Annotated in this window: 50 protein-coding genes, 1 tRNA gene and 1 riboswitch; of the genes, 31 read left to right on the top strand and 20 right to left on the bottom strand. The window is 69.1% G+C overall.

Features of this window, described 5'->3' with window-relative positions; translation table 11 throughout:
- Window positions 1–169 precede the first annotated feature (169 nt).
- Window positions 170–1,012: an AbiJ-NTD4 domain-containing protein gene (locus EIP85_RS20120; RefSeq protein WP_127904010.1), complete on the top strand. Its 843-nt coding sequence runs from the start codon at window positions 170–172 to the stop codon at window positions 1,010–1,012.
- Between the two features lie 306 nt (window positions 1,013–1,318).
- Here the strand turns inward: EIP85_RS20120 and EIP85_RS20115 are convergent, their stop codons facing one another.
- The 9 genes from EIP85_RS20115 to pobA all read right to left on the bottom strand — a co-directional run bounded on the left by EIP85_RS20115 (window position 1,319) and on the right by pobA (window position 9,400).
- A complete protein-coding gene (locus tag EIP85_RS20115) occupies window positions 1,319–2,557 on the bottom strand; it encodes a mandelate racemase/muconate lactonizing enzyme family protein (RefSeq protein WP_127904009.1) in 1,239 nt (412 codons plus the stop codon).
- A gap of 181 nt (window positions 2,558–2,738) precedes the next feature.
- The gene (locus tag EIP85_RS20110) at window positions 2,739–4,064 is read right to left on the bottom strand and encodes a lyase family protein (protein WP_127904008.1); all 1,326 of its coding nucleotides are present in this window, start codon (window positions 4,062–4,064) and stop codon (window positions 2,739–2,741) included.
- Window positions 4,065–4,151: 87 nt separating this feature from the next.
- Entirely contained in the window at window positions 4,152–4,982 is an 831-nt protein-coding gene (locus EIP85_RS20105; protein WP_127904007.1) for a 3-oxoadipate:acetyl-CoA acetyltransferase, read from the bottom strand.
- Window positions 4,979–5,701, bottom strand: coding sequence for an alpha/beta fold hydrolase (locus EIP85_RS20100; RefSeq protein ID WP_127904006.1), 723 nt, complete (start codon window positions 5,699–5,701; stop codon window positions 4,979–4,981). The genes EIP85_RS20105 and EIP85_RS20100 overlap by 4 nt, the downstream gene beginning before the upstream one ends.
- Window positions 5,701–6,318 carry a protocatechuate 3,4-dioxygenase subunit alpha gene (gene pcaG / locus EIP85_RS20095; protein WP_127904005.1) on the bottom strand — a complete coding sequence of 206 codons (618 nt, stop codon included), beginning with the start codon at window positions 6,316–6,318 and terminating at the stop codon, window positions 5,701–5,703. The genes EIP85_RS20100 and pcaG overlap by 1 nt, the downstream gene beginning before the upstream one ends.
- Window positions 6,318–7,049, bottom strand: coding sequence for a protocatechuate 3,4-dioxygenase subunit beta (gene pcaH, locus EIP85_RS20090; protein WP_127904004.1), 732 nt, complete (start codon window positions 7,047–7,049; stop codon window positions 6,318–6,320). The genes pcaG and pcaH overlap by 1 nt, the downstream gene beginning before the upstream one ends.
- Complete coding sequence (gene pcaC / locus EIP85_RS20085) at window positions 7,046–7,444, bottom strand: 4-carboxymuconolactone decarboxylase (RefSeq protein ID WP_127904003.1); 399 nt, start codon at window positions 7,442–7,444, stop codon at window positions 7,046–7,048. The genes pcaH and pcaC overlap by 4 nt, the downstream gene beginning before the upstream one ends.
- Entirely contained in the window at window positions 7,437–8,225 is a 789-nt protein-coding gene (gene pcaD / locus EIP85_RS20080; RefSeq protein WP_127904002.1) for a 3-oxoadipate enol-lactonase, read from the bottom strand. Before pcaD ends, pcaC begins: the two co-directional genes overlap by 8 nt.
- An 8-nt stretch (window positions 8,226–8,233) precedes the next feature.
- Window positions 8,234–9,400 (bottom strand): 4-hydroxybenzoate 3-monooxygenase, encoded by a 1,167-nt coding sequence (pobA, locus tag EIP85_RS20075; RefSeq protein WP_127904001.1) that lies wholly within the window; start codon window positions 9,398–9,400, stop codon window positions 8,234–8,236.
- Between the two features lie 171 nt (window positions 9,401–9,571).
- Between pobA and EIP85_RS20070 the strand changes: the two genes are divergently transcribed.
- Complete coding sequence (locus EIP85_RS20070) at window positions 9,572–10,831, top strand: MFS transporter (RefSeq protein WP_127904000.1); 1,260 nt, start codon at window positions 9,572–9,574, stop codon at window positions 10,829–10,831.
- Here the strand turns inward: EIP85_RS20070 and EIP85_RS20065 are convergent.
- The 3 genes from EIP85_RS20065 to EIP85_RS20055 all read right to left on the bottom strand — a co-directional run bounded on the left by EIP85_RS20065 (window position 10,819) and on the right by EIP85_RS20055 (window position 13,394).
- Window positions 10,819–11,796 (bottom strand): threonine ammonia-lyase, encoded by a 978-nt coding sequence (locus tag EIP85_RS20065; RefSeq protein WP_127903999.1) that lies wholly within the window; start codon window positions 11,794–11,796, stop codon window positions 10,819–10,821. The two genes, EIP85_RS20070 and EIP85_RS20065, sit on opposite strands and share 13 nt — an antisense overlap.
- A gap of 78 nt (window positions 11,797–11,874) precedes the next feature.
- Entirely contained in the window at window positions 11,875–12,708 is an 834-nt protein-coding gene (locus EIP85_RS20060; RefSeq protein ID WP_127903998.1) for an alpha/beta fold hydrolase, read from the bottom strand.
- Entirely contained in the window at window positions 12,708–13,394 is a 687-nt protein-coding gene (locus EIP85_RS20055) for a haloacid dehalogenase type II (RefSeq protein WP_127903997.1), read from the bottom strand. Before EIP85_RS20055 ends, EIP85_RS20060 begins: the two co-directional genes overlap by 1 nt.
- 315 nt (window positions 13,395–13,709) lie before the next feature.
- Between EIP85_RS20055 and pip the strand changes: the two genes are divergently transcribed.
- Together pip and EIP85_RS20045 are read left to right on the top strand one after the other, a co-directional pair.
- The gene (pip, locus tag EIP85_RS20050) at window positions 13,710–14,657 is read left to right on the top strand and encodes a prolyl aminopeptidase (RefSeq protein WP_127903996.1); all 948 of its coding nucleotides are present in this window, start codon (window positions 13,710–13,712) and stop codon (window positions 14,655–14,657) included.
- Window positions 14,658–14,777: 120 nt separating this feature from the next.
- Window positions 14,778–15,206, top strand: coding sequence for an FKBP-type peptidyl-prolyl cis-trans isomerase (locus tag EIP85_RS20045; protein ID WP_127903995.1), 429 nt, complete (start codon window positions 14,778–14,780; stop codon window positions 15,204–15,206).
- A gap of 247 nt (window positions 15,207–15,453) precedes the next feature.
- Here EIP85_RS20045 and EIP85_RS20040 read toward each other — a convergent pair whose 3' ends face one another.
- Window positions 15,454–16,323: a glycosyltransferase family protein gene (locus tag EIP85_RS20040; protein WP_127903994.1), complete on the bottom strand. Its 870-nt coding sequence runs from the start codon at window positions 16,321–16,323 to the stop codon at window positions 15,454–15,456.
- Between the two features lie 115 nt (window positions 16,324–16,438).
- On the opposite strand from EIP85_RS20040, the gene miaB reads away from it, so the two are divergent.
- The 11 genes from miaB to trmB all read left to right on the top strand — a co-directional run bounded on the left by miaB (window position 16,439) and on the right by trmB (window position 27,023).
- Window positions 16,439–17,755, top strand: coding sequence for a tRNA (N6-isopentenyl adenosine(37)-C2)-methylthiotransferase MiaB (miaB, locus tag EIP85_RS20035; protein WP_127903993.1), 1,317 nt, complete (start codon window positions 16,439–16,441; stop codon window positions 17,753–17,755).
- Window positions 17,756–17,974: 219 nt separating this feature from the next.
- A complete protein-coding gene (locus EIP85_RS20030; protein WP_164871823.1) occupies window positions 17,975–18,541 on the top strand; it encodes an OmpA family protein in 567 nt (188 codons plus the stop codon).
- A 20-nt stretch (window positions 18,542–18,561) separates the two neighbouring features.
- A complete protein-coding gene (locus EIP85_RS20025) occupies window positions 18,562–18,813 on the top strand; it encodes a hypothetical protein (protein ID WP_127903991.1) in 252 nt (83 codons plus the stop codon).
- A gap of 644 nt (window positions 18,814–19,457) precedes the next feature.
- Entirely contained in the window at window positions 19,458–20,480 is a 1,023-nt protein-coding gene (locus EIP85_RS20020; RefSeq protein WP_127903990.1) for a PhoH family protein, read from the top strand.
- The gene (gene ybeY, locus EIP85_RS20015) at window positions 20,464–20,982 is read left to right on the top strand and encodes an rRNA maturation RNase YbeY (RefSeq protein WP_127903989.1); all 519 of its coding nucleotides are present in this window, start codon (window positions 20,464–20,466) and stop codon (window positions 20,980–20,982) included. The genes EIP85_RS20020 and ybeY overlap by 17 nt, the downstream gene beginning before the upstream one ends.
- Window positions 20,983–21,018: 36 nt before the next feature.
- Window positions 21,019–21,900 (top strand): hemolysin family protein, encoded by an 882-nt coding sequence (locus EIP85_RS20010; protein ID WP_127903988.1) that lies wholly within the window; start codon window positions 21,019–21,021, stop codon window positions 21,898–21,900.
- A 2-nt stretch (window positions 21,901–21,902) separates the two neighbouring features.
- Window positions 21,903–23,417, top strand: a complete 1,515-nt coding sequence (lnt, locus tag EIP85_RS20005) for an apolipoprotein N-acyltransferase (protein WP_127903987.1) — start codon at window positions 21,903–21,905, stop codon at window positions 23,415–23,417.
- Window positions 23,418–23,495: 78 nt separating this feature from the next.
- A riboswitch (SAM-SAH riboswitch) is annotated at window positions 23,496–23,545 on the top strand.
- 7 nt (window positions 23,546–23,552) lie between these two features.
- Window positions 23,553–24,722 (top strand): methionine adenosyltransferase, encoded by a 1,170-nt coding sequence (metK, locus tag EIP85_RS20000; RefSeq protein WP_127903986.1) that lies wholly within the window; start codon window positions 23,553–23,555, stop codon window positions 24,720–24,722.
- Complete coding sequence (gene queF / locus EIP85_RS19995) at window positions 24,722–25,183, top strand: preQ(1) synthase (RefSeq protein WP_206615603.1); 462 nt, start codon at window positions 24,722–24,724, stop codon at window positions 25,181–25,183. The genes metK and queF overlap by 1 nt, the downstream gene beginning before the upstream one ends.
- Window positions 25,184–25,263: 80 nt before the next feature.
- Window positions 25,264–26,142 carry a glutathione-dependent disulfide-bond oxidoreductase gene (yghU, locus tag EIP85_RS19990; protein WP_127903985.1) on the top strand — a complete coding sequence of 293 codons (879 nt, stop codon included), beginning with the start codon at window positions 25,264–25,266 and terminating at the stop codon, window positions 26,140–26,142.
- Between the two features lie 185 nt (window positions 26,143–26,327).
- Window positions 26,328–27,023, top strand: a complete 696-nt coding sequence (trmB, locus tag EIP85_RS19985; protein ID WP_127903984.1) for a tRNA (guanosine(46)-N7)-methyltransferase TrmB — start codon at window positions 26,328–26,330, stop codon at window positions 27,021–27,023.
- Here trmB and EIP85_RS19980 read toward each other — a convergent pair.
- Complete coding sequence (locus EIP85_RS19980) at window positions 27,020–27,445, bottom strand: MarR family winged helix-turn-helix transcriptional regulator (RefSeq protein ID WP_241560112.1); 426 nt, start codon at window positions 27,443–27,445, stop codon at window positions 27,020–27,022. The genes trmB and EIP85_RS19980 overlap by 4 nt on opposite strands.
- Before the next feature lie 96 nt (window positions 27,446–27,541).
- Here EIP85_RS19980 and EIP85_RS19975 point away from each other — a divergent pair, with 96 nt between their 5' ends.
- Window positions 27,542–29,410, top strand: a complete 1,869-nt coding sequence (locus EIP85_RS19975) for an FAD-dependent monooxygenase (RefSeq protein WP_127903983.1) — start codon at window positions 27,542–27,544, stop codon at window positions 29,408–29,410.
- Window positions 29,411–29,416: 6 nt separating this feature from the next.
- On the opposite strand, the gene EIP85_RS19970 is transcribed toward EIP85_RS19975, so the two are convergent.
- Window positions 29,417–29,872 carry an Lrp/AsnC family transcriptional regulator gene (locus tag EIP85_RS19970; protein WP_127903982.1) on the bottom strand — a complete coding sequence of 152 codons (456 nt, stop codon included), beginning with the start codon at window positions 29,870–29,872 and terminating at the stop codon, window positions 29,417–29,419.
- 135 nt (window positions 29,873–30,007) lie between these two features.
- Between EIP85_RS19970 and hppD the strand changes: the two genes are divergently transcribed.
- The gene (gene hppD, locus EIP85_RS19965) at window positions 30,008–31,102 is read left to right on the top strand and encodes a 4-hydroxyphenylpyruvate dioxygenase (RefSeq protein WP_127903981.1); all 1,095 of its coding nucleotides are present in this window, start codon (window positions 30,008–30,010) and stop codon (window positions 31,100–31,102) included.
- A gap of 128 nt (window positions 31,103–31,230) precedes the next feature.
- Here the strand turns inward: hppD and EIP85_RS19960 are convergent, their stop codons facing one another.
- On the bottom strand, window positions 31,231–33,522 hold the full coding sequence (locus EIP85_RS19960) for a hypothetical protein (RefSeq protein WP_127903980.1): 2,292 nt from the start codon (window positions 33,520–33,522) through the stop codon (window positions 31,231–31,233).
- 176 nt (window positions 33,523–33,698) lie between these two features.
- Between EIP85_RS19960 and EIP85_RS19955 the strand changes: the two genes are divergently transcribed.
- On the top strand, window positions 33,699–34,409 hold the full coding sequence (locus EIP85_RS19955) for an SIMPL domain-containing protein (protein ID WP_127903979.1): 711 nt from the start codon (window positions 33,699–33,701) through the stop codon (window positions 34,407–34,409).
- A 52-nt stretch (window positions 34,410–34,461) separates the two neighbouring features.
- Here EIP85_RS19955 and EIP85_RS19950 read toward each other — a convergent pair whose 3' ends face one another.
- From EIP85_RS19950 to EIP85_RS19940, 3 genes are all read right to left on the bottom strand, one after another.
- A complete protein-coding gene (locus EIP85_RS19950; RefSeq protein WP_127903978.1) occupies window positions 34,462–35,748 on the bottom strand; it encodes an O-acetylhomoserine aminocarboxypropyltransferase/cysteine synthase family protein in 1,287 nt (428 codons plus the stop codon).
- A 160-nt stretch (window positions 35,749–35,908) separates the two neighbouring features.
- Window positions 35,909–36,322, bottom strand: a complete 414-nt coding sequence (locus tag EIP85_RS19945; RefSeq protein WP_127903977.1) for a DUF1330 domain-containing protein — start codon at window positions 36,320–36,322, stop codon at window positions 35,909–35,911.
- Window positions 36,319–36,831: a DUF2239 family protein gene (locus EIP85_RS19940; RefSeq protein ID WP_127903976.1), complete on the bottom strand. Its 513-nt coding sequence runs from the start codon at window positions 36,829–36,831 to the stop codon at window positions 36,319–36,321. Before EIP85_RS19940 ends, EIP85_RS19945 begins: the two co-directional genes overlap by 4 nt.
- Before the next feature lie 75 nt (window positions 36,832–36,906).
- Between EIP85_RS19940 and EIP85_RS19935 the strand changes: the two genes are divergently transcribed.
- Together EIP85_RS19935 and EIP85_RS19930 are read left to right on the top strand one after the other, a co-directional pair.
- Window positions 36,907–37,239, top strand: a complete 333-nt coding sequence (locus tag EIP85_RS19935; protein WP_127903975.1) for a GIY-YIG nuclease family protein — start codon at window positions 36,907–36,909, stop codon at window positions 37,237–37,239.
- An 88-nt stretch (window positions 37,240–37,327) separates the two neighbouring features.
- Window positions 37,328–38,044, top strand: a complete 717-nt coding sequence (locus tag EIP85_RS19930) for a hypothetical protein (RefSeq protein ID WP_127903974.1) — start codon at window positions 37,328–37,330, stop codon at window positions 38,042–38,044.
- Window positions 38,045–38,051: 7 nt separating this feature from the next.
- Here the strand turns inward: EIP85_RS19930 and EIP85_RS19925 are convergent, their stop codons facing one another.
- Window positions 38,052–39,041 (bottom strand): hypothetical protein, encoded by a 990-nt coding sequence (locus tag EIP85_RS19925; RefSeq protein ID WP_127903973.1) that lies wholly within the window; start codon window positions 39,039–39,041, stop codon window positions 38,052–38,054.
- A gap of 217 nt (window positions 39,042–39,258) precedes the next feature.
- Between EIP85_RS19925 and rpiA the strand changes: the two genes are divergently transcribed.
- From rpiA to EIP85_RS19870, 11 genes are all read left to right on the top strand, one after another.
- A complete protein-coding gene (gene rpiA / locus EIP85_RS19920) occupies window positions 39,259–40,047 on the top strand; it encodes a ribose-5-phosphate isomerase RpiA (protein ID WP_127903972.1) in 789 nt (262 codons plus the stop codon).
- A gap of 3 nt (window positions 40,048–40,050) precedes the next feature.
- Window positions 40,051–41,409 (top strand): glutathione-disulfide reductase, encoded by a 1,359-nt coding sequence (gene gor, locus EIP85_RS19915; RefSeq protein WP_127903971.1) that lies wholly within the window; start codon window positions 40,051–40,053, stop codon window positions 41,407–41,409.
- Window positions 41,410–41,462: 53 nt separating this feature from the next.
- A complete protein-coding gene (gene hflK / locus EIP85_RS19910; RefSeq protein ID WP_127903970.1) occupies window positions 41,463–42,686 on the top strand; it encodes an FtsH protease activity modulator HflK in 1,224 nt (407 codons plus the stop codon).
- Window positions 42,683–43,597 carry a protease modulator HflC gene (gene hflC, locus EIP85_RS19905; protein ID WP_127903969.1) on the top strand — a complete coding sequence of 305 codons (915 nt, stop codon included), beginning with the start codon at window positions 42,683–42,685 and terminating at the stop codon, window positions 43,595–43,597. Before hflK ends, hflC begins: the two co-directional genes overlap by 4 nt.
- The gene (locus tag EIP85_RS19900) at window positions 43,594–43,785 is read left to right on the top strand and encodes a DUF2065 domain-containing protein (RefSeq protein WP_241560111.1); all 192 of its coding nucleotides are present in this window, start codon (window positions 43,594–43,596) and stop codon (window positions 43,783–43,785) included. Before hflC ends, EIP85_RS19900 begins: the two co-directional genes overlap by 4 nt.
- A 196-nt stretch (window positions 43,786–43,981) precedes the next feature.
- Window positions 43,982–45,454 carry a Do family serine endopeptidase gene (locus EIP85_RS19895; protein WP_127904011.1) on the top strand — a complete coding sequence of 491 codons (1,473 nt, stop codon included), beginning with the start codon at window positions 43,982–43,984 and terminating at the stop codon, window positions 45,452–45,454.
- Between the two features lie 203 nt (window positions 45,455–45,657).
- On the top strand, window positions 45,658–46,698 hold the full coding sequence (locus EIP85_RS19890) for an ABC transporter ATP-binding protein (RefSeq protein WP_127903968.1): 1,041 nt from the start codon (window positions 45,658–45,660) through the stop codon (window positions 46,696–46,698).
- A gap of 30 nt (window positions 46,699–46,728) precedes the next feature.
- On the top strand, window positions 46,729–48,015 hold the full coding sequence (locus EIP85_RS19885) for an ABC transporter substrate-binding protein (protein ID WP_127903967.1): 1,287 nt from the start codon (window positions 46,729–46,731) through the stop codon (window positions 48,013–48,015).
- A 50-nt stretch (window positions 48,016–48,065) separates the two neighbouring features.
- Entirely contained in the window at window positions 48,066–48,935 is an 870-nt protein-coding gene (locus EIP85_RS19880) for a carbohydrate ABC transporter permease (protein ID WP_127903966.1), read from the top strand.
- Window positions 48,932–49,741: a carbohydrate ABC transporter permease gene (locus tag EIP85_RS19875; RefSeq protein ID WP_127903965.1), complete on the top strand. Its 810-nt coding sequence runs from the start codon at window positions 48,932–48,934 to the stop codon at window positions 49,739–49,741. The genes EIP85_RS19880 and EIP85_RS19875 overlap by 4 nt, the downstream gene beginning before the upstream one ends.
- 42 nt (window positions 49,742–49,783) lie before the next feature.
- Window positions 49,784–49,873 (top strand) — tRNA-Ser (locus tag EIP85_RS19870).
- The last annotated feature ends 342 nt before the right edge of the window (window positions 49,874–50,215 follow it).

Here is a 50,215-nt window from a genome sequence, read left to right as displayed (position 1 = left end):
TCAAGAGCCCAAGAGACGCGGGCCGGTGAATATCGTGGGGTGAAAGAGCCACTCCATTCTTGGACGAGCAGACTTTCAAAATTGGGACGAATCTGGAATGACTTGATCCTCTCATGGAACCAACTAACCTGCGCCCATAGCGAAGCCGCTCTCCAGAAAGGAAGCCGTTATGTCTGATGAAAGTGAGGGCCTCAATTATTCTCAACGCAACGGCTTGCTGCCCATTCCAGAGCAGTTGAAGCTTGAGCAGGTATCAAGCGAGTTTCGCCGATTGATCCACTACGCGTTGGATCAAGAAATCCACCGGGTCGCGCGTCATGGTGCCATGAGCGCCCATTTCGACCGTGAGTGGCATCGAGTTGCTCAAGACTTGCACGTCAGGTTCTTTGGAAAGCCAATCAGTTCGTTCGAAAACAATCCCTCAAAATTGAACAGAGAACTGGAGCACTCTATTGCAAAGGTTCGTTATGATGAACTGTTTAATATTATTGAGTTCTTTGCCAAGCACCGCGGGTGCACAGAGCAAGTCAAAACAGACTTGGCCCAAGCATTTGTCGATGCTCGAACGGCATACCGCCTCAAAGACGGTCTCGTCATTGCAGTTGGTACCAACGAGCAAGCCCAAGCGCTGCTAAGGGCGATAGATGACGCTGAGGGTTCGAATAATTTAGGGGCAAGGCAACATTTGATTGACGCCGGAAAAAAACTTGCGGATGCCGATTGGGTTGGAAGTGTTCGGGAGAGTATTCACGCCGTTGAAGCGGCAGCAATAAGTTTCGCGCCTGGAGAGACCCTCGGCCCCGCTCTGACCGAACTCGAAAGGCGTGGGAAACTCCACGGTGGCCTGAAGAAGGCATTTGGAGCGTTGTACGGATATACGAGTGACAAGAAAACTGGCGTCCGACATGCCAACGTTTATGGGGAAGATGAAGCTGTTGACGAAACTGACGCATTGTTCATGTTGGGAGCTTGCGCGTCGTTTGTTTCTTACTTGATCGCACGGAACACTTGACGGCATTCGGCGCAGTTGCAAACTCTGGCATTCGTCACCCAAATTGACCTTGCAAATTCAGCTATCTGCGCGGTCTCTTTGCCCAAGAGCGCTGTGGTGACCGGCGGCAAGCTGCGCAGAGTGGACCTCAGTGCCGTGCGGCTAACGACAGTTCACCGCCCGTCGTGCCTTGCTCGCCATCGGAGCGGGCGCTGGCGAGGCGGGAGCAGGGGGGGCACACCCAGCTCCCCCTTGGGACATTGGGCGACGGGAGAGATGGGGCGCCTGCCGGAAGGGCCGGTGCCCCCGCCCGCAGGCGCGCCCGGGTCAGGTCTCGCTTGACGGCGCGCCGCCCTCGAAGCGGTTGCCGTGGCGGTAGTCGCAGGGGGCCTCCTGCATCTCCAGGTGAAGGCGGCTGCCCTCGTAGGGATGGGCCAGCGCCAGGGCCTCGTTGAACTCGATGCCGAGGCCGGGCTCCTCTGGCGGCAGGATGTAGCCGTCCTCCCAGGTGATGGTGTGGTTGATCAGGGCCTGGTGGAAGCTGCCGCCGGTCTCGATCGTCTCGGCGATCAGCAGGTTCGGGATCGAGGTGGCGAGGTGGATGTTGGCGGCCCATTCGACGGGGCCGGCATAGAGGTGCGGCGCCATCTCGGCGTTGAAGGGCTCGGCGATGGCGGCGAGCTTCTTGGCCTCCCAGATGCCGCCGAGGCGGCCGAGGGCGGGCTGCAGGATCTTGGCGCCGCCGGTGCGCAGGACCGTGGCGAATTCGGTCTTGGTCGTGAAGCGCTCGCCCGTGGCGATGGGCAGCGAGGTGTGGCGCGAGACCTCGGCGAATTCCAGCAGGTTGTCGGGGGGGATCGGCTCCTCGAACCACAGCGGCTGGTAGGGCTCGATCGCCTGGGCGAGGCGGATGGCGCCGGCGGTGGTGAACTGGCCGTGGGTGCCGAAGAGGAGGTCGGCGCGGTCGCCGACGGCCTCGCGGATCGCCTTGCAGAAGGCGACGGAGCGGGTGATGTCGGACATGGCCGGCTGGTGGCCGCCGCGGATGGTGTAGGGGCCGGCGGGGTCGAATTTCACCGCGGTGAAGCCGAGGCCCACGTAGCGCAGGGCGGCCTCGGCGGCCTTGTCGGGGTTCACCCAGAAGTCGGGGTCGGTGTCGCCCGGGGCGGGGTAGAGGTAGGTGTAGGCGCGGATGCGTTCGTTCATCTTGCCGCCGAGGAGCGCCCAGACGGGCCGGTTCCGCGCCTTGCCGAGGATATCCCAGCAGGCGATCTCCAGCCCCGCGAAGGCGCCCATGACGGTGGGGTCGGGGCGCTGGGTGAAGCCCGAGGAATAGACGCGGCGGTACATCAGTTCGATGTTCTCGGCGCTTTCGCCTTCCATGTGGCGGGTGAAGACGTCCTCGATCACCGCCTTCATGGCCGCCGGGCCGACGGTGGAGACGTAGCATTCGCCGATGCCCTCTATGCCGTCGTCGGTGGTGAGCTTGACGAAGGTCCAGTAGCGGCCGCCCCAGCCGGGGGCCGGGGGGGCGACGGTGAAGAGCTGGAGGTCCTTGAGGCGCATGGGTGCTCCTTTTTTTGTCTCTGTCGGCGGCCGGGGGCGCTGCCCCGGTCCCCGGGATTTTCGGGCCAGGGGGGTGGCCGGCTTTGGGGGAGCCTAGGGGGCAGGCGGTGGCGGGGGCGCGCGGGTGGGCGACATGGGGGGCGACGCAAACGACCATCGGCCCGGAGAGGGGGAGGGGCGCTCAGCCGCGCGTGGCGGCGGCGAAGGCGCGGGCTTCGGACGGGGCCTCCCCCAATTGCGCCTCGGGGGAGAGGAGGGCGTGCCAGTCCGGGCCGGGGTGGTCCCGGGTGGCGAGATCGGCGAGGGGCGTGCCGGTTGCGCGGGCCTCTGCGGCCAGCGCCTTGACGGCGGCCTGCGCCTCTGGCCGGGGCATCTGGCGGGCGAGCGCGAAGGTCAGGGCCTCGGCATAGAGAAGCCCCGGCGGCTCGGCCAGCGGGGCGCGCATGCGGGGGGCGTCGGGGGCGATGCTGTCGGCCAGGGCCTGGGCGGTGAGGAGGGCGCGGCCGAGGGTGAGGGTGAGCTGCGGGAGGCTCAGCCATTCGGTGAGCCAGGCGGTGGCGTCGCGTTGCTGGCGGTGGAGCGCGGCGGAGGTCATGGCGCTGCCGAGGGCGGCCGCGTGATGGGCCAGCGCCACGAGGGCGGAGGCGGCGACGGGGTTGGTCTTCTGCGGCATGGTGGAGGAGGCGCCGGAGGCGGTGAGGCGCAGCTCTTCGATGCCGGACTGGGTCATCAGGATCACGTCTTCGCCGATGCGGCCGAGGAGCTGGGCGGCCAGCGCCAGCCATTGGGCGAAGCCTGCGACGGTGTCGCGCGCGGAATGCCAGGACGCGCCGGGGTCGGCGAGGCCGAGCTCTTCCGCCATCAGGGCGCGGACCTTCGGGGCCTCGGGGCCGATCGCGGCATTGGTGCCGGCGGCGCCGGAGAGGGAGACGGAGAGCAGCTCCGCCCGGACCGGGGCGAGGCGGGCGCGGTGGCGCAGGAGCGGCAGGCCCCAGCCGGCGACGACGGCGCCGAAGCTGGTGGGCGTGGCGACCTGGGCATAGGTCCGGGCGGCCATCGGAAGCTCGGCATGGGTTTCGGCGAGCTGCCCGAGGGTGGCGAGGAGGGCGGCGAGCCGGGTGTCGAGGGTGGCGGTGACCTGGCGCAGGCGGAGCGTCAGCGCGGTGTCCATGATGTCCTGCGAGGTCGCACCCCAGTGCAGGTATTGCGCATGGGCCGGGGCCTCCAGCGCCTTGCTGGCGGCGGCGACGAGGGCGGGGACGGGAACGGCGTTGGCGCCGGTTTCGGGGGCGAGGCCGGCGGGGTCGATCTGGATCTCGCGCAGGGCGCGGTGGAGGAAGGCGGCGGAGGCTTCCGGGATCAGCCCGAGCTGACCCTGGGCGCGGGCCAGCGCGCCCTCGACCAGCAGCATGGCGCGGATCTCGGCGGTGTCGGAGAAGAGGCGGGCAAGCTCTGCATCCCCGAAGAGGTCGCGGTAGAGGGCGCTGTCGAGGGGCGAGGCGGGCATCAGGCGGGCCTTTGGTCTTGGGAGGCTGGAAGGCGCGGCCCGGCGTTGGGCGCCGGGCGGTGCAGTGTCATGGTCCCCCGCATCCGCTCAGGCGGGGCGGAGGCCGAGGATGGCCCTCGCCTCGGCAGGGGTGGCGACGGGGCGGTCGTATTTGGCGCAGAGCTCGGCGGCGCGGCGCACCAGCGCGGCGTTCGAGGGCGCGAGGGTCTCGCGGTCGAGCCTCAGGTTGTCCTCCATCCCGGTCCGGGTATGGCCGCCGGCGGCGATGGACCATTCGTTGACGAGGATCTGCGCCGGGCCGATGCCGGCGGCGCACCACTGGGCGTCCGGCGCGAGGCGGTTCACGGTCTCGACGTAGAAGTCGAAGACGCGCTTGTCGGCGGGCATGGCGTTCTTCACGTTCATCACGAACTGGATGTAGAGCGGCTTTTTCAGCCGCCCGTCCTCGGCCATCTTCACGGCCTGGAAGATGTGCGACAGGTCGAAGGCCTCGATCTCGGGCTTCACGTCGTATTTCAGCATTTCGGAGGCGAGCCAGTCGACCAGATCGGGCGGGTTCTCGTAGACCCGCGTCGGGAAGTTGTTGGAGCCGACGGAGAGCGAGGCCATGTCGGGGCGCAGGGGCAGCATCCCGCCGCGCGCCTGGCCCGCGCCGGAGCGCCCGCCGGTGGACATCTGCATGATCATGCCGGGGCAGTGCTTGCGGATGCCTTCCTGCAGGCGGGCGAATTTCTCCGGGTCGGAGGTGGTCGAGCCGTCGTCATTGCGGACGTGGCAATGGGCGATGGTGGCGCCGGCCTCGAAGGCCTCCTGCGTGCTCTCGATCTGCTCGGAGACGGTGATCGGCACACCGGGGTTGTGCGACTTCTGGGGCAGCGAGCCGGTGATGGCGACGCAGATGATGCAGGGGTTGGTCATGGCTGGGCGATCTCTTGCAGCAGTTGGGCGAGCATAGCGGGGGCGGAGAAGAAGGGCGAGTGCCCGGTGGGCAGGGTGGAGACGGTGCCCTCGGGCCAGTCCGCGGTCATCGTCACCTGGAACTCCGGCGGGATGGTGCCGTCCCTTTCGCAGCGGATGTAGTGTCGGGGGAGGCGGGCGGAGGCCCCGGTGAGTTCGACCACCGTTTCTGTCGGGCGGACGGCCTGCGGGGTGAGGCGCGGCAGGGCGTAGTCGAGCGTGCCGGGCGGGCAGTCCTGGTAGAAGACATCGCCCGCCATCGCGGGGTCTGCCGTCCAGCTGAGCCGGTCGGGGGCGAGGCGGATGGCGGGCAGGAGCGGCTGATAGGGTGCCTCTCGGCGCCGGTCTGAGAGCGTCCGGCCGGGGGCGGGGAGGTAGGCGCAGAGGTAGACGAGCTTGGCGATCTTCTCCGGCGCGCGCTCGGCGGCGAGCGTGATCGGGTAGCCCGCCATGGAATGGCCGACGAGGATCACCGGGGCCGGCAGCACCGTGCCGATGGCGGCCAGGATCGCGTCGGCGTAGAGGTCGAGCGTGACATCGCCGACGGGCGTGCGGTCCGCGCCATGCGAGGGCAGGTCGATGGCGGCGGCCTCGTGCCCCGCCGCCGCGAGCAGCGGCAGCAGGTCACGCCAGCACCACGCGCCGTGCGCCGCGCCGTGGATCAGCAGGAACCGCGCCATCAGAGGTCGAAGAACACCGTCTCGTCCTCGCCCTGCAGCACCACGTCGAAGCGGTACTGGCCGGGGCCGGTCTTCTTCGCCAGAAGCGTGGGCACCCGGCCGCGATGCTCGATGCGCGACAGCACCGGGCAGGTGGCGTTGGCCTCTTCCTCGTCCTCGAAATAGATCCGGGTCTGCAGGCCGGTGTTGATGCCGCGCGCGACGATCCAGAGCGAGATATGGGGCGCCATCGTGCCTCCCTGGGGCAGCGTGACGCGGCCGGGCTTGATGGTGTCGAGCCGCCAGTCGCCGGTGTCGAAATCGGCGACGATGCGGGCCCAGCCGATGACGTTCGGATCCGCCGTGCCGCGGGTCTCGGATGGAGAGTTGTAGAGGCCCGCGGCGTCGGCCTGCCAGCTTTCCATGAGCGCGTCGCGCAGCACCATGCCGGCGCCGTCGCGGACCTGTCCGGTGATGGTGATCTTCTCGCCCTTCGCGCCGGGTTTGATCGGCGAAAGGCCGAGGTCCTGCGGGAAGATCCCGCCGTTGCCGAGAAGGTTCGGCGTGAGGCCGATGTGGACGTAGGGGCCTGCCGTCTGGGACGGGGTTTCCTTGAGGTAGGAGAGCGGCTGGGGCATCAGAGGCCTTCCTTGCGGTTCTCGAAATAGGTCTGGCGGCGGCCGCGCAGGACGATGTCGAACTTCCAGGCGAGGCAGTCCATGCCGATAGAGTTCTGCATGTCGAGGGGGGCCGTCAGGCTCTCGATCGCGGCCTTGTCGGGGATCGTGTTGACGATCGGGCAGAGCGGGATCAGGGGGTCGCCCTCGAAATACATCTGGGTGATCAGGCGCTGGCCGAAGCCGGAGCCGAAGACCGAGATGTGGATATGCATCGGGCGCCAGTCGTTCGGGCCGTTGGGCCAGGGATAGGGGCCGGGGCGAATGGTCAGGAACTCGTATTCGCCCGCCGCGTTGGTCACGGTGCGGCCGCAGCCGCCGAAGTTCGGATCAAGGGGGGCCGCGTAGCCGTCCTTCTTGTGGCGGTAGCGGCCGCCGGCATTGGCCTGCCAGATCTCGACCAGCACATGGGGGACGGGGCGGGCCATCTCGTCCAGCACTCGGCCGTGCATGATCATGCGCGGGCCCTGGGCGGGTTCGCCGGTGAAGTTGAGGATCAGGTTGTTGTCCAGCTCGCCCAGCATGTCGCGGCCGAAGGCGGGGCCGGTCTCCTCGGAGAGCGTCGAGGGAAGTGCGATCAGCGCGCGGGAGGGGGCGCGGGTGACCGAGGTCTTGTAGCCCGGCGTATAGGCCGGCGGATGCCAGAGGCGGTTGCGGGCCAGAAGCGGGCCGGTGCTGGGGGCGTCTGTCATTTCTCCTCCTTTGCCATCTCGTCGAGGATGCGGGTGGCGAGCTTGAAGGCGGTGTTGGCGCGGGGCACGCCCGCGTAGATCGCGACATGGAGCAGCGCGTCCTGCACATCCGCGCGGCTGGCGCCGGTGTTGGCGGTGGCGCGCAGGTGCAGCTCGAACTCCTCCCAGTTGCCGAGGCCCGCGAGGAGGCTGAGCGTCACCAGCGAGCGTTCGCGGGGCGTGAGCGTGTCGCGGGACCAGACATGGCCCCAGGCGGCCTCGGTGATCAGGTCGATGAAGGGGGCGGCGAAGGCGTTCTCGGCCCCCTGCGAGCGGTTCACATGGGCGTCGCCCAGGGTGCGACGACGGGTGGCCTCTCCCGCCTTGCGCATTTCGGATTTCGGGTTGTCAGACATGGCCGGTCTCCCTGAGGAACTTGGTGAGGAGCGCCGCGTAGGTCGCTGGTTTCTCGACGCAGGGCAGGTGGCCCGCGCCGCGGATGATCTCGAACCGGCTGCCCTTCACGAGGTCCACCGTCTCGCGGACGAGATCGGGGGGCGTGGATCCGTCCTCCGCCCCGGCGATGCCGAGGGTGGGGAGCGTCAGGGCCGCGGTGGTGGTGTAGAAATCAGTGCCGGAGATCGCGGCGCAGCAGCCGGCGTAGCCCTCGGCGGGCTGGCGGATCAGCATGTTGCGCCAGGCGGCGAATTCGGGGCTGGCGCGGAAGGGCCTGGCGAACCAGCGTTCCAGGATGCCGTCGGCGATCGGTTCGATCCCGCCCTTCCGGATCGCCTCTATCCGCGTGGCCCAGCTGTCCTTGGTGCCGATCTTGGCGGCAGTGTTGGAGAGCACCAGCGTGCGCACGAGGTCGAGCCGCTTGGTGGCCAGCCCCTGGGCGATCAGCCCGCCGATGGAGAGGCCGACGAAGCAGGCGTCACGCACCCCGAGCGCCTCCATCAGCCGTTCGGCGTCGCGCACGAGCGTGCCCATCGCGTAGGGGCCGGGCGGGCAGTCGCTGAGGCCGTGGCCGCGCTTGTCGTAGCGGATCAGGCGGAGCGATTGCGGCAGGAGCGGGATCACCTGGTCCCAGAGCCTCAGGTCCGTCCCCAGAGAATTGGCGAAGACCACGGGCCGGCCGGCCGGGTCGCCATCCTCGGCGTAATGGGTATGGAGCCCGTCGATGTCGATGACCTTCATGACCCCTCTCAGAACGGCAGGCCGGTGTAGTTCTCTGCCAGCGCCGTGCGGGCGGCGCGGCTGTCACCGAGATATTCGATCTCATAGGCCTGGATGTGAAGGTCGAAGTCGGACTGGTCGGGAAAGCGGTGCAGGAGCGTCGTCATCCACCATGAAAACCGGATCGCCTTCCACACCCGGGCGAGGGCGGTTTCGGAATAGCGGTCCAGCAGCTCCTCGCTGCCGTCGCGGTAGTGTGCGATCAGCGCGCGGGAGAGGTAATGGACGTCGGAGACGGCGAGGTTGAGGCCCTTGGCCCCGGTCGGCGGCACGATATGGGCGGCGTCCCCGGCGAGGAACAGGCGGCCCCAGCGCATCGGCTCGGCCACGAAGCTGCGCAGGGGGGCGATGGACTTCTCGATCGAGGGGCCGGTCACCAGCGTTTCGGCGGCGTCATGCGGGATGCGGCGCTTGAGTTCCGCCCAGAACGCCTCGTCCGACCACTGGTCCACCTTATGGTCGAGGGGCACCTGGATATAGTAGCGCGACAGGTGCGGGTTGCGCATGGAGCAGAGTGCGAAACCGCGGTCGTGGCTGGCATAGATCAGTTCTTCCGCCGCCGGAGGCGTTTCGGACAGCACGCCCAGCCAGCCGAAGGGGTAGATCTTCTCGTAGGTCTTCAGCAGCGCCTCGGGGATCGCCTTGCGCGAGGGGCCGTGGAAGCCGTCGCAGCCTGCGATGTAGTCGCAGTCGATCCGGTGCTCGGTGCCGTCCTTGACATAGGTGACGTAGGGCGTGTCGGGCAGGCCTTGAAGGGTGACGCCCTCGGCCTCGGTAATCACCGTGCCGCCCATCGCGTCGCGCGCGTCGTAGAGGTCGTGGGTGACCTCGGTCTGGCCGTAGACCATGACCTGACGGCCGATCAGATCCTTGAAGTCGATCCGGATGGCCCGGTTCCGCGCGGCCAGCAGGACGCCGTCGTGCGGGATGCCCTCGGCCCGCATCCGGCTGCCGACGCCTGCGCGCTCCAGTTCCTCGACCGAGCCCCATTCGAGCACGCCCGCGCGGATGCGGGCGAGCACGTAGTCGCGGCTGTGACGTTCGAGGACGATGCACGAGATGCCGGCGCGATGCAGGATCTGTGACAGAAGGAGGCCGGCAGGGCCGCCCCCGATGATGCAGATTTGCGCGCGCATGTCGAACTCCCTGCGCGCAGCATGGCGATGGTAGTTGGCAGTGTCAATTATATTCCGACACAGGGGTGGCGGGGCGCGCCCGGCGCGCGCCGGGCGCGGTCCGGGAAAACCTGCCGGGCCCCGGCCCGGGCGCCCTTGCCAAGGCCGGGGCTTTGGCCTCTAAGCGACGTCATGCGCAAACATTTTAAAGACAATATTTCCTTCTTCGCGGAGAACGCCCGCTGGCTGACGGCGGGGTTTCTGCTGACGCTGTTTTCGTCCTTCGGGCAGACCTTCTTCATCGGGTTGGCGGGCAATCACCTGCGGGCGGCCTATCACCTGTCGGGCGGGGAGTTCGGCGCGCTTTACATGCTTGCGACGCTGGCGAGCGCCTCGACCCTGCCGTTCATCGGGCGCACGCTGGACCTGATGGCGGGCTGGAAGGTGGTGGGCTTCTCGATGCCCGTCCTCGCGGTGGCCTGCGTGCTGATCACGGTGGCGCCGAACGTGGCGGTGCTGGGGATCGCGCTCTACCTGCTCAGGCTTTTCGGGCAGGGGATGATGACCGAGATCGCCTTTACCGAAATCGGGCGCTGGTTCGTGGCGAACCGCGGCCGGGCGATGGCGATCGTGGTGCCGGGGCAGCCGCTGGGCTCGGCGCTGCTGCCGGTGGTCGTGGTGCTGATCGACCAGGCGAGCGGGGGCTGGCACATGGCCTGGTGGCTTTCGGCCGCGGTGCTGATGCTGGTCGGCCTGCCGCTGATCGCGACGCTGATGCGGGTGGAGCGGGAGCCGCGATCCGCCGATATAGGTGCCCGGGAGGCGCAGACCGCGCGGGACTGGACACGGGGCGAGGTGGTGCGGGATCCGATGCTCTACCTGCTCCTCGTCGGGCTGCTGGCGCCGCCCTTCATCGGCACGACGATCTTCTTCCAGCAGGGCTATCTGATCTCGCTCAGGGGCTATTCGGCGCTGGAATTCGCGGCGGCCTTCCCGGTGATGTCGGTGGCGACCGTCCTTTTCGGCTTCGTCTGCGGCGCGCTGATCGACCGGTACGGCGCGCTGCGCCTGCTTCCCTACCTGCTGATCCCGCTGGGCTTCGCCTCGCTCGCGGTCGCGCTCGTCACCCCGGTCTGGGGTGTCTATGTCTTCATGCTGCTGCTTGGCGTCAGCTTCGGCTTCACCGGGACGCTGATGGGCGCCCTTTGGCCGGAGGTCTATGGGCTGGCCAATCTCGGCGGGATCCGCTCGATCATCGTGGCGGCGATGGTGCTGTCGACGGCGATCGGGCCGGGGGTTTCGGGGGTTCTGATCGACCGGGGCGTGCCGCTGCCGACCCAGATGCTGGGCATGGCGGTCTGGTGTGCGGTGGCGAGCCTCTGCCTGACGATCGCCTCGCGCAGGATCCTCGCGCGCCGGGCGCGCGAGGAGGGGCTGGCTCAGCCGGCGTAGCGTTCCAGCGCGGTGCAGAACATCGCCGGGTCGACGTTGCCGCCGGAGGTGACGGCGATCACTGCCGCGCCCTCTACCTGCTCGGGGTGGAAGAGGGCGGCGGCCAGCGCCACCGCGCCGCCGGGTTCCACCACGATCTTCAGCCTGAGGAAGGCGAGCGCCATGGCGTGGAGCGCCTCGTCGTCCGTCACCACGATGCCGGGGCCGCAGAGCCGCTTGAGGATCGGGAAGGTGATGTTGCCCGGCTGCGGCGTGACGATCGCGTCGCAGATCGAGCCGGTCATCGCCGGGTTGCGCTCGATCTGCCCCGAGCCGAGGGAGCGGGTGGCGTCGTCGAAGCCTGCCGGCTCTGCCGGGCGGGCGCGCAGGCCCGGGGCGCGGGCCTCAAGCGCCAGAGCGATGCCGGAGGTCAGCCCGCCGCCGCCGCAGGGGACGAGGACGTCGGCCTGCGTCACGCCGGCCTCGGCCGCCTGTTCGGCGATCTCCAGCCCCGTGGTGCCCTGGCCCGCGATCACCTGCGGCTCGTCGAAGGGCTTGATGAGCGTCAGCCCGCGCTCGGCCGCGAGCTGGGCGCCGATCGCGTCGCGGTCGCCGGTGGCGCGGTCGTAAAGGACGACCTCGGCCCCGAAGCCGCGGGTGTTGGCGATCTTCAGCGCCGGCGCGTCCGAGGGCATGACGATGACGGCGGGCACGCCGTGGAGCTTCGCGGCAAGCGCCACGCCCTGCGCGTGGTTGCCGGAGGAGAAGGCGATCACGCCGCGGGCGCGGGTCTCGGGATCCAGCGCCGAGACCGCCGACCAGCCGCCGCGGAACTTGAAGCTGCCCGTATGCTGCAGGCATTCGGCCTTCACGAAGAGCCGCCGGCCGGCGATCTCCTCAAGGAACGGCGAGGAAAGCAGCGGCGTGCGGCGCACATGCCCGGCAAGGCGCGCGGCGGCGGCTTCGATCATGCGGATGTCTGTCATCGGGTCCTCTGGGCGGTCTGGCGATGGGCGGAGGCGGCGGGGGCCTCCGGCGGGGATATTTTCGGACGGAAAGGGGTGTCAGGGGGTAAGACGGCCGAGCCAGGCACGGATGGCGGCCAGCGAGGCGGGCTCGTCGAGGAAGGGGATATGGGCGCGGCCCTCGATCTCGGCGAAGATCATGTCGGGGCGGCGGCGGCGCATCTCCGCGGCCGTGGCGGCGGAGAGGATCTCGGAATGCGCGCCGCGCAGAAGCGCCAGCGGCAGCCCGGCGGTGGCGTCGAAGAGCGGCCAGGCGTCGGGCGGCGGGGCGCCGGGGGCGGCGCCCTTCATCGCCTCGATGAACGGCTCGCGCAGCGCCGGGTCGTAGCGCAGGTCAAGGCCCGAGGGGGTTTCGATGTAATGGTGGCGGGCCTCCTCCAGCCAGCGGCTTTCGGGGACGCCGGAGAAACCGGGGGACATGGCGTAGACCTTCGCCATCTCGGCAAGCGTGCGGGCGCGGGGGCGATGGCCGAGGTAGCCCTCGATCCGGGCGAGGCCGGCGGGTTCGACCACCGGGCCGACGTCGTTGAGGCAGATGCCGGAGAGGCGGGGCTTCGCCGTGGCCGCGAGGTAGAGCGCAATGAGCCCGCCGCGCGAGGTGCCGAGGATCGCCGCCTTCGGCAGGCCGAGATGGTCGAGCAGCGCGATCGCGTCGGCCCCTTCCTGCGGGACGTTGTAGGTCTTCGGCCCGGTGAAGGCGGAGCGGCCGCGGCCGCGGTAATCCATCCGGATCAGCCGGCAGGGCGGCAGGTGCGGCGCGAGGTAGGAGAAATCCTCGGTGTTGCGGGTGAGGCCGGACAGGCAGAGGAGGGGAAGGCCCTCGCCCTCGTCCTCGTAATGCAGGCTGGCGCCGTCGGGGGCGGTGAAGAACATCAGAGGCGCCTCGCGAGATCGGGGATGGGGTGGAGGTCGGGCAGGATATGGGCGGGGCGCCAGGGCAGGCGGTCCACCGGCAGGCCCGCGCGGTTCACCCAGGCGGTGGTGAAGCCGTATCCGGTGGCGCAGCCCGCGTCCCATCCGTTGGAGGAGACGAAGAGGACCTCGGCGGGCGCGCAGCCGAAGTGCTGGCCGACCAGGTCGTAGACCTGCGGCGCAGGTTTGAAGATGCCGACGCTCTCGACCGAGAGGGTGGCGTCGAGGAGGTCGCCGATCCCGGCGGAGGCCGTCGCCGAGGCGAGCATGCCCGGCGCGCCGTTCGACAGGATCGCGGTGGCGAGGCCCTGCGCCTTCAGCGTGGCGAGCATGGCGGGGACTTCCGCGTAGGCCGCGAGGTTGTCGTAGAGCGCCATGAGGCGGCTGTGGAGAGCGGGGTCGGCAAGGCCCGCGGCCTCCATCGCCCAGTCCAGCCCTTCGGCGGTGACCTGACGGAAGTCGGCATGGGCGCCGGTGATGGCGCGGAGCCAGGAATATTCCAGCTGATTGCGGCGCCAGTCCTCGGCCAGGCGCGGCCAGATGGCGGCGAGCGCCTCGCCGCCCGGCTCGGCCGCGGCGGCGCGGGCGGCGGCGTTGACGTCGAAGAGCGTTCCGTAGGCGTCGAAGACGCAGGTGGTGATGGTCATGGGGGCCTCCGGCGCGGAGACTGGCACAGGCGGCAGGGGAGGGGAAGGGCGGGACGGGGGCGGGCGTGCCTCCGGGGCCCCGGCCCGGGACAAGGCGCGCAGCGCCGCCGGGCCAGCGCCCGTCCGCCCGGACGGATGGGCGCTTCTCGCACCTCACCGCGCGAGAATGCCGAAGGGGTTCTTTACGCCGTAAACGGACAGACCGCGTTCGCTGCTCGCGCCCACCCACGGACGGGCGCTGGCCCTCTGCCGGGTGGGGTGGGATCGGTCTTGCGGGGGCGTTAGGGTGCCGGCGAACGTGTTGGAAGGAATGCCGTGTCGGATGAATTGCAGGAGCCCTTTGCCTCGGGCCATCTGGCGATGGGGGATGGGGCGGAGGTCTATTGGGAGGCCTCTGGCAACCCGGAGGGGCGGCCGGCGCTCTACCTGCATGGCGGGCCGGGCAGCGGGCTCGGGAGCCGGTCGTATCGCAGCTGGTTCGATCCGGAACGCTACCTCCTCATCGGGCTCGACCAGCGCGGCTGCGGGAGGAGCCGGCCCCTGGCGGGGGAGGTGCCGGAGAGCCTTGGCGGCAACCGGACGGAGGTGCTGATCGCGGATATCGAACGGCTGCGGGCGCATCTCGGGATCGATGCCTGGCTGGTCGCGGGCGTCTCCTGGGGGGCGACGCTCGCGCTGGCCTATGCGCTGGAGCATCCCGGCCGGGTGGAGGCGCTGGCGCTGGCGGCGGTGGCGACCACGAGTCGGGCCGAGGTCGACTGGCTCGTCGAGGGCATGGGACGGATCTTTCCCGAGGCCTGGGAGGCGTTCGAGGCCGCCTCCGGCCGGCGCGAAGGCGAGCGGGTGGTGAAGGCCTATGCGCGCAGGCTCTCGGCCGGGACGCGGGCGGAGCGGCTGGCGGCGGCGCAGGCCTGGAACGCCTGGGAGGAGGTGCATGTCTCACTCGCCGCCGGCGGGCCGGGGCGACGGATGGACGAGGCGGCTGCGCTGAGCTTCGCGACGTTGGTAACGCATTACTTCGCCGCCGATGGCTTCCTTGGGCCCGGGTCCGAGATCCTGCCCCGGATCGGTGCGATTGGGCATGTTCCGGCGGTCCTGATCCACGGCCGGCGGGATATCTCGCTTCCGGTGGGCACAGCCTGGGCACTGCACCGGCGCTGGCCAGCGAGCCGGCTGGTGATCGTGGAGGACGAAGGCCATGGGGGGCCGAAGATGATGGCGCAGCTGCGGGCAGCGACGGATCGCTTCGCGGCGGCCGGATGATGCCGGGCGGGGGCGGCGGGGTTTACATCCGGGGCCATGGGGGGCAGGCTTTAGGGGAGCCGGAGTACCTGCGCCCACTGGCGCGGCCTCTGAAATTCCTCCCGCAGAGCGAGATTCCCCATGACCCAGGTAAAATCGGGCGACACCGTACGCATTCATTACACCGGCACCCTGACCGACGGGTCCGTGTTCGACAGTTCCGAAGGCCGCGACCCGCTGGAGTTCACCGCCGGCAGCGGCCAGATCATCCCCGGGCTGGACGCCGCCATCCTCGGCATGGCGCCGGGCGAGGAGCGCACGGTCACCGTGCCCGCGGCCGACGCCTACGGGCCGCACGATCCCTCCGGCCGGCAGGAAGTGCCGCGGGCGCAGGTGCCCGACGGCATTCCGCTGGACCCGGGCACGCGGCTGCAGCTGTCGCGCGCCGATGGCGGGGCGATCCCGGTCACGGTGGCCGAGGTCACCGAGGAGGTGGTGGTGCTCGACACCAACCATCCGCTGGCCGGGCAGGACCTGACCTTCAAGGTCGCCGTGGTCGAGATCGCCTGAGGCGGCGGAGACGCCGAGCGATGTGGGGGTGCGCAATGAATGCGCACCCTACGCGGCCTAGCCCCCGCCCGATGCGTGGTGCGCAGCACCGCCGGGCAGCGCCCGACCGCCCCCCGGGCGGGCGCTTCTTCACCCCGCGGCGCGGTTCGGGTTTTCGGGGAGCTTCACCATAAACGGACAGACCGGGGCGTGGTTCGCGCCCACCCGCGGTCGGGCGCCGCCCTCCGTTTGTGAGGGTGCAAGGGGCTCAGAACCACTGGCCCGGCTCCATCAGGCCGAGGTCCATCAGCTGCTGCGAGCGCCACTCGAAAGGGGTCGAGTTGTGCCAGCGGAAATCCGGGATGTCGAAGGTCGACCCCGGGTTCAGCTTCAGCGCCTTGGCCGTCCGGAACGAGCAGATCGCGGCCGTCAGGTTGTTGTGCCAGGGGCAGGCATAGGTGTTGTATTCCTCGACATTGAAGAGGTGCCCCTCGCGCAGCTCCAGCCCCGGCGCGGCGCGGAAGAGGGCGATGCGGTCGATGCGGCGGCGGTCCTCGGGGATGTGCTCCTCGAACCGCCAGCGCAGGCCGCCGAAGAAATCGAGCTGGCGGTCCTTCGGGGCGCCGCCGCGCGCCGGGTCCGGCCGGGCGAGCGCGTAATAGCCCGAGCGGTCCATCAGCGGCGATTGCAGCGAGACCGCGTCGGGATGCCGTCCGAGGTCCGCGGCGTAGAGATCCACCACATAGGCCAGCATGGCGTCGCGCCGCTCCTCGGCATGGAACCGCAGCATGTCGCGGATCGAGCGGCTCTCGCAGAACGGGTAGAACAGGTATTCGGCATTGTAGCCGTAGTAGAACCATGTCCCCGGCGCCGCCGCGATCAGCCGGTTGACGGCGGCGGGCACGGCCCCCTCGGCATGAATGTCATAGGCGATGCGGTGAAGGCGGGGGAGCAGGTCCCGCGGCAGGCCGCCCGTCTCCTGCCCCAGCAGCAGGAGCGTCGGGAAGCCGAGGCCGAGATGGTGGCGGATCGTGCTTTCCAGCTCTACCGCGTCCTCGGCGAAGATCAGGGCCACCGGCCCGTCCGCGAGCACTGCGGCACGGTCGGAAAGGAAGGCGTCGAGGCTCGCGTGCTCCATAGGGCCTCCGGCGGTGGCGCTGGAACGGGCAGGTTCCCCCAGGCCCGGACGCAATGCAAGCGTTGCGGCGGCGGCCCCTTGGGAGTAGGAGGGCCGCCGGAAAGGGACCGGGGCCATGACCGAGACGAAAAAGCTCTTCATCAAGTCCTACGGCTGTCAGATGAACGTCTATGACAGCGAACGGATGGCCGAGGCGCTGGGCGCCGCCGGCTACGAAAGCGTGGGCTCGGCCGAGGAGGCGGATATGGTCCTCCTCAACACCTGCCACATCCGCGAGAAGGCGGCGGAGAAGGTCTATTCCGACCTCGGCCGCCTCCGGCCGCTGAAGGGCGCGAAGCCCGATCTCAAGATCGGCGTGGCCGGCTGCGTCGCCCAGGCCGAGGGCGAGGAGATCCTGCGCCGGATGCCGCTGGTCGATCTCGTCGTCGGCCCGCAGAGCTATCACCGCCTGCCGGCGATGGCCGAGGCGGTGGCGGGCGGGGCCCGCGCCGTCGACACCGATTTCCCCGAAGAGGACAAGTTCGAGCATCTGCCCGAGCGCCCGCGCCGCTCGATCGGGCCGACGGCCTTCCTGACCGTGCAGGAGGGCTGCGACAAGTTCTGCGCCTTCTGCGTGGTGCCTTATACGCGGGGCGCCGAGGTCTCGCGCCCCGAGGCGCGGCTGATCTCGGAAGCCGAGGGGCTGGTCGACAAGGGCGCGAAGGAGATCACGCTCCTGGGCCAGAACGTCAACGCCTGGCATGGCGGGCAGGCGGGGCTTGGCGGGCTGATCCGGCGGCTGGCGAAGATCGAGGGGCTGGAGCGGATCCGCTACACGACCTCGCACCCGAACGACATGGACGACGACCTGATCGCCGCGCATGGCGAGGTGGCCGAGCTGATGCCCTACCTGCACCTGCCGGTGCAGTCCGGGTCGGACCGGATCCTGAAGGCGATGGCGCGCAAGCATACGGCCGAGGCCTATCTGCGGCTGGTGGAGAAGATCCGCGCGGCGCGGCCGGATATCCTTCTGACCTCGGATTTCATCGTCGGCTTCCCGGGCGAGACCGAGGCGGATTTCGCCGCGACGCTGGCGCTGATCGAGGCGGTGGGCTACGGCGCGGCGTTCTCGTTCAAATACTCCGCCCGTCCGGGGACGCCGGCGGCGGAGAAGCCGGGCGTCGATCCGGCCGAGGCGGACGAGCGGCTGCAGCGGCTTCAGGCCCTGATCACCCGCCAGCAACGCGCGGCGCAGGAGGCGATGGTGGGGCGCGAGACCTCCGTCCTGTTCGAGAAGCCGGGCCGGATGGCGGGGCAGATCACCGGCAAGTCGGAACATCTGCAGGCGGTTCATGCCGAGGCGCCGGAGCGGCTGATCGGCGAGATCGCGCGGGTGCGAATCACCCGGGCCGATCCCAACTCGCTGGCCGGGACGGTGGTGGATCCGGCCTGATCCGGGGCGGGGACAGGCGCGCGGCGGGGACACTTTTCCGCTGATTGGCGCTCGAGACTAAACAATTTCGGGTTGTAGTCGCCTCTGTCGCCCGAAGGGCCACGGCGCGCGCCTGAAATTCTTCACAAATCCGACGCGGGCGGTCACAGTTCAGGGGTCTGGGGAGGGATGTGCCCTTCCCCTTCCGTGTGTTTGTACGAGTGCGAGAGAGGTGCCTCTATGACGAGTGACCAACGGCCGGCGCATGCCGGATCGGGACTTGCCGCGATGGGCGCGGCGGTCTTTCTTGCGGCGAGCGCCGCTGCCGGGGCCGCGCGGGCGGCAAATTACCTCGACGATGCCAAGCCTTCGATCTGGACCGATCCGGACGGCTGCCAGCATTACGCGGTCTACAACGGCTGGCAGGGGTTCATGGCGCCGCGCTTCCGCGCCGACGGGACGATGGACTGTGCCGCGCGGCCCTGCCTCGTGGCCTCGGCCGACCAGCTTTTCGCGAGCGGCAGCGCCGTGATCGGCCCCGAGGGGCGGCGGCGGCTGCGGGAGTTCTTCCGGCAGGACCGCTCCTCCTCCTACGTGATCCACGGCCATACCGACAATGTCGGTGCCTATGGCTACAACATGCGCCTTTCGGTGCGGCGGGCGAACGCGGTGGCCGCGATCGCGCGCGGGGCGGGGGCGACCGTCTCGAGCATCGAGGGGCTGGGCTACACCGAGCCGCGGGCCTCGAACGCGACAGCCGAGGGCCGGGCGGAGAACCGCCGCGTCGAAGTCATGTGCGAGCAGTGAGAGGGGGGAGGCAGATGCGGATGAAGATGATGCTTGCCCTGATCGGGTCGGCCGCGGTTTCGGCCTGCTCGGGCGTGATCAACGCGCGGTTCGACAAGCCGCTGGCCCATCCCCGGGCCGAGGCGGTCGGCCTCTGGACCAGCCCGGAGGGGTGCCAGAACTGGTATTTCATCGAGGGCACCGGGGCCTTCATGACACCGCGCATCGCGCCGAGCGGGAAGCCCGTGTGCAATGCGCCGGGGATGCCGCCCAAGGCGGGTGCGGAGAGCTGACCCGGAGGGGATCGCGAGACGGGGGAGGGCGGAAAACCGGCCTTCCCCTTTCGCTTGCGGGCGGTGTGGTGCGCAATGAATGCGCACCCTACGGCGGGATAGGGCGCAGCCCCTGCCCGATACGCGGCACGAAGTGCCGCCGGGCAGCGCCCGACCGCCCCGACGGGCGGGCGCTTCTTCACCCGCGCGGAGGAGGATGGCGTAGGGGGAGCTTCACCGTAAACGGACAGACCGGCGGCGTTGAGGCGCCCACCCGCGGTCGCGCGCGGCCCTCCGCTTGCGCGAGGTGGCGGGGCCTTGGGCCTCGCCCCGCCCGATGCGTGGTGCGCAGCACCACCGGGCAGCGCCTGGCCGCCCCTGAGGGCGGGCGCTTCTTCACCCGCGCGGCGGGGTATGCCGATGGGGGGGCTTCACCATAAACGGACAGACCGGGGGCGTGGTCCGCGCCCGCCCGCGGTCGGGCGCGGCCCTCTGCCGTGCGGGGTGGCGGGTGCGTGCCGAAGCTGCCTGCAGGGTGGGCGGATCCGTGCAGAAATGACGCGGCCGAGCTTGATTTTGTCACATCGGCTTTATTTCCACACAATACCTTGCGCGAACCGACCTGAAGGCCCACCATAAAGTAAGGCTTAGCCAAGGAGTCGTTATTGGGCATCACAGCGCTGACCCCCCCGCCCCGTCCCGAAGCCCCACTCGACGCGCTTCTGGAATTTCCCGACAACCGCCTGATGATCGACCTCTGCGGGCAGTTCGACCGGAATCTCGCGCAGATAGAGCATCAGCTCGGCGTGCAGATCGTGAGGCGCGGCAATCAGCTCTCGGTGGCCGGTGACGGCGCGGCCCGCGCGCAGGCCTCCATCGTCCTGCGCACCCTCTACGCGCGGCTCGAGGCGGGACGGCCGCTGGAGGCGGGCGATGTCGATGCAGCGATCCGCCTTGGCGGGCCTGCGCGCGACGATGGCGCCACCACCCCGGCCGACCAGCTGGAGATGTTCCAGGGGGGGCGGGTCGAGATTCGCACCCGCCGCAAGATCGTCGAGCCCCGGACCGAGGCGCAGCGCGACTATGTCCGCGCACTCTATGCCAACGAGCTGGCCTTCGGGATCGGCCCGGCGGGTACCGGCAAGACCTACCTGGCGGTCGCGGTGGGCGTGTCGATGCTGATCGGCGGGCATGTCGACAAGATCATCCTCTCGCGCCCCGCCGTCGAGGCGGGCGAGCGGCTGGGCTTCCTGCCCGGCGACATGAAGGAGAAGGTCGACCCCTACATGCAGCCGCTCTACGACGCGCTGAACGATTTCCTTCCCGCCAAGCAGCTGCAGAAGATGATGGAGGAGAAGACCATCGAGATCGCGCCGCTGGCCTTCATGCGGGGCCGCACGCTCTCCAGCGCCTTCGTGGTGCTGGACGAGGCGCAGAACGCCACCTCCATGCAGATGAAGATGTTCCTGACCCGCCTCGGCGAAGGCTCCCGCATGGTCATCACCGGGGACCGCACGCAGGTCGACCTGCCGCGGGGGCAGGCCTCTGGCCTGTCGGAGGCCGAGCGGATCCTCGGCGGGGTCAAGGGTGTCAGCCTCAACTACTTCACGTCGAAGGACGTGGTGCGCCATCCGCTTGTCGCCCGCATCATCGAGGCGTATGAGCGCGACGATGAGGCCGCTGGTTGAGACCGTGATCGAGGACAGGCGCTGGGACGGCATCGGGCTGGGCCAGATCGCCGAACGCGGGGCCCGGGCGGCGCTGGCCGGTGTCGGGCTGATGCCGGACGGGTTCTCGGTCGCGCTTCTGGCCTGCGACGACGCGCGGATCGCGGCGCTGAACGGCACATTCCGGGGCAAGGGGTCTGCGACCAACGTGCTGAGCTGGCCCGCCGAGGAACGCGGGGCCGGGGCCGAGGGTGCCCGCCCGGACCTGCCTGAGCCGGGAGGCGCCGGGATGCCGCGGGAGCTGGGCGATATCGCCATCGCCTGGGAGACCTGCGCGCGGGAGGCCGAGGCGGCGGGAAAGCCGCTTTCAGATCACGCAATGCATCTGGTCGTTCATGCGACCTTGCATCTTCTCGGGTATGATCACATCCGGGAAGGCGACGCGGCGCTGATGGAAGGGCTGGAGACGCGCATCCTTGCCGGGATGGGCCTGCCGGACCCATATTCCGAGCCGGATTCATGACGGCCGCCTGGCCGGATTTCTAGGGACGAAAGGACCATGGGCAGTACGAGCGAAGGGGCCGCGGAGGCCGGGGGCGAGCTTTCAGAGCCCGAGCGAAACGGGCGGGGCCTCCTGGGCCGGCTGTTCAAGGGGCGCGAGAGCGAGGTCCGCGAGGGCGCCGAAAGCGGCGGAGGGGCGCCTGCGGTCGCGCCGGTGCTGGGCCTGTCGAACCTGCGCCGCCTGCGCGTCGACGACGTCGCCATTCCCAAGGCAGAGATCGTCGCCGTGCCGGTGACCATCGGCAAGGAGGAGCTGGTCGAGATCTTCCGCGAGCACGGCTATTCCCGTCTGCCGGTCTACAAGGGCACGCTCGACACGCCGCTGGGCCTTGTCATGCTGAAGGACCTGGCGCTGGGCTACGGTTTCGGCACCGGCGGCGGGCGGTTCAACCTTCGCAAGCTGTTGCGGCCGCTGCTTTACGCCCCGCCCTCGATGCCGGTCGGCGTGCTGCTGCAGAAAATGCAGCGCGACCGGATGCACATGGCGCTGGTGATCGACGAATACGGCGGGGTCGACGGCCTGGTGACGATCGAGGATCTGATCGAGACCATCGTCGGCGAGATCGAGGACGAGCATGACGAGGTGGAGGGCGATCTCTGGATCGAGGAGAAGCCCGGCGTCTACCTCGTGCAGTCCAGGGCACCGCTCGACGAGTTCGAGGCCCTGATCGGCATCCGCCTTGCCCCCGAGGACGAGGAGGAGGAGGTGGACACCCTGGGCGGGCTGGTCTTCCTGCTGTGCGGCCGGGTGCCGGCCCGCGGCGAGGTGATCCCGCATGAGAGCGGCGTGGCCTTCGAGGTGGTCGATGCCGATCCGCGGCGGATCAAGCGGCTGAGGGTGCGGCTTCCCGCGCGGCTGCTGGACGAGGAAGACGGCTGAGGATGGCGGTCGGATCGCTCGATTTCGGGCGCAGCCGCGTGCGGGCGCTGTGGCCCCTGCCGGCAGCCTTCGCGCTGGGCGCGCTCGCGGCGGGCGGGCAGGCGCCGCTGGGGCTCTGGGGGCTGACGCTCGCGGGGCTCTTGGGGCTCACCTGGCTGGTGGCGACGGCGCCGGGCTGGCGTTGGGCGGCCCTGACCGGCTGGGCCGCGGGGGCGGGGTATTTCGCCGCCGCGATGTTCTGGATCGTCGATCCCTTCATGGTCTTTGCCCGGACCGACGGCTGGATGGCGCCCTTCGCGCTGGTCCTGATGGCGGGCGGGATGGCGCTTTTCTGGGCGCTCGCGGGCGGGCTTGCCGTGGCGCTGGGGGGCGCTGACCGGCGCGGCCGGGCGCTGGGCTTCGCGCTTGCAATGGCGGGGGGCGGGCTTCTGCGCACCTACATCTTCACCGGGCTGCCCTGGGCCCTGATCGGCCACGTCTGGGTCGGCACCTGGGTGGCGCAGGCGGATGCGATCGCCGGGCCGGTGGGGCTGAGCCTGCTGACGGCGCTCGCCGCCGCCGCTCCGGTGGCCTTCGGTCCGGTCCGGGGCCTGATCTTCGGCTGGGCGGTTCTGGGGGCCGCCGCCGGCTATGGCCAGTGGCGGCTGGGCCTGCCGATGCCGGCGCCGCGGGCGCAGACGGTGCGGCTGGTGCAGCCCAACGCGCCGCAGAAGCTGAAATGGCGGCGCGACTATGCGCCGATGTTCTTCGACCGGATGCTGCGGCAGACCGAGGCGCCCGGCGCGCCGGACCTGACGGTCTGGCCCGAGACCTCGGTGCCGTTCCTGCTGAACCGGGCGGGCGAGGGGCTGAAGCTGATCTCTGAGGCCGCGGGCGGGCGCGAGGTGGCGCTGGGCATCCAGCGGACCGAGGGGATGTACGCCTATAACAGCCTTGCCCTGATCGGGGCGGGGGGCAAGGTGCAGCAGGTCTATGACAAGCACCACCTCGTGCCCTTCGGCGAGTATATCCCGTTCGGCGATCTCTACTTCGACATCACCGGCAACCCGGATTTCGCGCCCTCGCAGGGCTATGGCTACACGCCCGGGCCGGGGGCGGAGGTGCTGGACCTCGGCCCGCTCGGCCGCATGCTGCCGCTGATCTGCTACGAGGCGATCTTTCCGCAGGACCTGCGCACGAAGACCCGGCCGGACTGGATCCTGCAAATCACCGACGACGGCTGGTTCGGCACGCTTTCCGGGCCCTACCAGCACCTTGCGCAGGTGCGGCTTCGCGCGATCGAGCAGGGGCTGCCGATCCTGCGCGCGGCCAATACCGGCGTGAGCGCGGTGATCGACGCCAAGGGCCGGATCCTGAAGTCGGTCCCGCTTGGCAAGCAGGGCATCATCGACACGGTCATCCCCGGCGCGCTGCCCGCGACGCCCTACAGCCGGACCGGGGACTGGCCGGTGGCGCTTGTCCTGCTCCTCGGCGCCGGGGCGCTGCTGGCGGGCCGCCGACGGCGGCGGCGGGGCTGAGCGCGCCGGCGCCGCCCCTGTGGACAAAAACGGCAGCACCATTGACCCGGGTGCCGCCGAGGTCTAACTCAGAGGCTTGAACCGTCACAACGGCTTCCTGGCGTGGCGGATTTCTTTCCAATGGAGCACTCACCTATGCCGCGCACGAATTACGTCTTTACCTCCGAGTCCGTCTCGGAGGGCCACCCGGATAAGGTCTGCGACCGGATTTCGGATGCCGTCCTCGACGCCTTCCTGGCCGAGGAACCGAATGCCCGCGTTGCCTGCGAGACCTTCGCCACCACCAACCAGGTGGTCGTCGGCGGCGAGGTGGGGCTGTCGGACAAGGGCCGCCTGGCCGAATACATGGGCAAGATCGACGGCATCGTCCGCGACTGCGTCCGGGACATCGGCTACGAGCAGGACGCGTTCCACTGGAACACGCTGCAGCTGTCGAACTACCTGCACCCGCAGTCGGCCCATATCGCCCAGGGCGTGGACCGCGACGGCGCGGGCGACCAGGGCATCATGTTCGGCTATGCCGTGAACGAGACGCCCGAACTGATGCCGGCGCCGATCCATTATGCCCATGCCATCCTGCACCGCCTGGCCGAGGCGCGGAAGGCGGGCCTTGCCCCCGACCTGCGGCCCGACGCGAAATCCCAGCTTTCGGTGCGCTACGAGGGCGGCAAGCCGGTGGAGGTGACCTCGCTGGTGCTGTCCACCCAGCATGCCCATGACGGCCAGACCTCCGACGATATCCGCGCCATCGTGGAGCCCTTCATCCGCGAGGTCCTGCCCGAGGGCTGGCTGACCGAGAAGACCGAATGGTGGGTGAACCCGACGGGCACCTTCGTCATCGGCGGACCGGACGGCGATGCGGGCCTCACCGGCCGCAAGATCATCGTCGACACCTATGGCGGCTCGGCGCCGCATGGCGGCGGGGCCTTTTCGGGCAAGGACCCGACCAAGGTCGACCGCTCGGCGGCCTATGCCGCGCGCTACCTGGCCAAGAACGTCGTCGCCGCCGGTATGGCGGAGCGCTGCACGATCCAGCTTTCCTACGCCATCGGCGTGGCCAAGCCGCTGTCGATCTATGTCGACACGCATGGCACCGGCGAGGTGGACGAGGCCGAGATCGAACGGGCCGTGGCGCAGGTGATGGACCTGACCCCGCGCGGCATCCGCACCCATCTGGACCTCAACCGCCCGATCTACGCCCGGACCGCCGCCTATGGCCATTTCGGCCGGCATCCGGAGAACGACGGCGGATTCTCCTGGGAGAAGACCGACCTGGTCGAGGCGCTGAAGAAGGCGATCCGCTGATGACGACGGATGTCTCCGGACTGACCCAGCTGGGCGCCCATGTCGAGGCGCCCAAGAGCCCCGAAGAGGCGGTGATGGAGCGCGTGCCCTCGCCGCACCAGGGCTCGGCCTACGTGGTGCGCTTCACCGCGCCGGAGTTCACCTCTCTCTGCCCGATGACGGGGCAGCCGGATTTCGCCCATATCGTGATCGACTACATCCCGGGCGAGTGGCTGGTGGAATCGAAGTCGCTGAAGCTGTTCCTGACGAGTTTCCGCAATCACGGGGCGTTCCACGAGGACTGCTCGGTCTACATCGGCAAGCGGCTGGTGGAGCTTCTGGCACCGCAATGGCTGCGCATCGGAGCCTACTGGTACCCGCGCGGCGGGATCCCGATCGATGTCTTCTGGCAGACCGGGGAGCCGCCGCAGGGGATCTGGCTGCCCGACCAGGGCGTGCCGACCTACCGCGGCCGCGGGTAACGGTGGCGTGAGGCCGCCTATGCACGGCGGCCTCGCGGACTACCTGAGCCGGGACAGATACTTCCGTAAGCGAGGACGCCATGAACGACATGCCGAGCGACAGCGGCTATGTGCCCCCCAAGGTCTGGACCTGGGAAAAACCCTCCGGTGGGCATTTCGCCTCCATCAACCGGCCGATCGCCGGGCCGACGCATGAGAAGGCGCTACCGGTCGGCAAGCACCCGTTCCAGCTTTATTCGCTGGCCACGCCGAATGGCGTGAAGGTCACGGTGATGTTCGAGGAGTTGCTCGCCGCCGGCCACACCGGCGCGGAATACGACGCCTGGCTGATCAGGATCGGGGACGGCGACCAGTTCGGATCGGGTTTCGTCGACATCAACCCGAACTCCAAGATCCCGGCGCTGATGGACCGCTCCGGGCCTGAGCCGGTGCGGGTGTTCGAGAGTGGCTCGATCCTCGTCCACCTGGCCGAGAAGTTCGGGGCCTTCCTGCCGGCCTCGGGGCCCGCGCGGACCGAGGTGCTGAACTGGCTCTTCTGGCAGATGGGCTCCGCCCCCTACCTCGGCGGCGGCTTCGGGCATTTCTACGCCTATGCGCCGGTGAAGATCGAATACGCGATCGACCGCTTCACGATGGAGACGAAGCGGCAGCTCGACGTGCTGAACCGCAACCTTGCCGACCGGCGCTTCATGGCAGGCGACGAGATTTCCATCGCCGATTTCGCGATCTGGCCCTGGTACGGGCAGCTGGCGCTGGGGCGGCAATACGGCGCGGGCGAGTTCCTTGATGTCGAGACCTACGAACATGTCCAGCGCTGGGCGAAGGAGATCGACGCCCGGCCGGCGGTCAAGCGCGGGCGGATGGTGAACCGCACCTTCGGGGAGCCTTCCGAGCAGCTGCACGAGCGGCACGACGCGTCGGATTTCGAGACGAAGACGCAGGACAAGCTGGAAGGCTAGGGCCGCGCGCGGCGGCCAAGGCCGGGGGGCTTCGCGCCCCCCGGGCCCCCAGCGGGATATTTGGAGACAGGAAATATGGGGGCGGGGCTGAGAGGCTTCGCCCTTTCCTATTTTCCCTCGCGTGGGTTGACGCTGGGCAGGGGCGGGGGATAGACCCCGGCGGCCCCGAAACGCAGCGAAGAGCCATGTCCGATCCCAAGCCCACCGAATGGCGCAACTTCTATGGCCGTCGCCATGGCAAGACCCTGCGCGACAGCCAGCGGGAATACCTCGACCACGACCTCGCCGCGCTCGCGCCCGAGGGGGTGAGCTTCGCCGAGAACCCGGAGCGGGCGCCGGTCGATCCGGCGGCCTTCTTCGAGGGGGACCGCGAGATCTGGCTGGAGATCGGCTTCGGCGGTGGCGAGCACATGGTCCACATGGCCTCGCGCTACCCGGAGATCGGGCTGATCGGCTGCGAGCCCTTCGTGAACGGCGTGGCGATGCTTCTGGGCAAGATCCGCCAGGCGGGGGTGACGAACCTCGCCGTCTACCCCGGCGATGCGCGGGACCTGTTCGACGTGCTGCCGGAGGCGTCTATCTCGAAAGCATTCCTGAACTATCCCGACCCCTGGCCGAAGAAACGCCATCACAAGCGGCGTTTCGTGACGCAGGGGCATCTGGGCCCGCTGGCCCGCGTGCTGCGGCCGGGGGCGGAGTTCCGGGTGGCGACCGATATTCCCGATTACGTGCGCCAGACGCTGGAGGAGGTGCCGCGGGCGGGCTTCGTGCTGGAGCAGGAGAGCGGCGAGCCCTGGGCGGACTGGTTCTCGACCCGCTACGAGCAGAAGGCGATCCGCGAGGGACGCCCGCCGCATTACCTGACCTTCCGGCGCGCCTAACCCGCCAGCGCCTTGCGGGCGAGGGCCATGAATTGGGCTGTCTCCTCGGCCGTGAGGGGGGCGAGGATGTCGGCCTGCAGGCCCTCGACCAGCGGGCGGGCTGCGGTCAGCGCGGCTTGGCCAGCGGGCGTGAGGCCCAAGATGCGGGCGCGGCGGTCCTCGGGGCTGACCTCGCGGGCGACGAGGCCCTTCTGCACCAGCCGCCTGACCACCTCGCCGATCGTCGCGCGGTCGTAGAAGATCAGCGCGGCGAGCTGGGCCTGATCGATGCCGGGATGGCGCCAGAGCACGTCGAGGGCCGCGAACTGGACCGATGTCATCTCTATCGGCGCGGGCTTGATCCCGGCCTGGAACACCGCCGTGGAGCGCTGGTTCAGGCGGCGGATGAGATGGCCCGGCATCTCGTCTATCGGCTGGCTCACGGTCTGTCCCCCATTATTCGGTAAGTATACTTACTATATTGACGGGGGGCCGTCCAGCCGCGTATGGTAAGTAGACTTATCATTTGGGAGGGCGCCATGCAGTTTCATCTGGACGGGGTGCGGCGGGGCGATCCGGCCGTGGCGGAGGCCGCCCCGGGCGCGGGCGCGCGGCCGGCCGAGGTGGATGTGCTGATCGTCGGGTGCGGCCCGGCGGGGCTGACGCTCGCGGCGCAGCTTTCGGCCTTTCCGGAGATCTCCGTCCGCATCGCGGAGCGCAAGGCGGGACCGCTGGAGCTGGGGCAGGCCGACGGCATCGCCTGCCGCTCCATCGAGATGTTCGAGGCCTTCGGTTTTGCCGAGAAGGTGGTGAAGGAAGGCTACTGGGTCAACGAGGTCTCCTTCTGGCGGCCGGGGGAGGCGGGCGGGCTTGCCCGCGCCGACCGGATTCAGGACGTGGAGGATGACCTGTCCGAGATGCCGCACGTGATCCTGAACCAGGCGCGGGTGCATGACTTCTTTCTGGAGGTGATGCGGAACGGGGCGCGCCGCCTCACCCCCGATTACGAGCGCGAGCTGGTGGGGCTGGAACGGATCGGCGGCGACTATCCGGTGGAGGCGACCTTCAACTGCCTTGGGCCGGACGGCGGGACGGAGGTGATCCGCGCGCGCTATGTCGTCGGCTGCGACGGCGCGCGCTCTGTCGTGCGGCGCGCGATGGGGCACGAGCTGCGCGGCGAGGCGGCGCGGCAGCTCTGGGGCGTGATGGACGTGCTGGCGGTGACGGATTTCCCGGACATCCGGCTGAAATGCGCGATCCAGTCGGCCGGGGCGGGCAGCCTGCTGGTGATCCCGCGCGAGGGCGGCTACCTCACCCGCCTCTATATCGAGATGGACGCGCTGAGGGGCGACGAACGGGTCGCCGACCGTGCGCTGAGCGCCGAGATGCTGGCGGCGAAGGCGGCAGCGATCCTCGCGCCTTACAGCCTCGACGTGAAGGAGGTCTCCTGGTGGTCGGCCTACGAGATCGGCCAGCGCGTCTGCGACGGGTTCGACGACGTGCCCGAGGGCGAGCGGGGCCGCCGCGCGCCGCGGATCTTCATCGCGGGCGACGCCTGCCACACCCACAGCCCGAAAGCGGGGCAGGGGATGAACGTCTCGATGGCCGACGCGTTCAACCTCGGCTGGAAGCTGGCCGCGGTGCTGCGGGGGCAGGCGGAGGAGGGCCTGCTCGACACCTATTCGGCGGAGCGGCGGGCCAAGGCGAAGGAGCTGATCGATTTCGACCGCGACATGGCGCGGCTGTTCAGCGAGAAGCCGAAGACGCCGGAGGCCGCGGCGGAATTCCAGCGCTATTTCCAGAAGCACGGCCGCTATACCGCCGGGGTGGAGACGCGCTATGACGCGGGGCTTCTGGTTGGCGGGCGCGCGCATCAGGCGCGGGCCGCGGGGCTGGTGGTGGGAAAGCGCTTCCACTCGGCGCCGGTGGTGCGGCTTGCCGATGCCAAGCCCGTCGAGCTTGCCCATGCCTTCAAGGCGGACGGGCGCTGGCGGCTGGTGGCCTTCGCGCCCAGGGGCGACAGCGGCGCGGCGGGCGGGGCCATCGCAGGGCTCTGCCCGGCGGTGGAGCGACTCATCCGCCGCTACACGCCCGAGGGGGCGGATATCGACACTGTCATCGACCTGCGCGCGGTCTTCCAGATTCCGCACCGGCAGATGGATTTCGGCGCTCTGCCGCAGATCCTGCGGCCCGCCAAGGGGCGCTACGGGTTGATCGACTACGAAAAGGTCTTCTGCCCGGCCGTGAAAGCCCCCGACATCTTCGACCTGCGCGGGATCGACCGGGCGGAGGGGGCGCTGGTTCTCGTCAGGCCGGACCAGTACGTGGCGCAGGTGCTGCCGCTCGACGGGCTGGCGGAGGTGCAGGGGTTCCTCGATGCCTTCATGCGGCCGGTGCGCCCGCGCTGAGGCGGGTCAGACCGGCAGCGGCGCGTCGGGCTTGAACTGGTCCATGACGATCTGGCTCTGCACCCGCGCCACGGCCGGGTGCGGCAGCATCACCTCGTGGATCAGCCGGTTGAGGCCGGCGAGGTCGGGGCAGTAGACGCGCAGCAGGTAATCGGCCTCTCCCGTAAGGGTCCAGGCGCTGACGATCTCTGCCCGCGTCGCCACCAGCCGGGCGAAGGAGCGGACGAGATCGGGCGACTGGCTGGCCATCTGCACCTGCACGAAGGCCTGCACGGTGAGCCCCGCCTTCAGCGGATCGACCCGGGCGGCATAGCCGCGGATGTAGCCCTCTGCCTCCAGCCGCTGGCGGCGGCGGCCGGCCTGGCTGGGCGAGAGGTTGAGCGCCTGGCCGAGCGCCTCGGCGGTGACATGGGCGTCGCGCTGCAGTTCGGCGAGCAGGCGGGAATCGGTGGCATCGAGCATTTTGCGGTCTTCTCGCATGTGATGGCTACATGGTGCGGCAATTGCGCATAATGGTAGCACGGGATGCCGTAGAATGCGCGAATAATGCGAAGGCCTGCGCGTATCTTTTCCGCAATCGCAGACAGGAGGACGCGCATGGGACCCTTCCCGCACCAGGCCCCGAAAGCCAAGATCAGCCCCGAGAACCCCGCCGGCACCGACGGGTTCGAATTCGTCGAATTCGCCCATCCGGAGCCCGAGGAGCTGCGCGCGCTTTTCGCCCGCATGGGTTTCTCGAAGACCGCGACGCACAAGACCAAGGCGGTCGAGCTTTGGCAGCAGGGCGACATCACCTATGTCATCAACGCCGAGCCGGGCAGCCATGGCCGCGAGTTCGTGGAGAAGCACGGGCCCTGCGCGCCCTCGATGTGCTGGCGGGTGGTCGATGCCGATCACGCCTACAAGCATGCCATCGCGAAAGGCGCCAAGCCCTACGAAGGCCCGGGCCGGGTGATCGACCTGCCGGCGATCGAGGGGATCGGGGGCAGCCTGCTCTACTTCACCGACCGCTACGGCGATGCGAACCCCTATGACGCGGAATTCGACTGGGTCGCGACGCCCAAGCCCGAGGGCGTGGGCTTCTACTACCTCGATCACCTGACCCATAACGTCCACAAGGGGAACATGGACACCTGGTTCAAGTTCTACGGGGATCTGTTCAACTTTCGCCAGATCCGCTTCTTCGACATCGAGGGCAAGTATTCGGGGCTGCATTCGCGCGCGCTGACCTCGCCCTGCGGGCGGATCCGGATCCCGATCAACGAGGACCGGGGCGAGACCGGGCAGATCGTCGAATACCTCAAGCGCTACAACGGCGAGGGCATCCAGCATATCGCGGTGGGCAGCGAGGACATCTACGCCGCCACCGACGCGATCGCGTCGCGGGGGCTGAAGTTCATGCCGAAGCCGCCGAAGTCCTATTACGAGATGAGCCATGAGCGCGTCGTCGGCCACGAGGAGCCGCTCGACAAGCTGGAGAAGAACGGCATCCTGATCGACGGCGAGGGCGTGGTCGACGGGGGCGAGACGAAGATTCTGCTTCAGATCTTCTCGCGCACCGTCATCGGGCCGATCTTCTTCGAGTTCATCCAGAGGAAGGGTGACGACGGCTTCGGCGAGGGCAACTTCAAGGCGCTTTTCGAGTCGATCGAACAGGACCAGATCGAGCGCGGGGTGCTGAAGGCCTCCTGAGGCCCGTCGGCAGAATGGACAGAGGCCGCGCCATCAAGGCGCGGCCTTTTGCATGGGTTTGCGTGGGGGGCTCCGTCGGTGAGCGCGGTGCGCAATGAATGCGCACCCTACGCGGCGGCGAGGGGGGATCAGCCGCTCGGGATCACCAGCTGGATGTTCTGGCCGCTGCGGACATAGTAGAGGTTGTCGTCACCGATCGCGGCGACCTTGCCGCCGTCGAGGCGGTCACCCACTTTCACCCGCTTCACGCTGCCATTGGACAGGCGCACCAGCGCGGTTCGGTCGGCCGTCGTGCCGAAGACGCCGAGGAGGTTGATGCGGTTCAGGCGCATCGCCCGCTTGATCGTCGCTTCCTGCGAGACGGATGGGTTGGAGGGGATCATCAGTGCTCTTTTTTTAGGTTCGGGAGGAGAGGCGGCGGCGGGTTTCGCCGCCGGGGCGAGGGCGGAGGCGACAGCGGCATTGACGCTGCGCGAGATATCGTTCGGCCGGCGCGCCGGGCGGATGGAGGTGGCCACGGCGAGGGGGGAGACCTTGGGCGCGGCCGGGGTGGCCGGGGTGGCCTCTGCCGGGATATTGGCCGGGCGCGGCATCGGGCGGATCGCGCCGAGCCCGCCCGGCGCGGGGGGTGTCGGGGCGCTGTCGGCCGTGGCGAGGCTGTGGGCCACGGCGGTGCTGTCGATCGCGGCGGTGGTGTCGGCCGCCGGGGTGCTGCCGGGAGGGCTGTCGGTCGCGAAGGCGGTCGGGGCAGGCAGGCCCGGCTGCAGCTGGCCGGCCACCGCCGGGTCGATTGCGGCAAGGATGATATCGGACGCGGTATCGGGCGCGTCGGGCGTGACGGAGCCTTTGACATCGGTCACCGCGATGGGCCGCAGAGTCGGCACGCCCCGACCCGGCGCGGCCGGGGCCGCGGCATGCGAGGCCGGCGCCAAGGGCAGGGCGGCAAGCTGCGGCGCGCTGCCGGCGGGGCCAGTCTCTGCCCGGGGCGCGGGCGCGGTGGCGTCCGGACCGGGCGCGCGCGGCGTCGTCGGGGCGGCCGTCTGCGCGGCGGCGGCTGTGACCGTGTCGGTCGCGGGATGCGGCGCGGGCGAAAGGGCTGCGGCGGCACCGGGGGCGGGCGTGGTCTCGCCCGAGGGCGCGCTGGGCGCGGCGGTGCTTGCGGGCACGCGCGCCGGGCCGGCGGGGGCGATGGCGGCCGTCTGGTTGACGGCGGGGCGGTCGAGCGCGGCGTGCTGCGGCTCCAGCACCGCCCAGAGGGCATAGGCCGCACCGAGCGCGATCAGCAGCACCGCCGCGAGCACCAGGACGGTCAGCGGCAGGCGGCGTCGGTCGGGCTCTCGCTGCCGGGCGCCGAAGAGCGTCATCGCCTCCTCTTCGGTCGAGGGCGGCCTGAGCGGCGGCGGGGCCGGGATCACCTCGCCGGTGGAGGAGCCGGATCGGGCGCGGCTTTTGCCGGCGCGGCCCCGGCGGGGCTTCGGCGGCTTGCGCCCGGCGGGCTTCGGCGCGGGCGCCTCGGCTGCGGGCGGCGCGGCGGTCAGGCCTTCGGCGGCGTGCTGGAAGGCCTCCGGCAGGAAGCGCAGGCGGGCGGGCTGGTCGGTGCCGACGGGGGCGGCGAGCGCGGCTTCCTCCGCGCTGCGGCGGGTGGAGAATGCGGGCTGGCCCGGGGCGTCGGCGAATTCGGCCACCGGCGCGGGGCTGGCGGGTCTTGTCGCGGGCGGGGCCTCCGGGTCGGGAAGGGCGGGGTCGGTGACGGCGATGTCGCCCAGTGCCGCGTCGACCCGAGCTTCATCCACGGGGGCCGCATCGTCCCGGGCGTCTTTGGGCGCGGCCCGGGCGGGTTCGGGCGCTTCCTGCGCCGCCGGGGCGGGTTTCGGCGCGGTGGCGGTGATGCGGACGGGGGCGGTGTCGCGCTCCAGCGTCTCGCCGGACAGGAAGGCCGAGGCGCCCTTTGTCTCGCCGAAGAACGGCTCGCCGTCGAACTGTTCGGGGTCGGGCATGGCGACGAAGCAGACCGGGTGGAAGCGGTGCTCGGTCGCGAAGTGCTCTGCTTCGGCCAGCGTCTCGCGCGCGACGACGGCGACCTTCAGCTCCGGCCCGGGGCCGGACCAGTCGAAGACCAGCTCTGCCGCGGTATAGGGCGTCAGCCCCTCCAGCGCGCGGGAGATCTGGTTGCGCCGCTGCGGCGTGGTCGGCCCCGGGGCGGTGACGGTGGTGTAAAGGACCTGCGAGGCCGGCAGGATCACCTTCGTCACCAGGCCGCGCGGCTCCAGCGCCAGCGCGGTGGAGCGCAGGAAGCCCATCGCCTTGCCCAGGTCGGCGCTGTCGAGCGCGACTTCGCCTACGCTGCTCCAGCCATTCGGGGTCCGGTGCAGGAGGCCGATCCCGTCATGGCTGAGATTCAGGGCGAAACTTGGCTTCATTCGAAGGCTGTAACACAGGATATGGGGCCGGGGGAGGCGGCCGCTGGCTGCCTGAATATGTACAGCAGGAAACCGCCGAGGGGAAGGCGCGCGCGGTTCCGGCCCGGTTCCGGCCCGGTTTCGGCTTGTCTCGCGCGGCGGCGGGCCGCAGGGTCGGTGCGAAAGGAGGGCCGGTGATGGTGCTTTGGAAACATGCCCTTGCGGCGGCAATGGTGGCGGGGCTTGCGGGCCTCGGAGGGGTGCGGGCGGCCTGGGCCGGGCCGACGCTGACGGTGACGGGCGAGGGATCGGTCTCGCATGTGCCCGACATGGCGGAGATCACGCTGGGGGTGACGGCGGAGGGCAAGACCGCCGCCGCGGCCGTGGCGCAGGCCTCCGCCCAGCTTGCGGCGGTGCTGAAGCGGCTGGGCGCCGAGGGGATCGCCGCACGCGACATGCAGTCTTCGGGCCTCGATCTTTCGCCGCGCTGGTCGAACCCGAATGCGCAGACCGGGCAGGCGTCGAAGATCGTCGGCTTCGCCGCCTCCGGCACGGTGCGGGTGAAGGTGCACGCGCTGGACCGTCTGGGCCACGTGCTGGACGCGGTGGTGAGCGACGGGGCGAACCGGATCTCTGGCCTGAGCTTCGGGCTGTCCGATCCGGCGCCCTACCAGGACGCCGCGCGCAAGGCGGCGGTGGCGGACGCGATGCACCGGGCCTCGGTCCTGGCGGCGGCGGCGGGGGTGAAACTCGGCCCCGTGCAGTCGATCTCGGAAGCCGGGAACGCGCCGGTGCCGCTGATGCGGGCCGCGCCGATGATGCTGAAGGTCTCCTCTCCCGTGCCGGTGGCGCAGGGCGAGGTGGACGTGAAGGCAGAGGTGCAGATGGTCTTCGGCCTCTCCGAGTGAGGGGGCCGGGTGAGGGGAAGGGCGCGCCCGTCGCGGCGCGCCCTCCCGAGGCTCAGGCCGTGGCCTTGGCGAGCGCCTGGTCGAGATCCGCGATCAGGTCGTCGGCATCCTCGATGCCGATCGAGAGGCGGATGATCTTCGGCCCGGCGCCGGCCTTCTCCTGCGCCTCCTCCGACAGCTGGCGGTGGGTGGTGGAGGCCGGGTGGATGATCAGCGAACGCGCGTCGCCGAGGTTGGCGACATGGCTGAACAGCTCCACCGAATTGACCAGCTTCACGCAGGCCTCGTAGCCGCCTTTTATCGCAAAAGTGAAAAGAGCGCCGGCGCCGCGGGGGCAGATCCGCTCGATCCGGTTGAAATATGGCGAGGACTTCAGCCCGGCATAGGTCACGCTTTCTACCCTTGGATTCTTCTCCAGCCAGGTCGCGACCTTCACCGCGTTGGCGACGTGCCGCTCCATCCGGAGCGAGAGCGTCTCGATTCCCATCAGCGTGTAATGCGCGGCCTGCGGGTTCATCGTCATGCCGAGATCGCGCAGGCCGATGGCGATGCCGTAGAAGGTGTAGGCGAGGGGGCCGAAGGTCTCGTGGAACTTCAGACCGTGATAGGCGGGCTCCGGCTCGGACAGCGCCGGGAACTTGCCGGAGGCGGACCAGTCGAAGCGGCCGGAGTCCACCACCGCGCCGCCGGTGACGGTGCCGTTGCCGGTGAGGTACTTGGTCGTCGAGTGGATCACCAGCGTCGCGCCATGCTCGATCGGGCGGCAGAGCCAGGGCGTGGCGGAGGTGTTGTCGACCACCAGCGGCACGCCGGCGGCCTCTGCGATCTTCGCCACCGCGTCGAGATCGGTGATGTAGCCGCCGGGGTTGGCGATCGACTCGCAGAAGATCGCGCGGGTGTCGTCGTCGATCGCGGCGGCGAGCGCGGCCTCGTCGTCGAAATCGACGAACTTGGCCGACCAGCCGAACTTGCGGATCGTGTTGGAGAATTGCTGCACGGTGCCGCCGTAGAGCCGGGTCGAGGCCACGACGTTGCGCCCCGGCGCCATCAGCGGGAAGAGCGCCAGGAGCTGTGCCGCGTGCCCGGAGGAGCAGCAGACCGCGCCCGCGCCGCCTTCCAGCGTCGCGATCCGCTCCTGCAGGACCGAGACGGTGGGATTGGTCAGCCGCGAGTAGATGTAGCCGACCTCCTGCAGGTTGAAGAGGGCGGCGGCATGGTCCGCGTCGCGGAAGACGAAGGCCGTGCTCTGGTAGATCGGGGTCTGCCGGGCTCCCGTGGCCGGGTCGGGCCGCGCCCCGGCGTGGATTTGCAGCGTGTCGAAGCCATAGGTTGTTGTCATCGGATCCTCCTTGGTCTGGTCTGAGCCTAGGGGCTTGGCCGGTGCCGCACAACGGCGTGCTGAGGGCCGGGGTTCCGGGCGGAAGGGCCCGGCGCAAATGCCGTTCCGCCCTGCGCGGCGCGGGCGGAACGCGGTTCCGGGGCAGGATTCGGGGCCCGGCTCAGCCGACGGGGGCGAGGGGCAGCAGGCGGCTGTCCTCCAGCGCGGCGGTGCGGTGGCCGATACCGCCGAGGTAGGCCTCGTTCCGGGCGAAGGCGAGGAAGGCCTCGAGGCTCGCCTGCCGGATCAGCAGCGCGCGGTGCCAGTGTTCGGCCTCCGGCCCGATGAACCACGGCCCGCCGGTGCCGTCGAACAGGATCGCGCCGCCGCTTGCCTCCAGATGCGGGCGGGTGTGGGCGATGTAGCGGGCATAGGCCTCGGCCCCGGTGACCGGGGCGGGCGGGGCGAGGTCGGGGGTGGCCGCGTAATCGGCCACCCGGCGGAAACGCAGCAGGTTCAGCATCACGACCGGGCCGCGAATGCCGCGGCGCAGGGTGGCGATGGCGGCGGCCTCGGTGGGCTCCAGATGGGTCACGCGCCGTCCTCCGGGTAGAGGGCGCGGAGGTCCTCGGCCCAGCCCTCGGTCGCGGCGGCGAAGGCGCCGTGGTCGCCGCGGAAGAGGGCGCGCATCGCCTCCTCGTAGCCCGGGCGGTCGCCGGCGAGCTCGGTCAGGATGCGATAGGCCGCGTCTCGGCGCAGGCGCAGGCGGCTGGTCGGGCTCTCGGTGCGGCGCGCGGCCTCCACCAGCCGCCTTAGCGTCGCTGAGGCGCCGCCGGGCTGGGCGGCAAGCCAGTCCCAGTCGCGCGGCAGAAGCGTCACCTCGCGCGGCGTCACGCCGAGCCGGGGGCGGCCGCGGCCGCGTGGCGGGTCCCGCAGGTCGATGTCGGTCACCCGGCCGCTTTCCGCCTCGAAGACTGCGAGGCGGGGTCCGGCCTCGGGTTCGGCGCGGGCGGCGCGACGGGCGAGGAGGGCTGCGCGGATTTCGGCCTCTGGCCCGGCGGCGATGCGCCGGTCGCCTTCGAAGAGGAGGAGCTGACGGTCCATGGGGATCACTTTGCTATTTATACCCGGGTTAAAATATGCGAGAGAGCCGCCGGACACAAGAGCGGAGCGGCCAAGATGGAGAAAGATGCGCGACGGGCGGCGGTGGCGGCCTGGAAGGAAAGGGCCGTGGACGCCGGGGTTTACGCGTTCCGCGCGCCGGACGGGGCGTGCTGGGTGGGCGCGGCCCGGTCGCTGGGCGCGGCCGAGAACCGGCTGCGCTTCGTGCTGCGCACCGGCGGGCCAGCACCGGCGGAGCTGGCCGCCGCCTGGGGCGGGGCGGGCGGCGAGGGCTTCCGCTTCGAGGTGCTGGAGCGGCTCGATGCCGAGCTTTCGCCGATGGCGCGGGCGCGGGTTCTGAAAGAAGCTGTCTCGATTTGGCGGGATCGGCTTGCGGCCCGGCCGCTCTAGCCGCAGAATTGACGTAAGGCGATGCGGGGCCGGTTGGGGGGCCGTGCCGCGCACGCAGAGTTCGAAGGACAAGTCAGGAAGAACACCTATGCCGCACCGCAGTTTCCTTCCGGCCCTGGCGCTGGTCGCCGCGCTGGTCGCCCCCGCCGCCCATGCCGGCAAGATCGCCGATTTCGAGGCCGGGCTGCGCAAGGCCTATGCCAGCTACAGGGTGGCGCTGTTCGACAGCAACCAGGGCGATGCGTCGGCGACGGCGGAGGCGATCAACAAGTTTTCGGCGCAATGGGCGGGGCTGATGACCGACTGGCGCAGCACGCCCCCGCCGCAATATGCCGATGACCCGAAGTGGAGCGACACCCTCGCCAAGGTCGCTTCGTCGCTCGACACGGCCAAGGCGCAGGCAAAGGCCGGCAACGTGCCCGACGCGCACATGACGCTGGAGGCGGTGCGGCTGGCGCTGTGGAAGCTGCACGAGCGCAACGGGATCATCGGCTTCTCCGACCGGATGAATGCCTATCACGCCGAGATGGAGAAGGTGCTGGCGCTGGATCCCGCGCTTTACACCGGCAAGGTCGCGCCGAAGGTGGCGGAACTGGCGGGTGTGCTCGACTACCTCGTCGGCCAGATCGAGGCGCATCCCGCGCCGGAGGCGTCGGAGGCCGACTACGCCCCGCTGGAGGCGGCCTTCCGTGCCTCGGTGGACGCGCTCGTCAATGCCGTGGCCGCGGGCGACCCGGCGCAGGTGAAGGCGGCGATCGAGGGGCTGCGGGGGCCCTACCGGCAGTTCTTCGTCAAATACGGCTGAGGCGGCCTCAGCGGATCCAGAGCCCTTCGCGTTTCAGCCGGTTGCGGATCGCCTGTTCGCGGCGGGGCAGGTTCGCGCGGTCGAACAGGGCGCGGGCGCGGCGGCCCTGGTTGCGGTAGACGCAGGCCTTCACCGGCGCGTGGTCGCGCAGGATCCGGCGGTAGGCGGGGGTTGCGGCGATCTTTTCCAGCATTTCAACGGCCTGGTCGCTTTCCTTCGCGTAGAGCAACGGCAGGGTCCGGTAATGGCAGCTGATCCGCCCGTCGAGCAGGCCGGGCGGCAGCGTCGCGCGCCCGCCGCCGAAGCTGTGGATGACGAGCGGCAGGGCGACCTGGTCGAGCCACGGGTCGAGCGACTGTCCGGTGAGCTGCGGCGGCGGGTCGTCGCGGATCGCGAGCGCGCAGGACAGGAAGCGCTGCCCGAAGGCCTGCGGATCGCGGTGGAAGAACCAGCCGGCGTTGAAATAGAGGTAGCGCCGCCAGGACCCGTCGGGTTCGGAAAGGTCCAGAGAGCTTTGGAAATCCAGCGAGAATTTCCCGTAAAGGCTGCGCCAGATTTCGTCCGTGCCGGGGCCGTAGAGGTCGGGTTTCGGCCATGTGTCCTCGCGGTTGAGCGAGGCCGTGGGGCGGTCGAAGTCGAAGGGGACATCGGCGAGCGGGCCGAGAAAGAGCGTGTCGGTGTCGAAGAAGACGAAGGGGACGGGCGGCAGGGCGGCCAGGGCCTCGATCTTGTTGCCATAGGGGTAGGCGGCGCCGAAATGGCGCGAGGGGAAGCTGAGGAAGGTCACGCCCATCTCGGCCAGAAGACCGCGGAGCGCCTTGTCCCTGACGTGCGGGTCGGCGGGCCAGAGGGGCCCGGGTTCCGGCTCTGCCAGGTGCAGGCGGGAAAGGAGGGCGGGGTTCGTCTCGGCGAGGCTCGCGGCCAGCAGCAGCGCCTCGTATTGCAGGCGGCCGGCCTGGAAGATGGCGAGGAGGTTGAAGGCGGGGGCCTCGGTCATGCGGCGGGCAACCTTGCCGGCTGGGAACTGGTACGGGTGCGAGTATAGCGCGGCGGCGGCGGGATGCACGTTCTGGTTGATCTTCCCGGCATTGGGTGCGCATTCATTGCGCACCGTTCGGCGGCGCCTTCCCGCGCGGGACGCTGCGGCGCAAAACGGCCTCGCACCCCCGGGGCAGTTTGCCTATAACCGGGGCAGCGCAGCGTAGGAGCCGATCATGCCCGCCGACCTCTCTCCGATCGACAAGGCGAAGTTCGTGGCCGCCAGACGGGCGGTCGAATTCGTCGAAAGCGGGATGAAGGTCGGGCTCGGCACCGGCTCCACCGCCGCCTGGATGGTGCGCTGCCTGGGCGAGATGGTGCGCGAGGACGGGCTGAAGATCACCGGCGTGCCCACCTCCACCCGCACGGCGGATCTGGCGCGGCAGGTCGGCATCAAGGTGGTCAGCCTAGACGAGGCGAAATGGCTGGACCTGACCATCGACGGCGCCGACGAGTTCGATCCGGAACTGAACCTGATCAAGGGCGGCGGCGGCGCGCTGCTGCAGGAGAAGATCGTCGCGACCGCGTCTGACCGGATGATCGTCATCGCCGATGCGGCGAAGGAAGTGGCCCAGCTCGGCGCCTTCCCTTTGCCGGTGGAGGTGGTGCCCTTCGGCTGGCAGACCACCAAGGCGCTGATCGAGGAAACCCTCGGCGCGATGGATGTGCTGGGGCAGACCACCTCGCTCCGCATGAACGGGGACCATGCTTTCCTCACCGACGAAGGGAACTACATCGTCGATCTGCACCTGAACCGGATCGGCAACGCGCGCCAGCTTGCGCTCGTGCTGAACCAGATCCCGGGCGTGGTGGAGAACGGCCTGTTCATCGATATCTGCGATATCGTCGTGGTGGGCCATGGCGATGGCCGGGTGTCGGTGCGCGACATCTCCGGCGCGGTAAGCGAGGAGGGGCAGGTGGAGTTCATCGAGACCACGAACCTGTTCTCCGACCTCGGGGAGTAGGCAATGAATTTCGACTATGATCTTTTCGTCATCGGCGGCGGCTCCGGCGGGGTTCGCGCGGCGCGGGTGGCGGCCGCGGATCATGGCGCGAAGGTCGGGCTGGCGGAGGAAAGCCGCATGGGCGGCACCTGCGTCATCCGCGGCTGCGTGCCCAAGAAGCTGATGGTTTTCGCCTCGTCCTATCCGGCGGCGGTGGAGGAGGCGCGGGCCTATGGCTGGAACGCCTCGGCCGGCGCCTTCGACTGGCCGATGTTCCGCGGCAAGCTGGAGGCGGAGCTTGACCGGCTCGAAGGCGCCTATCGCAAGACGCTGCTGAATGCCGGGGTGACGATCCACGACTGCCGCGCGGTGCTGGAAGACGCGCATACGGTGAAGCTTTCCACCGGCGAGACGGTCACCGCCAAGCATATCCTCGTCGCCACCGGCGGCTGGCCCTTCGTGCCGGAGTTCCCGGGCTCGGAGCTGGCGCTGACCTCCAACGACATGTTCCACCTGGAGAAGTTGCCGAAGCGGCTTCTGGTCGTCGGCGGCGGCTATATCGCCTGCGAATTCGCGGGGATATTCAACGGTCTGGGCGTCGAAGTTACACAGTATTACCGCGGCGCCCAGATCCTGCGCGGCTTCGATGACGAGGCCCGCGGCCATGTCGCCGAGGCCATGCGGGCCCGCGGGATCGAGATCCACTGCGGCACCGAGGTGATGGAGATGGAGCGCGCCGGAGAGGGCGTGAAGGTCACGGCCACCGACGGCAAGGACCGGACGTTCGACGCGGTGCTCTACGCCACCGGCCGGGTGCCGAATTCGCATGGCCTGGGGCTGGAGGCGCTGGGCGTTAAACTTGGCCGGCGGGGCGAGATCGTGGTCGACGGCCACAGCCAGACCGCGGTGCCCTCGATCTACGCCGTGGGCGACGTGACCGACCGGATCAACCTTACCCCGGTCGCGATCCGCGAGGGCCATGCCTTCGCCGATACCGTTTTCGGCGGAAAGGTCGTCGCGGCGGATCACGAGCTGGTCGCCTCTGCCGTCTTCACCCAGCCGGAACTGGGCTCGGTGGGCCTCAGCGAGGAGGAGGCGCGGGACCGCGAGCCGATCGAGGTCTATTCCGCCGCCTTCCGGCCGATGCGCAGCCTCTTCGCCGGGCAGGAGGAGCGGGTGCTGATGAAGCTGATCGTCAGCCAGGACAGCCGCAAGGTGCTGGGCTGCCATATCGTCGCACCGGAGGCGGGCGAGATGATCCAGCTCGCCGCCATCGCGATCAAGATGGGGGCGACGAAGGAGGATTTCGACCGCACCGTGGCGGTGCATCCGACCATGGGCGAGGAACTGGTGACGCTACGCAGGCCGGTACGCAAGGCTTGACATTCGCGCGCGCGTGGCCAAGTCGGGAAGGCTAGGAAGAGGAACGGCTTTATATGGCGGGTAACAGCGGCGGACCCTGGGGCGGAGGCCCGAGCGGCCCGGGCGGGGACGACAATCGCAATGGTGGCGGTGGCCGGCGTCCGGGCGAGGGCCCCGGGTTCGGCGATATCGATGACATGGTCAAGAAGGGCCAGCAGCGGCTGAAGGTGCTGCTGGGCGGGCGCGGCGGCGGGCCGACGGGCCCGGCGGGCCGGGGCCGCGGCGACGGGCCGGGGCCACGTGTCATCGGCCTCGGCGTGGCCGCGGTGCTGGTTCTGATCTGGGCCTTCGCCTCGTTCTACACCGTCCGGCCGGAGGAACGCTCGGTCGAGCTGTTCCTGGGCAAGTTCTACAAGATCGGCGAGCCGGGCCTCAATTTCGCGCCCTGGCCGGTCGTCACCTACAAGGTGATCCCCACCACGGGCGAGCGGACGACGGACATCGGCGCCGGGCAGGGCGGGTCGAACGACACCGGGCTGATGCTGACGAACGACCAGAACATCGTCGACGTCCACTTCCAGGTGGTCTGGAACGTCGAGGACCCGTCGAAGTTCCTCTTCAACCTCGCCGATCCGACCGAGACGGTGCGTGCGGTCTCCGAAAGCGCGATGCGCGACATCATCGCGCGCACCGACCTCGCACCGATCCTGAACAAGGACCGCGGCGCGATCTCGGCCCAGCTGCAGATCAGCGTGCAGAAGACGCTCAACAGCTATGGCGCCGGGATCCGGGTGATCCGGGTGAACTTCGACAGCGCCGACCCGCCGAAGGAGGTCATCAACGCCTTCCGCGCGGTGCAGGCGGCACAGCAGCAGCGCGACCAGCTGGTCAACGTGGCGCAGGCCTATGCGAACAAGGCGCTTGGCGCCGCGCGCGGCCAGGCCTCGCAGCTGGTGCAGGAGGCGGAGGGCTACAAGGCCCAGGTCGTCAACCTCGCCGAGGGTGACGCGAGCCGCTTCGACTCGGTCTACAAATCCTATCTCGCGGCGCCGGAGGTGACGCGGAAGCGGATGTATCTCGAAACCATGGAGAGCGTGCTGGGTGGCATGCACAAGATGATCCTCGACGGCGTTGGCAGTGCCGGGACGGCGGCGAACGGCGTTGTGCCCTATCTGCCGCTCGACAAGCTGATGCAGCAGGCGGGCAAGTCTGCGCCGGCCAAGCCCGCCTCGACGGACGGGACGCAGGGCGGAAGCGCGTCCGCGACGGGCGGGACGCAGGGAGGATCGGGCCAATGAACAACCGCTGGACCTACATCCTTCCGGGCATCGTGATCCTCGCCGCGCTGGCGCTGTCCTCGGTCTATATCGTGGATCCGCGCGAGAAGGCGCTGGTGCTGCAGTTCGGCCAGGTCACCCAGGTGCGCGAGAAGCCGGGCCTCTATTTCAAGGTTCCGTTCCTGCAGCAGGTGGTGCGCTACGACGGCCGCATCCTCGGCCTGCCGACGCAGCCGCTGGAAGTGACCCCGCTGGATGACCGCCGGCTTGTCGTCGATGCCTTCGCGCGCTGGCGGATCACCAACCTGGTGACCTTCCGGCAGGCGACCGGCCCCGAGGGCGTGCGCTTCGCGCAGAGCCGGCTGGAGCAGATCCTGAACGCCGCCGTGCGCCAGGTGCTCGGCTCGGTCAATTCCGACGCGATCCTGTCGAACGACCGCACCAATCTGATGAACCAGATCCGCGACCTGTCCCGCAAGGAGGCGGACTCTCTGGGCATCGACGTGATCGACGTGCGGCTGACGCGGACCGACCTTCCGGACCAGAACCTCGCATCCACCTACGGGCGGATGAAGGCGGAGCGGCAGAAGGAGGCGGCGCAGGAGCTGGCGCTCGGCAACCAGGAGGCGCAGACGATCCGCGCAACCGCCGACCGCAACGCGCTGGAGCTGACCTCGGCGGCGCAGAAGAAGGCCGAGGTGATCCGCGGCCAGGCCGATGCGGAGCGCAACAAGATCTATGCCGGCGCCTATTCGAAGGATCCGAAGTTCTTCGCCTTCTACCGGTCGCTTCAGGCCTACAAGACCGCGCTGAAGGGATCGGACACAACGATGGTGCTGAGCCCGAACAGCCAGTTCTTCGACTTCCTGAACTCGGAAGCCGGGCGCGCCGGCAGCGCGGCGGCGGCGAAACCGGCCGGGGCAGGGAATTGACCCTGCTTCTGGGCCTGGGGATGGTGCTGGCCTTCGAGGGGCTGGTGCTGGCGCTGGCCCCGCGGCGGCTCGAGCAGGCGATGGCGGTCTTCGCCCGCCTCAGCCTCGAGGCGCGCCGCAGCATCGGGCTGGGCGCGCTGGCGCTGGGTGTGGTGCTGATTGCGCTTGCCCGGTGGCACATCGCCTGAGACACTCGCGGCCTGAGAAAACCGCCACCATCGGGCAACGGCCGCATGTTACAGGGTGTCACACCCATTTGAGGCCTGGCGAGTGGGATTGAGTTGTCACGCCTCAACCCTATTTGCCTTATGTCGCCCCGGCGCCGCCCCACGGCCGGCGCCCGGCGAGGAGGAGCGAAAGGAGCTCGACGTGAACAGGATATCCATGCAGACCCGAACCCGCCCGGGTGCCCCTCTGCGCGCGCTTTGGGTGGTCATGCTCGGGCTTGCGCTGGCGATGGGCCAGTTCGCCCGGGCAGAGGCGCAGGGCGCGCCGCCCGACGGCTTCGCCGATCTCGCCTCCAAGATCAGCCCGGCGGTCGTGGATATCACCACCATGTCGACCATCGCCGCGCCCACCGACCAGGGCCCGATGGTTCCCCCGGGCTCGCCCTTCGAACAGTTCTTCCATGATTTCATGGATCAGAACGGCCAGAACGGCCAGAAGAGCCGCCCGCAGCGCAGCGAGGCGCTCGGCTCCGGCTTCGTGATCTCGGCCGATGGCTATATCGTCACCAACAATCACGTCATCGACGGCGCCGACGACATCCAGATCCAGTTCTTCGACGGCAAGACCGAGAAGGCCAAGGTCGTGGGCGTCGACAAGGCGACGGATATCGCGCTGCTGAAGGTGAAGACCGACAAGCCCCTGCCTTTCGTGCAGTTCGGCGACAGCGGCAAGATGCGGGTGGGCGACTGGGTCCTGGCGATGGGCAACCCGCTGGGCCAGGGCTTCTCGATCTCGGCCGGGATCATCTCGGCCAAGGGCCGGACGCTGAACGGCACCTATGACAACTTCTTCCAGACCGATGCCGCCATCAACCGCGGCAACTCGGGTGGGCCGCTCTTCAACATGGCGGGGCAGGTGATCGGCGTGAACACCGCGATCCTCAGCCCCAATGGGGGCTCGATCGGGATCGGCTTCTCGATGGCCTCCAACGTCGTGTCCAAGGTGGTGGGCGAGCTGAAGGACTTCGGCTCGGTCCACCGCGGCTGGCTGGGCGTGCGGATCCAGGACGTGACGCCGGACATGGCCGATGCGCTGGGCCTGCCGAAGGCGGCGGGTGCGATGGTCACCGACGTGCCCGACGGGCCGGCGAAGCAGGCCGGGATGAAATCCGGCGACGTGATCCTGAAGTTCGACGGCTCTGACGTGCCCGACACGCGCGAGCTGGTGCGCAAGGTCGCGAACACCGCGATCGGCAAGACGGTTCCGGTGGTCGTCTTCCGCGACGGCAAGGACCAGACGCTGAACGTCACGCTGGGCAAGCGCGCCGGCAACGTGGACTCGACCCCGCCGGTGTCCGAGGGCAACGGCAGCCCGCAGGCGCCGCAGCCGCAGAGTACGACGATCCTCGGGATGACCGTGGTGCCACTGACCAAGGACATGCGCGACCAGATGGGCCTTGGCGCCGATCTGCAGGGCGTGGTGATCAAGGACGTCGACGGCACCAGCGAGGCCTTCACCAAGGGCCTGCGCCCCGGCGACATCATCACCGAGGCGGGCCAGCAGAAGGTGACGAGCGTTCAGGATCTGCAGGACCGGATCCAGGCGGCCAAGGATGCCGGCCACAAGTCCGTCCTGCTGCTGATCCGCCGCAACGGCGAGCCGCGCTTCGTCGCGCTGACGCTGAAGTAGGGCCGGACCGGCCGACGCGAGTTGCAAGGGGCGCCCCGCCGGGCGCCCCTTTTCGTTTGCGGGGGGCGGACGGGCGCTGGCCCTCTTTCAGGGCGGGCGTGCCGCCTCCCTGCGCCGTCACAAAACCTTCACATATGAATTGCGCGATTGTTACGGATGGTTACTATCCGGTCCGCATGGGGAACGGGATGGCGTCCAGCACGATGACTTTCGCGACGGCCGGCGGGCGGCCGGCGCCGGGCATCCGCCTTCGCGGGCTCGGCAAGGAGTTTCCGGGCCATATCGCCGTCGACGGGGTCGATGTCGAGGTCGGCGCGGGCGAACTGACGGTGCTTCTCGGCCCCTCGGGGTGCGGCAAGTCCACGCTTCTGAGGATGATCGCCGGCTTCGAGTCGCCCAGCCGCGGCGAGATCGTGCTCGGCGATCACAGCCTTGGCGATCTGCCCCCGGCCAAGCGCGACATCGCCATGGTGTTCCAGAATTACGCGCTCTTCCCGCATCTGACGGTGGCCGAGAATATCACCTTCGGCCTTTCCGTCCGCCGCACCGGCAGGGCCGAGACGGCGGAGCGGCTGGCCGCTGTCGCCCGGCTGATGGGGCTGGAGACGCTTCTCGAACGCAAACCGGCGCAGCTTTCGGGCGGCCAGCAGCAGCGCGTGGCGCTGGCCCGCGCCGTGATCTCGGAACGCCCGGTCTGCCTGATGGACGAGCCGCTCTCGAACCTCGACGCCAAACTGCGCGCCGAGATGCGGGTGGAGATCCGCAACCTGCAGAAACGGCTTGGCCTGACCATGGTCTACGTCACCCACGACCAGGTCGAGGCGATGACGATGGCCGACCGGATCGTGCTGATGAACGCCGGCCGGGTGGAGCAGGAGGGGCGGCCGGAGGAGATCTACGCCCATCCCGCCTCTACCTTCGCGGCGCGCTTCATCGGCAGCCCGCCGATGAACCTGATCCCGGCCGCAGCGCTGGGGATCGCGGCGCCGGAATGCACGGTGGCGGGGCTTCGGCCCGAGGACATGACGCTTGCGGGCGCCGGGGTGGCCGCGCGTCTGGTGGGGTCGGAATACCTTGGCGCGGATCTGTTCGTGACGCTCGATATCGGCGGCACCGAGGCCGTGCTGCGCCAGCCGGCCCGCGCCGGCCTGCCCGCGGGCGAGGCGTTTCACATCACCTGGGCGCCCGACGCGCTCCGGCTGTTCGACCCGGGGACCGGCCGCGCGCTTCCCCCCCGGCAATAACCAGAGTTCCCAACAGAGAGGATGACCTCGATGAGCTTTTCCCGAGTGACCCGGCAGATCGGCGCCGCAGCGGTTGCGGCCCTCCTCGCCGCATCGCCTGCGCTGGCGGTGGACCTGCAGTTCTTCTTCCCCGTCGCCGTCGGTGGCGGCGCGTCGAAGACCATCCAGGGCCTGACCGACGACTACATGAAGATGCACCCCGACGTGCATATCAAGCCGGTCTACACCGGCTCCTACACCGACACGATCGCCAAGGCGATCACCGCGGCGCGCGGCGGCAACCCGCCCCAGCTTTCGGTGATCGGCGCGGCCGAGATGTTCAACCTCATCGACGAGGACATGATCGTGCCGTTCGACGACTACGTCTCGGCCAAGGACAAGAAGGACTGGCTGGGCGGCTTCTACCCGGCGTTCATGGCGAACTCGCAGGCCTTCGGGAAGACCTGGGGCATCCCGTTCCAGCGCTCCACCCCGGTCATGTACTGGAACAAGGACGCCTTCAAGAAGGCGGGGCTCGACCCGAACAAGCCGCCGGCCAACTGGGATGAGCTGGTCAAGGATGCCGAGAAGCTGACCATCAAGGACGCCTCCGGCAAGGTCACTCAGTGGGGCCTCAGGATCCCGACGGCGGGCTTCCCCTACTGGCTCTACCAGGGTCTGGCCATCCCGGCCGGCGCGACGCTTGCCTCGGCCGACGGCAAGAAGGTGTTCTTCGACAGCCCCGCTGCGATCGAGGCGGCGCAGTTCATGCTGGACCTGACCACCAAGTACAAGGTGATGGAGCCCGGCACGCTGGACTGGGGCGCGACGCCCAAGGCCTTCTTCACCGGCAATGCGGCGATCATCTGGACGACGACCGGCAACCTGACGAACATCACCAAGAACGCGCCTTTCCCCTTTGGCGTGGGTTTCCTGCCGGCCAAGAAGCACTACGGCGCGCCGACGGGCGGCGGCAACTGGTACCTCTTCAAGCATTCGACTGAGGCGCAGAAGAAGGCCTCCGTCGCCTTCGTGAAGTGGATGACCGCGCCCGAGCAGGCGGCGAAATGGACCATGGCCACCGGCTATGTCGCCCCGCGGCCGGATGACTGGGACACCAAGGCCCTGAAGGACTACGTCAAGAAGGTCCCCGGCGCGCTCGTCGCCCGCAACCAGCTGAAATACGCGGGTCCCGAGCTGACGGTCTACCAGAACGCGCAGATCACCCAGATCCTGAACAACGCGCTGGAAGGCATCATGTCCGGCCAGGCGCAGGTGAAGCCGGCGCTGGAGGAGGCCCAGAAGAAGGCCACCGCCGTGCTGGCGCAATACCAGTAAGGACGAGGCCCGGGGGGCCTTCGCGGCCCCCCGGACCCGAGCGGACCCATATGAAGCGCGAGTGGATCTACGCCTATCTGATGCTGTTGCCGGCGCTCGTGGTGCTGGCGACCTTCATGCACGTCCCGACGGTGGAGACCTTCATCGCCTCGTTCTGGTCGACGGCGCGCGGGATGCGGCCCTCGCATTTCGTGGGCCTCAAGAACTACCACAGGATGATCGCCGACCCGACCTTCTGGCAGGCGATGCACAACAACCTGATCTACGCGATCATCACCGTGCCGCTTTCGATGGGCCTCGCGCTGGTCATGGCGCTTCTGGTGCAGGGGCGGCTGAAGGGCACCGGCTTCATGCGGATGGCCTTCTTCACGCCGACCGTGCTGCCGCTGATCGCGGTGGCCAATATCTGGATCTTCTTCTACACGCCCGGCTTCGGCCTGATCGACCAGATCCGCGGCCTTTTCGGGCTTCCGGCCTCGAACCTCCTCGGCACAGGCTCGACCGCGCTCTATGCCGTCTCGGCGGTGGCGGTCTGGAAGCAGGCCGGGTTCTTCATGATCTTCTACCTTGCCGCGCTGCAGACCATCCCGGTCAGCCTGATCGAGGCGGCCCAGCTGGAGGGGGCCTCGCGCTGGCAGATCTTCCGGCGCATCACCCTGCCGCTGATCATGCCGACGACGCTCTTCATCTCCGTCAACGCGGTGATCGACGCGGTGCGGCTGGTCGACCAGATCTTCCAGATGACCCAGGGCGGGCCGAACAACGCGACCGCGATCCTCTTCTACTACATCTACCAGGTCGGCTTTCAGTTCTGGGACACGGCCTATGCCGCGACGCTGACGGTGGTGATGATCGTCATCCTCTCGGTCCTCGCGCTGGGCCAGGTCCTCTTCCTCGACAGGCGGATCCACTACAAATGAAGCGGGGCGACGACACACTGATCACCATCGGGGGCTGGGTTCTGGCCGCGCTCTGGATCCTGCCCTTGGCCTATGCCGTCTGGACCGCCTTCCACCCCGGCGCCTACGAGACGAAGTTCGACCTTCTCGCGCCGCTGACGCTGCAGAACTTCCCCGACGCCTGGACCCAGGCGCCCTTCGCCCGGTATTTCCTGAATACCGTGATCCTGGTGACGATGATCCTGGCCGTGCAGCTGGTCCTCGGCACCTTCGCGGCCTTTGCCTTTGCGCGGCTGAAGTTTCCGGGCAAGAACCTGCTTTTCGGGCTGGTGCTGCTGCAGCTGATGGTGATGCCCGACGTGCTTCTGGTGGAGAACTACCAGACCATGCGGATCCTGGGGCTGACCGACACGATCCTCGGCATCGGGCTGCCCTATATGGCCTCGGCATTCTTCATCTTCCTTTTGCGCCAGACCTTCCTGCAGGTCCCGACCGAGCTTGACGACGCGGCCCGGATCGAGGGAGCCTCGCTCCTCGGCCTGATCCGGCGGGTCTATGTGCCGCTTGGCAAGCCGACCTACATTGCCTTCGGGCTGATCTCGGTCTCGGCGCATTGGAACAATTACGTGTGGCCGCTGATCATTACCAATTCCGTTTCGGCCCGGCCGCTGACCGTGGGGCTGTCGATCTTCTCGGCCGCTGACAGCGGGGTGCACTGGTCGGTGATCAATGCCGCGACGCTTATGACCTCGGCGCCGCTTCTCCTCGGCTTCCTGCTGTTCCAGCGCGCCTTCGTGCAGAGCTTCATGCGTGCCGGCATCAAGTGAGCCGGTTGCGCGGCAGGCCCGGCATGCTATGGATGCCGCGCCGGATGGGTGGCCGAGCGGTCTAAGGCTCCAGTCTTGAAAACTGGCGTGGGGGAGACCCCACCGTGGGTTCGAATCCCACCCCATCCGCCACCAATGATTTCAATAACTTATGAGGAAATCGAATCATCTTATTGTGGTGCTAATTGTGGTGGCTGCTGTGGTCCCTGTCGCAGGAAGCGTTGCTGCCGGATGGTGCCCCGATCAAGATGGATTCGCAGACGGGGGATGCGACAGCTGCCAGAGCGGTCACTTCGAATCGTCCCCGGACTTCATGCCTCGCATGATCTTTCCGACTGCGGTCGCTACATACATCGGATCGACGTCTCTGAGCACCTCGCCGTTGCTCTCTCAGCCTGCCAGCGGCATGTCCGACGTGCCCTGACTCGGCGAGGCCTCGACAGGCTCACGGCGGAAGACGTTGGGTGGCATGCT

The sequence above is a fragment of the Solirhodobacter olei genome (genome assembly GCF_004010155.1).
GTDB classification, from domain to species: domain Bacteria; phylum Pseudomonadota; class Alphaproteobacteria; order Rhodobacterales; family Rhodobacteraceae; genus Solirhodobacter; species Solirhodobacter olei.
Note: the sequence above shows the minus strand (reverse complement) of the source record. Positions and strands in the feature narration are given on the sequence as shown.

Bases quoted from the DNA above. Each gene is read 5' to 3' on its own strand.
- EIP85_RS20045 (WP_127903995.1), top strand. From the start codon at position 14,778: ATGACCCAGGTAAAATCGGGCGACACCGTACGCATTCATTACACCGGC.
- EIP85_RS20110 (WP_127904008.1), bottom strand. From the start codon at position 4,064: ATGCCCGCCTCGCCCCTCGACAGCGCCCTCTACCGCGACCTCTTCGGG.
- queF (WP_206615603.1), top strand. From the start codon at position 24,722: ATGACGACGGATGTCTCCGGACTGACCCAGCTGGGCGCCCATGTCGAG.
- EIP85_RS19935 (WP_127903975.1), top strand. From the start codon at position 36,907: ATGGAGAAAGATGCGCGACGGGCGGCGGTGGCGGCCTGGAAGGAAAGG.
- miaB (WP_127903993.1), top strand. From the start codon at position 16,439: ATGACCGAGACGAAAAAGCTCTTCATCAAGTCCTACGGCTGTCAGATG.
- EIP85_RS20070 (WP_127904000.1), top strand. From the start codon at position 9,572: ATGCGCAAACATTTTAAAGACAATATTTCCTTCTTCGCGGAGAACGCC.
- EIP85_RS19890 (WP_127903968.1), top strand. From the start codon at position 45,658: ATGACTTTCGCGACGGCCGGCGGGCGGCCGGCGCCGGGCATCCGCCTT.
- EIP85_RS19950 (WP_127903978.1), bottom strand. From the start codon at position 35,748: ATGACAACAACCTATGGCTTCGACACGCTGCAAATCCACGCCGGGGCG.
- yghU (WP_127903985.1), top strand. From the start codon at position 25,264: ATGAACGACATGCCGAGCGACAGCGGCTATGTGCCCCCCAAGGTCTGG.
- EIP85_RS20010 (WP_127903988.1), top strand. From the start codon at position 21,019: ATGGGCAGTACGAGCGAAGGGGCCGCGGAGGCCGGGGGCGAGCTTTCA.
- ybeY (WP_127903989.1), top strand. From the start codon at position 20,464: ATGAGGCCGCTGGTTGAGACCGTGATCGAGGACAGGCGCTGGGACGGC.
- trmB (WP_127903984.1), top strand. From the start codon at position 26,328: ATGTCCGATCCCAAGCCCACCGAATGGCGCAACTTCTATGGCCGTCGC.
- EIP85_RS19880 (WP_127903966.1), top strand. From the start codon at position 48,066: ATGAAGCGCGAGTGGATCTACGCCTATCTGATGCTGTTGCCGGCGCTC.
- EIP85_RS19885 (WP_127903967.1), top strand. From the start codon at position 46,729: ATGAGCTTTTCCCGAGTGACCCGGCAGATCGGCGCCGCAGCGGTTGCG.
- EIP85_RS20065 (WP_127903999.1), bottom strand. From the start codon at position 11,796: ATGACAGACATCCGCATGATCGAAGCCGCCGCCGCGCGCCTTGCCGGG.
- EIP85_RS19895 (WP_127904011.1), top strand. From the start codon at position 43,982: ATGCAGACCCGAACCCGCCCGGGTGCCCCTCTGCGCGCGCTTTGGGTG.
- rpiA (WP_127903972.1), top strand. From the start codon at position 39,259: ATGCCCGCCGACCTCTCTCCGATCGACAAGGCGAAGTTCGTGGCCGCC.
- EIP85_RS19925 (WP_127903973.1), bottom strand. From the start codon at position 39,041: ATGACCGAGGCCCCCGCCTTCAACCTCCTCGCCATCTTCCAGGCCGGC.
- hppD (WP_127903981.1), top strand. From the start codon at position 30,008: ATGGGACCCTTCCCGCACCAGGCCCCGAAAGCCAAGATCAGCCCCGAG.
- EIP85_RS20055 (WP_127903997.1), bottom strand. From the start codon at position 13,394: ATGACCATCACCACCTGCGTCTTCGACGCCTACGGAACGCTCTTCGAC.
- EIP85_RS20120 (WP_127904010.1), top strand. From the start codon at position 170: ATGTCTGATGAAAGTGAGGGCCTCAATTATTCTCAACGCAACGGCTTG.
- EIP85_RS19940 (WP_127903976.1), bottom strand. From the start codon at position 36,831: ATGGACCGTCAGCTCCTCCTCTTCGAAGGCGACCGGCGCATCGCCGCC.
- pcaD (WP_127904002.1), bottom strand. From the start codon at position 8,225: ATGAAGGTCATCGACATCGACGGGCTCCATACCCATTACGCCGAGGAT.
- pcaG (WP_127904005.1), bottom strand. From the start codon at position 6,318: ATGCCCCAGCCGCTCTCCTACCTCAAGGAAACCCCGTCCCAGACGGCA.
- hflK (WP_127903970.1), top strand. From the start codon at position 41,463: ATGGCGGGTAACAGCGGCGGACCCTGGGGCGGAGGCCCGAGCGGCCCG.
- EIP85_RS19930 (WP_127903974.1), top strand. From the start codon at position 37,328: ATGCCGCACCGCAGTTTCCTTCCGGCCCTGGCGCTGGTCGCCGCGCTG.
- pobA (WP_127904001.1), bottom strand. From the start codon at position 9,400: ATGCGCGCGCAAATCTGCATCATCGGGGGCGGCCCTGCCGGCCTCCTT.
- gor (WP_127903971.1), top strand. From the start codon at position 40,051: ATGAATTTCGACTATGATCTTTTCGTCATCGGCGGCGGCTCCGGCGGG.
- EIP85_RS20040 (WP_127903994.1), bottom strand. From the start codon at position 16,323: ATGGAGCACGCGAGCCTCGACGCCTTCCTTTCCGACCGTGCCGCAGTG.
- EIP85_RS19955 (WP_127903979.1), top strand. From the start codon at position 33,699: ATGGTGCTTTGGAAACATGCCCTTGCGGCGGCAATGGTGGCGGGGCTT.
- pcaH (WP_127904004.1), bottom strand. From the start codon at position 7,049: ATGACAGACGCCCCCAGCACCGGCCCGCTTCTGGCCCGCAACCGCCTC.
- pcaC (WP_127904003.1), bottom strand. From the start codon at position 7,444: ATGTCTGACAACCCGAAATCCGAAATGCGCAAGGCGGGAGAGGCCACC.
- EIP85_RS20105 (WP_127904007.1), bottom strand. From the start codon at position 4,982: ATGACCAACCCCTGCATCATCTGCGTCGCCATCACCGGCTCGCTGCCC.
- lnt (WP_127903987.1), top strand. From the start codon at position 21,903: ATGGCGGTCGGATCGCTCGATTTCGGGCGCAGCCGCGTGCGGGCGCTG.
- EIP85_RS20100 (WP_127904006.1), bottom strand. From the start codon at position 5,701: ATGGCGCGGTTCCTGCTGATCCACGGCGCGGCGCACGGCGCGTGGTGC.
- metK (WP_127903986.1), top strand. From the start codon at position 23,553: ATGCCGCGCACGAATTACGTCTTTACCTCCGAGTCCGTCTCGGAGGGC.
- EIP85_RS20115 (WP_127904009.1), bottom strand. From the start codon at position 2,557: ATGCGCCTCAAGGACCTCCAGCTCTTCACCGTCGCCCCCCCGGCCCCC.
- EIP85_RS20060 (WP_127903998.1), bottom strand. From the start codon at position 12,708: ATGTTCTTCACCGCCCCCGACGGCGCCAGCCTGCATTACGAGGACGAG.
- EIP85_RS20030 (WP_164871823.1), top strand. From the start codon at position 17,975: ATGACGAGTGACCAACGGCCGGCGCATGCCGGATCGGGACTTGCCGCG.
- EIP85_RS19975 (WP_127903983.1), top strand. From the start codon at position 27,542: ATGCAGTTTCATCTGGACGGGGTGCGGCGGGGCGATCCGGCCGTGGCG.
- hflC (WP_127903969.1), top strand. From the start codon at position 42,683: ATGAACAACCGCTGGACCTACATCCTTCCGGGCATCGTGATCCTCGCC.
- EIP85_RS20025 (WP_127903991.1), top strand. From the start codon at position 18,562: ATGAAGATGATGCTTGCCCTGATCGGGTCGGCCGCGGTTTCGGCCTGC.
- EIP85_RS19875 (WP_127903965.1), top strand. From the start codon at position 48,932: ATGAAGCGGGGCGACGACACACTGATCACCATCGGGGGCTGGGTTCTG.
- EIP85_RS19970 (WP_127903982.1), bottom strand. From the start codon at position 29,872: ATGCTCGATGCCACCGATTCCCGCCTGCTCGCCGAACTGCAGCGCGAC.
- EIP85_RS19960 (WP_127903980.1), bottom strand. From the start codon at position 33,522: ATGAAGCCAAGTTTCGCCCTGAATCTCAGCCATGACGGGATCGGCCTC.